56 protein-coding genes (1 of these 56 running past the window's edge) are annotated in these 57671 nt (G+C 34.4%); 18 read left to right on the plus strand and 38 right to left on the minus strand.

Going from position 1 to position 57671, the window contains the following annotated elements; all coding sequences use genetic code 11:
* Positions 1-48 precede the first annotated feature (48 nt).
* From CD041_RS10380 to CD041_RS10395, 4 genes are read right to left on the minus strand one after another with little or no spacing between them, the layout of a single operon-like run.
* Positions 49-663, minus strand: coding sequence for a metallophosphoesterase (locus CD041_RS10380; RefSeq protein WP_070648077.1), 615 nt, complete (start codon positions 661-663; stop codon positions 49-51).
* 41 nt (positions 664-704) lie between these two features.
* Positions 705-2363 (minus strand): ABC transporter permease, encoded by a 1659-nt coding sequence (locus tag CD041_RS10385; protein WP_070648076.1) that lies wholly within the window; start codon positions 2361-2363, stop codon positions 705-707.
* Position 2364: 1 nt separating this feature from the next.
* Complete coding sequence (locus CD041_RS10390) at positions 2365-3387, minus strand: extracellular solute-binding protein (protein WP_060795110.1); 1023 nt, start codon at positions 3385-3387, stop codon at positions 2365-2367.
* Between the two features lie 5 nt (positions 3388-3392).
* Complete coding sequence (locus tag CD041_RS10395; RefSeq protein ID WP_002479113.1) at positions 3393-4430, minus strand: ABC transporter ATP-binding protein; 1038 nt, start codon at positions 4428-4430, stop codon at positions 3393-3395.
* Positions 4431-4566: 136 nt separating this feature from the next.
* Here CD041_RS10395 and CD041_RS10400 point away from each other — a divergent pair, with 136 nt between their 5' ends.
* A complete protein-coding gene (locus CD041_RS10400; protein WP_002479114.1) occupies positions 4567-5436 on the plus strand; it encodes a LysR family transcriptional regulator in 870 nt (289 codons plus the stop codon).
* Between the two features lie 263 nt (positions 5437-5699).
* Here CD041_RS10400 and CD041_RS10405 read toward each other — a convergent pair whose 3' ends face one another.
* Complete coding sequence (locus CD041_RS10405) at positions 5700-6491, minus strand: hypothetical protein (RefSeq protein WP_062078318.1); 792 nt, start codon at positions 6489-6491, stop codon at positions 5700-5702.
* A gap of 233 nt (positions 6492-6724) precedes the next feature.
* On the opposite strand from CD041_RS10405, the gene CD041_RS10410 reads away from it, so the two are divergent.
* Complete coding sequence (locus CD041_RS10410) at positions 6725-6919, plus strand: hypothetical protein (protein ID WP_002460876.1); 195 nt, start codon at positions 6725-6727, stop codon at positions 6917-6919.
* 145 nt (positions 6920-7064) lie between these two features.
* On the opposite strand, the gene CD041_RS10415 is transcribed toward CD041_RS10410, so the two are convergent.
* Both CD041_RS10415 and CD041_RS12175 read right to left on the minus strand, forming a co-directional pair.
* Positions 7065-7676 (minus strand): hypothetical protein, encoded by a 612-nt coding sequence (locus CD041_RS10415; protein WP_062078320.1) that lies wholly within the window; start codon positions 7674-7676, stop codon positions 7065-7067.
* A gap of 101 nt (positions 7677-7777) precedes the next feature.
* Positions 7778-7939, minus strand: coding sequence for a hypothetical protein (locus CD041_RS12175; protein WP_002460879.1), 162 nt, complete (start codon positions 7937-7939; stop codon positions 7778-7780).
* Positions 7940-8598: 659 nt separating this feature from the next.
* Between CD041_RS12175 and CD041_RS10420 the strand changes: the two genes are divergently transcribed.
* From CD041_RS10420 to CD041_RS10435, 4 genes are all read left to right on the plus strand, one after another.
* Positions 8599-9027 (plus strand): DM13 domain-containing protein, encoded by a 429-nt coding sequence (locus tag CD041_RS10420; protein WP_070648075.1) that lies wholly within the window; start codon positions 8599-8601, stop codon positions 9025-9027.
* Between the two features lie 128 nt (positions 9028-9155).
* The gene (locus tag CD041_RS10425; protein ID WP_037540730.1) at positions 9156-9614 is read left to right on the plus strand and encodes a DoxX family membrane protein; all 459 of its coding nucleotides are present in this window, start codon (positions 9156-9158) and stop codon (positions 9612-9614) included.
* On the plus strand, positions 9592-10272 hold the full coding sequence (locus CD041_RS10430) for a response regulator transcription factor (protein ID WP_002479120.1): 681 nt from the start codon (positions 9592-9594) through the stop codon (positions 10270-10272). Before CD041_RS10425 ends, CD041_RS10430 begins: the two co-directional genes overlap by 23 nt.
* On the plus strand, positions 10273-11319 hold the full coding sequence (locus CD041_RS10435) for a sensor histidine kinase (protein WP_002460885.1): 1047 nt from the start codon (positions 10273-10275) through the stop codon (positions 11317-11319).
* Positions 11320-11590: 271 nt separating this feature from the next.
* Here CD041_RS10435 and CD041_RS10440 read toward each other — a convergent pair whose 3' ends face one another.
* The 8 genes from CD041_RS10440 to CD041_RS10475 form a co-directional block, all read right to left on the minus strand.
* Positions 11591-12169, minus strand: coding sequence for a histidine phosphatase family protein (locus CD041_RS10440; RefSeq protein ID WP_002460886.1), 579 nt, complete (start codon positions 12167-12169; stop codon positions 11591-11593).
* A gap of 123 nt (positions 12170-12292) precedes the next feature.
* Positions 12293-13057: a DeoR/GlpR family DNA-binding transcription regulator gene (locus CD041_RS10445; protein WP_002460887.1), complete on the minus strand. Its 765-nt coding sequence runs from the start codon at positions 13055-13057 to the stop codon at positions 12293-12295.
* The gene (locus tag CD041_RS10450) at positions 13050-14390 is read right to left on the minus strand and encodes an MATE family efflux transporter (RefSeq protein WP_002460888.1); all 1341 of its coding nucleotides are present in this window, start codon (positions 14388-14390) and stop codon (positions 13050-13052) included. Before CD041_RS10450 ends, CD041_RS10445 begins: the two co-directional genes overlap by 8 nt.
* The gene (locus tag CD041_RS10455) at positions 14374-15234 is read right to left on the minus strand and encodes a metallophosphoesterase family protein (protein ID WP_070648073.1); all 861 of its coding nucleotides are present in this window, start codon (positions 15232-15234) and stop codon (positions 14374-14376) included. Before CD041_RS10455 ends, CD041_RS10450 begins: the two co-directional genes overlap by 17 nt.
* 13 nt (positions 15235-15247) lie before the next feature.
* Positions 15248-16144 (minus strand): carbohydrate ABC transporter permease, encoded by an 897-nt coding sequence (locus CD041_RS10460; RefSeq protein WP_002460890.1) that lies wholly within the window; start codon positions 16142-16144, stop codon positions 15248-15250.
* Between the two features lie 13 nt (positions 16145-16157).
* Positions 16158-17849, minus strand: a complete 1692-nt coding sequence (locus tag CD041_RS10465; RefSeq protein WP_002491962.1) for an extracellular solute-binding protein — start codon at positions 17847-17849, stop codon at positions 16158-16160.
* 10 nt (positions 17850-17859) lie between these two features.
* Positions 17860-18828 (minus strand): ABC transporter permease, encoded by a 969-nt coding sequence (locus CD041_RS10470; RefSeq protein ID WP_002479125.1) that lies wholly within the window; start codon positions 18826-18828, stop codon positions 17860-17862.
* A gap of 27 nt (positions 18829-18855) precedes the next feature.
* Entirely contained in the window at positions 18856-19974 is a 1119-nt protein-coding gene (locus CD041_RS10475; RefSeq protein WP_070648072.1) for an ABC transporter ATP-binding protein, read from the minus strand.
* 468 nt (positions 19975-20442) lie between these two features.
* Between CD041_RS10475 and CD041_RS10480 the strand changes: the two genes are divergently transcribed.
* Complete coding sequence (locus CD041_RS10480) at positions 20443-21375, plus strand: ketopantoate reductase family protein (RefSeq protein WP_062078326.1); 933 nt, start codon at positions 20443-20445, stop codon at positions 21373-21375.
* A 57-nt stretch (positions 21376-21432) separates the two neighbouring features.
* Here CD041_RS10480 and CD041_RS10485 read toward each other — a convergent pair whose 3' ends face one another.
* On the minus strand, positions 21433-21633 hold the full coding sequence (locus CD041_RS10485; protein ID WP_080606656.1) for a hypothetical protein: 201 nt from the start codon (positions 21631-21633) through the stop codon (positions 21433-21435).
* A gap of 238 nt (positions 21634-21871) precedes the next feature.
* Here CD041_RS10485 and CD041_RS10490 point away from each other — a divergent pair, with 238 nt between their 5' ends.
* The 6 genes from CD041_RS10490 (at position 21872) to CD041_RS10515 (ending at position 26831) form a co-directional block, all read left to right on the plus strand.
* Entirely contained in the window at positions 21872-22324 is a 453-nt protein-coding gene (locus tag CD041_RS10490; protein WP_002479128.1) for a MarR family winged helix-turn-helix transcriptional regulator, read from the plus strand.
* 17 nt (positions 22325-22341) lie between these two features.
* The gene (locus CD041_RS10495) at positions 22342-22848 is read left to right on the plus strand and encodes a GNAT family N-acetyltransferase (protein WP_070648071.1); all 507 of its coding nucleotides are present in this window, start codon (positions 22342-22344) and stop codon (positions 22846-22848) included.
* 13 nt (positions 22849-22861) lie between these two features.
* Entirely contained in the window at positions 22862-23470 is a 609-nt protein-coding gene (locus CD041_RS10500) for an FMN-binding negative transcriptional regulator (protein WP_070648070.1), read from the plus strand.
* Between the two features lie 362 nt (positions 23471-23832).
* The gene (locus CD041_RS10505; RefSeq protein ID WP_070648069.1) at positions 23833-24825 is read left to right on the plus strand and encodes an ABC transporter substrate-binding protein; all 993 of its coding nucleotides are present in this window, start codon (positions 23833-23835) and stop codon (positions 24823-24825) included.
* A gap of 15 nt (positions 24826-24840) precedes the next feature.
* Complete coding sequence (locus CD041_RS10510) at positions 24841-25836, plus strand: FecCD family ABC transporter permease (protein WP_002460907.1); 996 nt, start codon at positions 24841-24843, stop codon at positions 25834-25836.
* Complete coding sequence (locus CD041_RS10515) at positions 25833-26831, plus strand: FecCD family ABC transporter permease (protein ID WP_103284521.1); 999 nt, start codon at positions 25833-25835, stop codon at positions 26829-26831. Before CD041_RS10510 ends, CD041_RS10515 begins: the two co-directional genes overlap by 4 nt.
* Before the next feature lie 386 nt (positions 26832-27217).
* Here CD041_RS10515 and CD041_RS10520 read toward each other — a convergent pair whose 3' ends face one another.
* The 8 genes from CD041_RS10520 to isdC form a co-directional block, all read right to left on the minus strand.
* Positions 27218-28711: a glucosaminidase domain-containing protein gene (locus tag CD041_RS10520; RefSeq protein ID WP_070648068.1), complete on the minus strand. Its 1494-nt coding sequence runs from the start codon at positions 28709-28711 to the stop codon at positions 27218-27220.
* A 73-nt stretch (positions 28712-28784) separates the two neighbouring features.
* Complete coding sequence (gene isdG, locus CD041_RS10525; protein ID WP_002460913.1) at positions 28785-29108, minus strand: staphylobilin-forming heme oxygenase IsdG; 324 nt, start codon at positions 29106-29108, stop codon at positions 28785-28787.
* Positions 29109-29125: 17 nt separating this feature from the next.
* Positions 29126-29848, minus strand: coding sequence for a class B sortase (gene srtB / locus CD041_RS10530; RefSeq protein WP_080606655.1), 723 nt, complete (start codon positions 29846-29848; stop codon positions 29126-29128).
* Positions 29845-30624 (minus strand): ABC transporter ATP-binding protein, encoded by a 780-nt coding sequence (locus CD041_RS10535; protein WP_002460916.1) that lies wholly within the window; start codon positions 30622-30624, stop codon positions 29845-29847. The genes srtB and CD041_RS10535 overlap by 4 nt, the downstream gene beginning before the upstream one ends.
* Complete coding sequence (locus tag CD041_RS10540) at positions 30605-31579, minus strand: FecCD family ABC transporter permease (protein ID WP_002460918.1); 975 nt, start codon at positions 31577-31579, stop codon at positions 30605-30607. The genes CD041_RS10535 and CD041_RS10540 overlap by 20 nt, the downstream gene beginning before the upstream one ends.
* Positions 31580-31600: 21 nt before the next feature.
* A complete protein-coding gene (gene isdE / locus CD041_RS10545) occupies positions 31601-32491 on the minus strand; it encodes a heme ABC transporter substrate-binding protein IsdE (protein ID WP_080606654.1) in 891 nt (296 codons plus the stop codon).
* A gap of 8 nt (positions 32492-32499) precedes the next feature.
* On the minus strand, positions 32500-33903 hold the full coding sequence (locus CD041_RS10550) for an NEAT domain-containing protein (protein ID WP_070648066.1): 1404 nt from the start codon (positions 33901-33903) through the stop codon (positions 32500-32502).
* Between the two features lie 2 nt (positions 33904-33905).
* Positions 33906-34592 (minus strand): heme uptake protein IsdC, encoded by a 687-nt coding sequence (gene isdC, locus CD041_RS10555; RefSeq protein ID WP_002460922.1) that lies wholly within the window; start codon positions 34590-34592, stop codon positions 33906-33908.
* 629 nt (positions 34593-35221) lie between these two features.
* Here isdC and CD041_RS10560 point away from each other — a divergent pair.
* Entirely contained in the window at positions 35222-37162 is a 1941-nt protein-coding gene (locus tag CD041_RS10560) for an NEAT domain-containing protein (RefSeq protein WP_070648065.1), read from the plus strand.
* Between the two features lie 84 nt (positions 37163-37246).
* Here the strand turns inward: CD041_RS10560 and CD041_RS10565 are convergent, their stop codons facing one another.
* The 3 genes from CD041_RS10565 to CD041_RS10575 are packed head-to-tail and all read right to left on the minus strand — an operon-like array spanning position 37247 to position 40012.
* Positions 37247-38707, minus strand: coding sequence for an ABC transporter ATP-binding protein (locus CD041_RS10565; RefSeq protein WP_070648064.1), 1461 nt, complete (start codon positions 38705-38707; stop codon positions 37247-37249).
* An 11-nt stretch (positions 38708-38718) separates the two neighbouring features.
* Positions 38719-39426, minus strand: a complete 708-nt coding sequence (locus CD041_RS10570; protein ID WP_037544191.1) for an energy-coupling factor transporter transmembrane component T — start codon at positions 39424-39426, stop codon at positions 38719-38721.
* Between the two features lies 1 nt (position 39427).
* Complete coding sequence (locus CD041_RS10575) at positions 39428-40012, minus strand: MptD family putative ECF transporter S component (RefSeq protein WP_070815467.1); 585 nt, start codon at positions 40010-40012, stop codon at positions 39428-39430.
* Positions 40013-40321: 309 nt separating this feature from the next.
* On the opposite strand from CD041_RS10575, the gene CD041_RS10580 reads away from it, so the two are divergent.
* Positions 40322-42394, plus strand: a complete 2073-nt coding sequence (locus CD041_RS10580) for an NEAT domain-containing protein (RefSeq protein ID WP_070648062.1) — start codon at positions 40322-40324, stop codon at positions 42392-42394.
* A gap of 306 nt (positions 42395-42700) precedes the next feature.
* Here the strand turns inward: CD041_RS10580 and CD041_RS10585 are convergent, their stop codons facing one another.
* The 4 genes from CD041_RS10585 to CD041_RS12410 are packed head-to-tail and all read right to left on the minus strand — an operon-like array spanning position 42701 to position 47097.
* Positions 42701-43261 (minus strand): K(+)-transporting ATPase subunit C, encoded by a 561-nt coding sequence (locus CD041_RS10585; RefSeq protein ID WP_225306489.1) that lies wholly within the window; start codon positions 43259-43261, stop codon positions 42701-42703.
* 19 nt (positions 43262-43280) lie between these two features.
* The gene (locus tag CD041_RS10590) at positions 43281-45302 is read right to left on the minus strand and encodes a K(+)-transporting ATPase subunit B (RefSeq protein WP_070648061.1); all 2022 of its coding nucleotides are present in this window, start codon (positions 45300-45302) and stop codon (positions 43281-43283) included.
* Between the two features lie 17 nt (positions 45303-45319).
* Complete coding sequence (gene kdpA, locus CD041_RS10595) at positions 45320-46996, minus strand: potassium-transporting ATPase subunit KdpA (protein WP_070648060.1); 1677 nt, start codon at positions 46994-46996, stop codon at positions 45320-45322.
* Positions 46997-47016: 20 nt separating this feature from the next.
* Entirely contained in the window at positions 47017-47097 is an 81-nt protein-coding gene (locus CD041_RS12410) for a potassium-transporting ATPase subunit F (protein ID WP_002491980.1), read from the minus strand.
* 166 nt (positions 47098-47263) lie between these two features.
* On the opposite strand from CD041_RS12410, the gene CD041_RS10605 reads away from it, so the two are divergent.
* Both CD041_RS10605 and CD041_RS10610 read left to right on the plus strand, forming a co-directional pair.
* The gene (locus tag CD041_RS10605; protein ID WP_062078343.1) at positions 47264-49918 is read left to right on the plus strand and encodes a sensor histidine kinase; all 2655 of its coding nucleotides are present in this window, start codon (positions 47264-47266) and stop codon (positions 49916-49918) included.
* Positions 49919-49922: 4 nt separating this feature from the next.
* Positions 49923-50621, plus strand: coding sequence for a response regulator transcription factor (locus tag CD041_RS10610; RefSeq protein ID WP_002491992.1), 699 nt, complete (start codon positions 49923-49925; stop codon positions 50619-50621).
* Positions 50622-50788: 167 nt separating this feature from the next.
* Here the strand turns inward: CD041_RS10610 and CD041_RS10615 are convergent, their stop codons facing one another.
* The 7 genes from CD041_RS10615 to CD041_RS10645 all read right to left on the minus strand — a co-directional run bounded on the left by CD041_RS10615 (position 50789) and on the right by CD041_RS10645 (position 56953).
* Positions 50789-51184: a PTS sugar transporter subunit IIA gene (locus tag CD041_RS10615; protein ID WP_002479145.1), complete on the minus strand. Its 396-nt coding sequence runs from the start codon at positions 51182-51184 to the stop codon at positions 50789-50791.
* A 17-nt stretch (positions 51185-51201) separates the two neighbouring features.
* Complete coding sequence (locus tag CD041_RS10620; protein WP_012990660.1) at positions 51202-52092, minus strand: PTS system mannose/fructose/sorbose family transporter subunit IID; 891 nt, start codon at positions 52090-52092, stop codon at positions 51202-51204.
* A complete protein-coding gene (locus tag CD041_RS10625; protein WP_002460936.1) occupies positions 52079-52978 on the minus strand; it encodes a PTS mannose/fructose/sorbose/N-acetylgalactosamine transporter subunit IIC in 900 nt (299 codons plus the stop codon). The genes CD041_RS10620 and CD041_RS10625 overlap by 14 nt, the downstream gene beginning before the upstream one ends.
* 19 nt (positions 52979-52997) lie before the next feature.
* On the minus strand, positions 52998-53477 hold the full coding sequence (locus tag CD041_RS10630; protein WP_002460937.1) for a PTS sugar transporter subunit IIB: 480 nt from the start codon (positions 53475-53477) through the stop codon (positions 52998-53000).
* 199 nt (positions 53478-53676) lie between these two features.
* A complete protein-coding gene (locus CD041_RS10635; protein ID WP_070648059.1) occupies positions 53677-54609 on the minus strand; it encodes a tagatose 1,6-diphosphate aldolase in 933 nt (310 codons plus the stop codon).
* Between the two features lie 483 nt (positions 54610-55092).
* Positions 55093-56211, minus strand: a complete 1119-nt coding sequence (locus tag CD041_RS10640) for an SIS domain-containing protein (protein WP_002491973.1) — start codon at positions 56209-56211, stop codon at positions 55093-55095.
* 28 nt (positions 56212-56239) lie between these two features.
* The gene (locus CD041_RS10645; RefSeq protein ID WP_002460941.1) at positions 56240-56953 is read right to left on the minus strand and encodes a GntR family transcriptional regulator; all 714 of its coding nucleotides are present in this window, start codon (positions 56951-56953) and stop codon (positions 56240-56242) included.
* Positions 56954-57662: 709 nt separating this feature from the next.
* Between CD041_RS10645 and CD041_RS10650 the strand changes: the two genes are divergently transcribed.
* Positions 57663-57671, plus strand: the 5' end (the start) of a protein-coding gene (locus tag CD041_RS10650) for an L-lactate dehydrogenase (protein WP_002460942.1). Its footprint extends 954 nt past the window's final position; only the first 9 of its 963 coding nucleotides appear in the window; the start codon lies at positions 57663-57665; its stop codon lies off the right edge, out of view.

Raw genomic sequence — 57671 nt, forward strand, 5'->3', positions numbered from 1 at the left:
TGCTTGGTTTGTCGAAGCAATTTTAACGCTTATTTTTTACAGTATCTATCACAGCATTAGATGTCGTTTACGAATCGTACCATCTTTGTGTGATACATTAACACTATAGCTGCACGCATTTGTCAAATCTACTAGTGTCAAATACATATTATGTCCTGCCCCTGTATCAATATCTATCATGCCGGTTTCAATATGGATTTCTTCTTTTGAATAACCCAATTTATAATTTGGCACATGGCCATGGATAATTGTTTTGCCTTTGATTTGATGCTGATTTAATGCTACTGAATGATGCGCAGTTACATGTTCACACTGCTGTTTATCTATGGGGACCCGCACATCGATACCAGCATGCACAAAAATGTATGAATCTAACACTTTGATATACGGCAGTCCACTCAAAAATTTATGCCAAGCCTGTGCCTCGCTATCCTGTCTTTCTAACCAACGTAATTCATGATTTCCAACAAGCGCTATAGCTCCTTTGTTGACTAATTTTTGAACTAACCGTAATGTCCCAACCGAATCTGGACCATTATTTACATAGTCTCCAAGTAATACGAGTTGGTCTGTTTCTGCATTATATACTGCCTCACTTAGTAGTTTGATTAAAGCATCTCTATGACCATGAATATCTGAGGCAACTAATATTCGTTGCGGCATACGCTTGTATCAACTCCTCTTGTACTGAGTCCATTACACATCTAAGACTGCTGGACACTGCTTTTTCGTTGGTAGACCTCTAACGCGATTAATATCACTGATGTAATACCAATGGACATCAATGCCATCGCCATACCTTGCGCAGAGTCACCTTGTTCAAACTGGCGATAGATAAATGTTGATGAAGTATCCGTATTCGGTGGTCGTAGCATCAATGAAGCGACTAATTCACGCATAGAAATACAGAATATTAAAATCCAGCCAGATATCATACCCGGTTTCAATAATGGTAATGTAATCGTTCTAAATAATGTCCAGCCATGACTACCTGAAATTGCAGCTGCTTCATATAAATTAGGGCTTAACGTTCTTTCCACATTTTTAATATTCTGTACGGCATATGGAATATAAAGTACAGTGTAAGCAACCACCAGAATAGCAATCGTATTATAAATAGGTAATATGTTGTATCGGTTATTCCAAAACAATATCAATCCAATCACAACAATAATACCCGGCACAGTATTTGGAAGCAGACTTGTAAAATCAATTAATCGACTTAGCATACTTTTGTGTTTTGTAATTAAGACACACCATAAACCAATGACAGTAGCCAATGTCGCTGCTATCGTTGCAAGCATGATACTGTTAAACAGTGCAATACCACCATTACCCATCAATACATTGATAAAATTATTAATTGTAAAATTGCTAAAATGAAAGCCAGCAGCTAACTTTTTCATAAAGGCACTGACAAAAATGCTCGCGTACGGTAAGACAATCGTCACAAACAATTCAACCACAACAAACGCATAGCATAGTATATTCCATGATGATGCTTTATGAATCTTTACTTGATGACCTTTACCAGAATCAGCTTGAATATTAGTACGCGTTTGAACCCATTGTTGGAATGCCCATACGGTCATGCTAACGGCCAATAACAAACTCGATAACAATGCCGCACGTTGAAAATCAATCGGCCAAATCGACGCACTGTGATGAATTTCTGAAGTAAGTACGTGAAAGCCAATTCGATTCCCCATTGTAACTGGTGTTCCAAACTCTCCAATTGTTTTAACAAATACTAATAGTGCCGCCATGCTGTAACCTGAGATAAATTGTGGCACGATGATTTTTCTAAAACGATACATAAACGAACCGCCATATATTTCAGCCGCTTCTTCTTGTGATTGATGTATTGTCAGTAAAGCATTTTTTAGCATGACATATAAAAATGGCGTTAAATGGCAACTCATAATAAGTACCATGCCAAAAAAGCTAAAGAAATACGGTGTTATATGTGCAAAGATAGGACTAATTTGCTCAAGCAAACCATTGCGCTGCATTGTCAGCATCCAACCCATAGCACCAATATATGGTGGCACCATGAATGGAATCATAATCATCATATCTAACCATTGATGTTTTACTAACGTCGTTTTAGTCATAATAAAACTTAATGGTAAGGCAATAACTGTACTTAGAATCAATACTGAAATACCTAAAACAATTGAATTCCATAATATTTTTAAGTGATAGCTTTCAAATAACTGTGATATATTACCTACAAAAGTATTTTCTTCAGACGGTACAAATCCTTTAAAAAGTATTAAACATAAGGGCATGATGATAAGCAAAAAGAGCACGACACTAGCTAATATTTGATTAGTTTTTAACATGAGTTTGTTTTGTGGCATATTATCTCATCAATTCCGTAAATTGTTTTAATACTTTTTCACTTTTGTCTGATAAATTTTCCCAATCATATTTATATTCTTTAATATCTTGACGTTTAGCTTTACCTTTTTTCTTTTCTGCAGCTTTATCTGCTGGAATTAAATAATGGTCATCCACTTGCTTTTGTCCTTTTTTACCAGTGACATAATCCATGTATTGTTTGGCCAGTTCTTTATGTTTTGATGATTTTAAAATAAATGCAGGTCTTGGTGAAATTGCTGTACCTGATTCTGGATATTTAATATCTACTGGTTCACCGTTCGCTTTAGCTTTATAGACCATGTAATCGACACCACCATAAACAACATCATTGTCGCCTTTAATAACTGATTCTAATGCTGGTTTATTAGCACCTGCTTGTTTCATACCATTGTCTTTTAATTTTTTATATTCATCCCAAGCTTTATCCCCTTCGTTATTCACTTTTATAGATAATAAATCTAAGGCAGTTCCTGATTCTGATGGATCTGGAATCGCAATTTTATTTTTATATTTAGCGTTAGTTAAATCCTTAACATCTTTAGGTGGTTGTTTTACTGCTTTGGTATTATATGACAAGCCTAATGCGCTACCGCTGAAACCGTAATAATAACCTTTGCTATCAATCCAATCTTTATACAATTTATTATGATTCTTAACTTTGTAAGGTTCGATTAAGCCTTTTTTCTTATAATCAAGTGCAGCAGGTAATGATGCGAGTTGTACGACATCCGCTTTCGGATTATCTTTTTCTGCTTCTAAGCGACCTAAAATTTCGCCCGTCGTCCCTTGAAAGACTTCTACTTTTTTGCCACTTTCTTTTTCAAATTCTTTTACCATATCTTTGACTAAATCATCAGGTCCAGCTGCATAAAGAACCAATTTATCTTTACTGCCAGAACTTGAGTCGGACTTGTTATTGCCGTCTTCTGATTTATTTTGACATGCCGTAAGTACTAAGACTGCCACTATCGTTAAAACGAAATATTTGATTAACTGTTTCATGTTTTTTATTCCCCCAAATGAATAAAGTAGTTTTTTGGTATATCAAATGTTAAATACACTGTATCTTCAATATCATGTAATTGCGTATCATAAAACATCACAGTTTCATTAGCGAGTTGTGCAGTATATTGATATCTTTCTCCTGTAAAATGCATTGTCTTAATGATTGCTTGATTTTCTTGTTCTTCAGCATGTACATGGATATTTTCAGGTCGAATCAATAAACCATAGGTACCTTCTTTTATCTCATCATTCACTGGCAACTCTAATCCTTGCTTATTAGTAAAAATATGCGTTTGAACTTGCCCTTCAATATAGGTTCCTTTGCCAATAAATGTTGCAACCTTTTTACTTTGTGGATTGTAATACAATGATTCGGGCGCGCCTTGCTGAATAATCTTGCCATCACTCATCACAGCAATTTCGTCGGACATCGTCATAGCTTCATATTGATCATGTGTCACAAAAATAGCCGTCATACCATAAGTCTTAATTAGCCGCTTGATGAGTAACTGCATGTCTTCTCGTAACCCTGCATCTAATGCCGATAAGGGCTCATCCATCAAAATTAATTTCGATTGTGAAATAATTGCTCGCGCCAATGACACCCGCTGTTGTTGACCACCAGATAATTGATGAATTGCTTTATCATGTTGATCCGCTAACTTCACTTCTGCCAAAGCAGCCATAACCCGTTCTTTCAATTGATTGGTATCTTTCTTTACCTTTAGTGGATAAGCTACATTTTGAAACACTGTCATATGTGGCCACAGCGCAAAATCTTGAAAAACCATACCTAAATCTCTATCTCCCGGTGCCATAAAAGCGTGTTGCTGTGACGAAAAATACACATCGTCATCATTAGTAATCACACCATTATCCGGTGTTTCCAAGCCAGCTATTAATCGCAATAACGTCGTTTTCCCACAGCCAGATGTTCCTAATAGTGACAAGAATGTTCCTTGTTTTACAGTCAAATCAATTCCTTGAATAACTTGTTTTGAATTAAAGGACTTTGTAATATCACGTAATTCTAAAACCACTTTCTCACCTCTTTCACTTATAACTATAGGAAAAGATTGTTAACGAAGTTTAAATATTATATTAACGTCTCCTCAAAAAAGTATATGTAAGCTATATAGATATATAGATAAAATTTATATTTTGGAGTGTTAACCGATGAATACAAAACAAATGCTTATTTTTAAACATTTTGTGGAATATCAAAATGAAAATATGGTCGCAGAAAAACTGAATATTACACAACCTACTGTCACATTTCACCTTAAAAATTTAAATCAACGCTATGGCACACCGCTATATCATAAAAAGGGGAAGCATTTTAAACTCACTGAAGCTGGAGAATTACTATTTCGTAACAGTAATAAACTATTGTATTTAATGCAGGAAACAGAAGATATTTTGGAAGACTACCGGCAGTCTAAGCGTGGCACTTTAAAAATCGGCGCAAGTCATGCACCGGTTTATCACATTTTGCCGCATATACTTAAAAACTATCTTCAAGCTTACCCGCATATTCAAATTGATTTGATAGTTGATACTGCACCCAATATTATAGAAAAGCTACGTCATCGAGAAATAGAAATCGGCGTTATTTCAGAAAAAGGCTTTTATGACGACGATATCAAAGTCAAGCGCTTTACTGATAATCCTTTAATGGTCGCAATGGATTGCCACCATCCACTCGCAGCTCAAGAACATTTAACATTGACCGATATTACACAGTATCCGTTTATATTACATAGCGGGGGTTCTACTAGACAAAGTATTGAAGAATGGCAAACAGAAAATTTTGTGGATTTACCAGTACGTATGCAAGCCAATAGCGTAAGTAGTATTTTAGAAATGTTGAAAGACGCAGATTATTTAAGTCTAATTAGTGAGCGCGCATTAAGTAACAATCCATACATCACCGCTAAAACACTTCCCCATGCACCCGCTCCTAGACACATTTCATTAATTTATCGTGAGGATCAATATATGACACCTATTATTCAGAACTTTATATCATTAATGTACGAAAGTTAACATGCATTTTAGATAAAAATCAAAACGGGTTAACATGTTTAGAAAAATAAGACACCATCGTCTCATTTAATAAACACTACTAAATTAAATGAACGAGGTGTCTTATATATAAAATCGATTACGTAACGCAACATACGCTATCAATAGATATTGCCGTTTTCATACATTCAAATCATACCTCTTACTATCATAAGGATATTGAGGAAATCCTGCTCGAAGAAAAGATTTTTTGCTGTAATTTTGCACTAGACCTCACTGTCTGTCTAGTAATTATCAAATATCAGATTTGTTTTAAGTTGATCACGTTGCTCGTGTATACCTAAATCATTGAGCTTATTAACGATGTCCTTTTGAGCTTTTTTGGCTTCTGCTTCTGTTTTCACTTTAGTTGATATTTCAACGATATTTTGATTTTTTACATCCCAATTTTCAATTTTAATATCATGATTATTGATAGTACCTTTGTGACGTTCGAAATGAACTGGACCAATTAATGTTGGTTGTGTGATTGCTGCAAGCTTATTTTTGTATGGGCTCGTGGCAAATGATTTAAATAATGTTAAGCTTTGAGCTGCATTAGGCATTTCTAACCCTTTTAAATCTGTATCTGCTTTGGCTTCCTTTGTTACACTTAGTGTTTGACTATTCTCGCCATACTCAACTTCAAACTCGTCACCATTGTAACCGTCTGCTTTCGCTTGTTTAATTGCTTGATCTACTTGATTATTTACGATTGGATAGCGCTTTTTGTATTGTAATGCATATTTTTTATCCTTTTCACTTTTTCGCAGTCTATATGTGACTTTATCTTTGTAATTTGAACGTTCTTTGTTATCCAGAAAAGCGACGTTAAAGTCTTCATCTTTATCTTCAGAACCCAGTGCTTCTAAAACATCATGTTTAATATGACGATTATCTTTGACCACTTTATCACTATCGACATATACTTTCACCTCATATTGATCTGCTGCAGCATATGTATAGTGATGTGTAATACCGCTGCATATCAATAATACTGTTGTAGCTATACCCACTTTTAAACCTTTCAATTTCATATACATTCCTCCTTTAATACTAATGATAGAAGAATAATATGACCTCAGTTTAAGATTTTTGTTAAATCACCACTAATTTTTATAAACATATTCTATAGTTATATTTATTATGCCGCGAATGCATTTTTAATTATTTAAGCGTGTCTTCCATTTTTGTGATAAAAGTCAGTATAGAAGCAAATTGCACTGTTTGATATAACGTGATAAATTTTTAAAGGGAGTTGTTTTTATATATGAAAATTAAGATGTATATTTTTTCTTTATTGATTTGTTTTATTGGATTCTTTGTCACATATTATTTGTTTGAATTAATCGTAGGTAACCCTATTACAGTTGGGGAAGGTTTAGTAGGCGCTCTAGGATTTACATGTGTTATTGGTATTTTTTCACTCTTGTCTCTTTTTTTAAAAAGAAATAACGATAAATAGTTCTGTTAAAAGTGATTACCATGAATACGCAAACGCTATCGGTTTCTACTAGGAGCATTTTCCACGTCTATGTTTCATGTGAAACTTTATTATTTTCTTACTAATTTTAGGCTAGACAACTACTGCCAATATATAGTTCATAGCATCAAACATAATTATGTTTCGAACTGATTTTATTCATAATATAACTAACGGTTGAAAAAAGAAGTAAAAACATTTGCTCTTCAGTTGATGTTAAGTAGGTTACAATTACTGCTATAAGGAATATAATTACATAGCCTAGCCATTGATTGTGCACCATATTCATTATCAATTTAGTACTATAATTACACGTAGCAATAAATGTTATCACATACAGTGCAATCACAATTATAATAGGTATTTCAAACTGGTAGTGCTTAACTATTTTTAATCCTAACCCTAGCAACACAATCATTGGAAATAGTGCAAAATAAATAAACTGACTACTTGGAATATCAATACTTTCTTTAAATTTTTCCATATTAAAATCAGGTTTATCTTTTTCTTGCATAAACAAAGTATTGATATGATTGATTTGTTGCATCGTACGCCTGATATATAAATAAAAAGGTACCATCATTATCATGAATAACACATTGATACTAATATACTGCAACCATGATTGTGTATTTATGAAGTCTTCAAGCCACACATCTAACTTGTGATTTAGACCAAACATGTAATAACAGCCTAGCGTAACGAATATAACTAACAACATGCTGTATTTACCTTTCATGGTTGTTCCTCCTTTAAATTTAAGGTGCGTCATAACACACTTTGAATCTTCATTACCTTCATGATTGCAGTCAATGCATATCGTTTCTATCAGCTGATTCGTCATTTATTATGCTGATTCATCTCTTTTGTCCATCTAAGTACAAAGACAATAACAACAACACCAAATATTGCCGCAAATAACCAATCTTGCTTTACAATAAAGACAATTGTCGAAATAACAAAAACCATGGCAATAAGCATTCTTAGTACATTTTTAGACATCGTTATCCTCCTTTGATGAGAGACTTTAGCTTAATCATATGCTTTATATCTAACGCTGAACATTTGAATTCAATATAAAGCATGTACTTTTCCATTTAAGTATAAGATATATGCAACTCGTATGTTTTGACTTAAATCATAATACATACAATTGTCATTTTATATTTACATAAATTACAAATAAAAATGGAAAGCATATTTTCAATCCCGTCAACTACTGACAATATAGCGTTTAGCGCCTAAAAAAATTATATCCTAGACTTATTTTAATCCCTATAGCTATGCGAATACCTCAGACAATTCAGTGGTGGTATAATGGGCAGCACTATCTTTAAACTTATGTATTGCGTGTCTCATGTATGTTTGCTGTTCATCTTTACTTAAACACTGCCAACCCAACCTTCTTCGCTCAATCCAACGACTAAACTTCCTTTAATAACAGACCTTCACAGTAATATTGTAAAACCAATTACACCCACTTCATAATAAGTCCACAAAATAATTTAAAGCTAAAAATCATACATATGTTAAATTAATATTTTAACAATCCTGATATTTAAGAATTAGTTAAGAATTATTAATAGTTAGTTAATGTGATTGTGTATCTTTTCTTCGTATGATTAAGCATGTAAACATCACAAAGAAAGAAGGAATAGATTATGAAATTAAAAACTTTATTATTATCAACAGCACTTGCAACATCACTATTATTAGGCGCATGTGGAAATTCAAATCATGACAGTGATACAAAAGAAGATGAGAAAAAAACGGAAAGTCAAAAATCTAACCATACAACTGCAGAAAAAGGGATGTTTAAAGGAGAAAACAAAGAAACCGTTGAAGGAAAGGCAATGATTAAAGACAACAAATTAATGCTGACAGACTTCAAATCTTCAAAAGGACCAGACTTACATGTCTATTTAACAAAAAATGGTGATATTAAAACCGGTAAAAAAATCGATGCAGTTAAATATGATGAAAAAGAACAAACATTTGACTTAAAAGGCATCGATGTCAAAGCGTACGATACAGTAACGATTTATTGCGATAAAGCACATGTTGTATTTGGAAATGCCAAAATAAAATAACCACACCTTTTAATAACATATAGATTAATCATACAACTGATGAGATAGACGTCTATCATTAAGGCATGCTATCTCATTTTTTAACAGCAAAGGAGACAAACACGATGACAAACACGATAACAAACGCCATGACAATGACATGGAAGATCATCATACTTTTACTTAGAATGGGCAGTGGTTTCGTTATACTAAAGCAAGGCTATGAAAAATTGACGGGAGGTTTTGCCGTTGATGGGCTTGTTCCCGTTATTAAAGAAAACCAAGATTCCCCAGAGTGGTATAAATACTTTTTTGAACATGTCGTCGCACATCATTTAGACCTATTTCAATGGATGATCCCCATTGGTGAAATCGCCATAGGTCTAGGCTTATTATTTGGCGTTCTATCTTATACAGCTAGCTTTTTCGGCACATTTGTGATGTTAAATTACATTCTCGCAGATATGATATTTACGTATCCATTACAACTATTTTTCTTTATAATATTATTAATGAATAAAGAAACATTACAATCTCTTGAATTAATGCATTTCTTTAAGAAAAAACAATCAAGGAATGATGTAAATGGAAAGAATCGCCATCATTGATGATGAACCTGATATTAGAGACATATGTAGAACATACTTTGAATTTGAAGGATATGAAGTGTTGACTGCTTCAAATGGTCAAGAAGCATTAGATTTGCTCGAACAAGACGTGGACTTATTTATTCTAGACATCATGATGCCAGAGAAAGATGGCTATGCCGTTATAAAAGAAATGAAGGCTAGACAATTAGATATTCCTTATATTTATCTTACCGCTAAGACAACAGAATCAGATACGATTTATGGCTTAATGTTGGGTGCAGACGATTATGTCAAGAAGCCCTTTAGCCCTAGAGAACTTGTAATTCGAGCTAAAAACATCTTATCTCGCACGGTTAAACATTCATCCGCACAAACACTATCTTTTGGGGCATTAACACTTGATAACTTAACTAAAACAGCGACAATTAACAACGAAACTATCACGCTTAGAATTAAAGAATTTGATTTACTTTGGTATCTTGCAACCCATGAAAATGTTGCATTATCTAAAACAGATTTACTCGAACAAGTATGGGGTTATGACTATTATGAGGATATGAACACGCTTAATGTTCATATTCATCGTTTGCGAGATAAATTAGAACAACATCACTATAAAGACTACATCATTTCCACTGTTTGGGGACTTGGTTATAAGTTCCACAGGGGGTATTAAATGACGATACGTAAACAACTTATTATCTCGTTTTTTACATCGATCACGTTTTCAACTCTATTTTTATTTGTACTCAATGAATTAATGTGGTTTGACATGGCGCAGACACTGCTACTTACGCTGTTCTCTCTTATTTCAAGTATGGTTACAATGATGATCGCTATGACTTTTTCAATACCCACCATTCATAAGATTGAAAAGTTAAACCATGAAACACAGAAAGTAGCCAATGGCAGCTTTGAAATAGAGCCATTAGATATTCAATCACCTTTAGAATTAAAAGAGTTAAATGATTCATTTGAAACCATGGTCACCAAAGTACGCGAGCAGATGGAACGCATTAAGAGTGAAGAAACTGAAAAAATTCATATGGTACAAAATTTAGCACATGATTTAAAAACCCCGTTAGCTACAATTAAATCGTATTCTGAAGCTTTAAAAGATGGTGTCATAAACACAGAAGAACGACAACAACATGCTTATAAAGTATTAATTTCCCAATCAGATAGATTAAGCCATATGTTTGATGATTTAACTACAATGATGACGGTAAGCGGCCATTCACAAGACCTTGGTTACTTACAAATTGATCAATTATTATTGCCAATCTTAGAAGCTTATCAGCAACAAATAGAACAGCAACATCGTGAACTTATTGTAGATGTAGAAAAAGGCATTCCTCGCTTCTTACAAGATGGAATGGCTATTGAAAGAATCTTATCAAATTTTTTAGATAATGCTCTAAAATTTTCTAAACTAGAAACACCTATTGTTGTCACTGCTAAGAAAGTCGATACGACGCATGTGTCGATTGCAGTCACTGATCAAGGCTGCGGTATCGCTGAGCACCATTTAAAACGCATATTTGAACGCACATATCGTATCGAGCACTCACGTAACCTCAAGAGTGGTGGCTCGGGTCTTGGATTATACATTGCTCAAATGCTTGCTCATCAAATTGATGGTCATATTACGGTGGATAGCAAGCTCAATGAAGGTACAACCATGACGCTAACTTTTAACACACACAAGAGTAAACTTAGCTGATATCCTTAAAACTTTCACTAGCTTAGTTAGCAGCTGTAACAGTTACATTTATCTTTTTATTTAGACATCCTTTAGTATACCCGCACACAAACGTCAGTGTAACCTAATAACAGTTTGAGGCATAAATATAAAGGATTAAAACAAAGAAGCCCATGGGTCTGGACATCATTATGTTTTAGACTATGAACGTTATATTGGCAGTAGTTGACTGGATTGAATATGCGCTTATACCAAGCTTTTTTCAATCCTAGTCAATCTTGCCTTCCGTTGTTTATGCCGGATGATGTATTGATTTAAAAGTAAATGCACCATCTTCATAGTCAAATTTTAAGATACAGCAGTTCGTAAATTTCATTTCACTTGCTTCCGCTAATGGTAAGCATGTATGCGTAAATAACGATAAAACATCCCCATGACTTACGACTACAACGTTATGCTTGTTCGTTTCATTAAGTATTTCTTGTAATGTATTAACTGTTCGTTGTTGTACTTCATCTGCCGTTTCTCCACCATAGTCTGCAAAGAATGAACCAAAATCTATCACACTATCATGTGGCGGATTTAACAGCTCAGACTCACCTTCATATATACCATAATTCCATTCTTTAATGCCTTTTAATCGTCGATAATTTTCATTAGGGAAAATAATTTCTAACGTATCCGAAGCACGTTCTTGCGTTGAAGAGAATAACTCATAGTCACTTAAATTTAATTGATTAAAGTATGTTTTGGCTAGCGCTGCTTGTTGTTTTCCTAAATCCGTTAATGGTGAATCAGATGCGCCTTGGATTTGACATTTTTTATTAAATATTGTTTGTCCATGTCTAATTAAATATAATGTTTTTTTCATATCAATACCCCTTTAAGTCCTATTTTTTATTTTAGTATCGCCCTATCTGTGTAAAAAATGCTTGATACCTAGTTTTTCAATCCAGATAGAACATAAAATACCCTATCCACAATGCACTAAAGCTTAAACTTGTAACCAGTGGTTGTTGTCAAATTCAACATGATCTGGCTTAGCATAATCCGTAATCATATAATCTATTGCTTTAAAATCATTAATGACAAAAGATGCGTTATTATCACGTTTAGTACTATCTGCAACCAAGAAGGTTTCACTACTCTTCTGAAGCATCATGTTACTCACTAAAGCCTCTTCTAAATCATATTCATAAATTTGAGATGTATCAAAAGCGCCACAAGATAAAAATGCTTTATCAAATTTAAATTGTTGTAATACTTGATTTGTTAATGAACCACGTACAACATCTTGCTCTGTGTTGGATATTCCTGGAAGCATAATAATCTCTGCTTCGATGCGTTGTTCCTCAACTGCTTTATTTAATTCCATAACAGTCATAAATGAATTTGTAACAAACGTACAATTTGATAGATGATTTAAATACTTGGGAATACGGCCTATCGTTGTTCCTCCATCTAGCACGATAATTTCTGCATTATTAATAAACTGAGCTGCTCGCATTGCTAAACGCTCTTTAACTTGCGCTTGCTTTTCCCATTTATTTGTATAAGACTGCTCTTTATTCAAATAGTTATATTTGACCGCACCACCATGTATTCTTGTCACTTTTTTATCTTCTTCAAGTGTTTCTAAATCTTTTCTAATGGTCTCGGGTGTAACTTCAAAATATAATGCTAAATCGCTCACAAATACCTTTCCATGCGTAGCAATTCGCTCACAAATCACTTCAAGTCTCGATTTCTTTTTATACATGCAAATGAACTCCTATCTGTGCTAGTTTCATTTTCCAGTGTCCCTTATCCCATCTTCGAATGATTAATATAAAGCGCACACCTTCTTCAAAAATATTTATTAATATAATACCAATATATCCCCAGCCTAAGACAAATGCTGTAAGATAAGATAGCGGAATTAACAAACACCAAGTCGTTATGACATTCACGCATACTGGATAGCGAACATCTCCAGCGACGTTAAGTATATCGACAATAAAGTTATTAATCGCTCTTATAGGCTCCAGTGCAATAAACAACATTAAATACGATAATGTTAAATGATACACACTGTCATCACCTGAGATATAGCGCCCCAGACTATAGAACACACCAACAACCGCAACCATAATGACTGCTGAACGCAACACATTGATGGCTAAACCCTTGTATACACTACGATGTAATACATTGAATTTCCTGCGCGCAATTAATTTCCCTAAATATATTTGACTAGCTAGGCTATATGCCATCGCAACGCAAAATGATACATTGCTAATAGCGACTGTTAGTGATTTAGCTGCCAGAACTTCGGTTCCTAACACCGCAATAAAGGCCGTCGTAATCGTCTGTGCAAAGTTATAAGAAATTTGTTCACCAGCACCTGGTAAACCCAGTAAAATTACTTTTTTAGTCATGAACATATTTAACTTTAAAAACTTTGCCTGTGGTTTATATTTTTTAATTAAATAATAGCCTCCATATAGCAATCCCAACAATCGACTCATCAGTGTGGCAACAGCTACAGCTAAAATAGGGTTACCTACATAATCTGTAAAGACAAACAAGATGCAACAACTTAATATGATATTGATGATATTAATACCTACTGTGATTTTAGCTGCAATGTTAGCCATATATAAAATTCTTAATATCGTGCTGACCAGCATCTGAGCTGTTGTAATAGCAAAACCAAGTAGTAAGATCACGCCAAATTGATACGTTAGTTCAAAAATGTCTTGTGAAACCTGCATAAGCATCAAAATCCAGCGATAACAAATAAGTGCAGTAATCCCAAGTAACGCTGAAAGCACTAAATTCAATGTCAGGCTATGATATAGTTCCGATTTAATCGCTGTCATATCCCGTTCCTTTTGATGTACTAAGCGAATAGAAACACCCACATGGACAATCGTAATCACAAAAGTCAACAGTGTTAGTATTTGGGTACTTATCCCTGATACTGCAATCGCTTTGGTATCATAAGCACTCAGCATAATCACGTCAGCTTGACCCATCAACATCATAAACAGTTGCTCTATTAAAATAGGAACATATATCTTTTGAAAACGAGATTTAGAAACACTGGTCATATTCTACAATCTTTGTTTCATATGGTTTGTTTGGTGATAATTCAATTAGACGCGCGCCCCTAGTAATATCACCATAGCAATGAAATCCGCTGATGCGACCATAATTTAAATGAATGCCATAATGATTGAAGCTAAAATCATTGTCATGATCATGACCACAAAACATGCCTTCAATATTGCCAGAATGCAACATTTGTGCGAAAAGTCCTGAGTTCATTGTTGGACAACCTATCTCCTCATTAAAAATACCGTGATACAATTTAGTTTGTGAAATGGCTTGATATTCTGGTATAGGAATATGCGTAAACAACAAGTTATGCTTAGGCATGATTTGATCTTGTTGCTCATAATAGCGTTCTACTTCAGCAATCCATGCCACATGGTCTGGGTGAATATAAGCATATTGACCAATAGCAGTTGTGCTATAATCTCCGCCATCAATAACGTAAAGCAAATGTGATAACTGGTCATTGTCATATACTTCTAACACATATGCTTCTTTATCATTAACAATCTTCGAATGCTTCTTACATGCATAGTTGTTTGCAAGCTCGGCTTCAATTTGTCTTAAATCACTGCGACTTAAATGATTTTCTGTATCGTGATTACCAAATGTCGTCGCAATGCTAGTGTCAAATTGATTTAAAAAGTCAATCAGATTTCGGTATACCTTTTCAGAATCCATTACACCTTGAGACCATATTTGATCACCCGTAAACATACATAAGTCTGGCTGATATGTGGTAATGAGTTGTTCAAGCAATTGATACGTCTGTTGATCTTTGTCATTATTTTTCGGACTTAAATGTAAATCTGTAAATTGCATGATTTTGAATTTTGACATTGTCTATACTCCTTTATTCTTTGGTCGAACCGATATTAACACCTTTAACAAAGTGTTTTTGGACAAACGGGAAAAGTAACAGTACAGGAATAATTAGCAACACAATCATTGCCATTTGTAGTGAGTCCCCTGTAATCGTAATGCGCTCAATCATTTGATATGCACCTGACTTTTGTTTCAACGCATTGGCGATAGAATCCTGGCTCGTCAACATATCTTGTAAGACGGTTGCCAATGGCTTTAACTGCGGATTTCTAACAAAGAATGCACCTGTAAACCAATCATTCCACTGACTTACCGCATTAAAGAGTGTAATTGTCGCAATAACAGGTTTACTCATCGGCAAGATGATTTTCCAAAATATTTGCCAATCATTACAGCCATCTATACGTGCCGCTTCAATCACACTAATTGGTATTTGATTGAAGAACGTACGCATGATTAAAATGTTATACACGCTGTATAGCGATGGAATAATATAAACCCAAAATGTATCTGTCAGGCTTAGTTGATTCAATAAGATATATAATGGCACTACACCTGCACTGAATAACATCGTAAAGACTAAGAAAAAAGAAATTGTTCTTCTAAACGGTAGCGACTTAATCGTTAATGCATATGCAGCCATAGCGGTTAATATAACGCTAAGCACTGTACCAATAATCGTTTTAGCCAAACTAATAAACAACGCATTCAAAATGGTTCCTTGTTTAAATATTTCCTTAAAATTATCTAATGAGAACTGACGCGGCCAAAAAGTAATACCACCCTTTTGTGCATCAGCCCCACTATTGAAAGCTAATGCAATAATATTAATCATCGGCAACAGAATTGATAATGCAAGGGTAATAATAATCACCCAGGAAATACTGCGAATAATAATACTGCTCCAATCTCGCTTGATTTTCATTCATTGTCATCCTTTAGAATCGTATTTTTTCGCCATTTTTTATTTTCTTTTCAATCATTTTTTCAAATTCTGGGAGACCAGCTTGGTCTAATTTCTTTTTCGCATCTGCTAAAATACGTTCAGACTCTTTGTCAGTTTTAGCATAATACGCGCGTTTTAAAGATTCATCGTATTCATCCAAGGCTATTTCCAATTCTTCACCTTTATCAAATTTTGGTAAGAAGGATTTAACTGTTAAACCATCAATAACTTTTGCATGCTTTAATTTTTCATCATAATGCCATGATTCGGCCATTTTCTCTGGATTTGTTTTACCTTGTTTTTTTCGAGCATTGTCGCCATACTCTCTTTCACCAAAATCATCTAGATTATCTACATCGGTAAGTCCTAAGTGGTCAGCCCAGTATGAACCTGCACCACGGAAACCTCTTTTTTTCGCTTGATCTGGATGTTCATCTATTTCTTTTAACACTTCTTTTTTCACAACAGGATTGCCTTTTTTGTCTAAATTATAATCGCGTCCCTTAATACCATATTCACCTAATAATTTCCCTTCACGACTGGCTAAGAAATCCGCTAACTTCACTACATCTTCAGGGTGTTTTGTACTTTTAGGAATTGACCAACCGCCATATCCTGATTTATAAGACATTTCCATTTGGTACTTTCCTTTAACCGTGTTTAAAGGCCCTAGCGGAATGTATTTCATACTTTGGTTTTCAGTCACGTAATTGTGCAAATCTGACACAATGCCCCATGAACCATTTACAAGCCCTTCTTTAGCTTGGTTTTCAGACATAGTATAAAAGGCTTTATGCATCAATCCTTCATCCATTAATGACTTCACATATTTTACACGTTTCATGCCATAATCTGTATCTGATTCATGTTTCACCTTATCATGATCTATTTGGAACTTTTCATCTGCCCCACCAGTCCATACTAAGTCGTTATAAAAAGCCGTACGATCACTACCACCCCATGCTGTAGGTCCTATAGGTGTAATTTCTTTACCATTGTCATCTTTGAAGTGATGATTTTTAATTTTTTCAGCTAATGCTTTCATGTCTTTTGATGTTTTAATAGAGCTTGGATCTAAATTTAGTTGTTCTGCAATATCTTTACGAATATAAGGACCGCCAACTACTTTTCTGCCTGGATCACCTGGTTTACGGTTAATACCCATATGCACAAAATACGTCCCGTCTAAATCTTTAGGAAACATAATATTGTCACGCGTATCTTTAGGTAAATAATCTTTCTTTAAGTACTTTTTATACACATTTGTATCTTTGAGTAATGGTTTTAAATCTGTTAGTTGCCCTTGTTTCGCAGCTTTATTTAATACTTTCATTTCTGGACGACCACTATTATCTAAATAATACACAATGAAATCTGGTAAATCTCCAGAAGCTAGACCAGAAGTTAGCGCTTCTGTAGAGTCATTTCCCGATGCCGTTTGTAATTCAAGCGTAATACCAGTCTTCTTTTTTAATTCTTTTTCAATTTCTTTATTCATTTCTGGTGACACGTCATTCTTACTTTGAAAGACGAGCCCTTTTAGTTTGCGATCTGCAATCCATGTTTTAGGTTTTCCTTTAGCGTCTGCGCGTCGTTTCTCTTCATCTTCATCTTTGCCACAAGCAGTCACAAATACAAGTAGTAACACCAATAATAAAATACTCAATTTTTTTATATGTTTCATTGTCTTCTCCTTAATATAATGATGTGTTGAATTTTCTATCTGCAAAACGATTCACTACAATGACCAAAATCAAGCCAATCACACCTTGTAACAAACCAATTGCTATTGAATAACTGAAATCCCCTTGCTGAATACCAGTACGAATCACGAAAGTATCCAAAATTTCTGCGTATTTTGCATTACCAGGTGTTTTTAATAAGTAGATTTGATCAAAACCAGCTTTCAAAATATCCCCTAACGATAAGATGAATAAAATAATAATCGTCGGTGTCAACATCGGTAGTGTGATATGAATAATTTGCTGCCAACGATTAGCGCCATCAATTTTAGCTGATTCATAAATTTCAGGATTGATTCCCATTATGGCAGCAAAATAAATGATAGAGTCCCAACCCACGTTCTTCCATAAATAACTTGAAAACATAATTGTATGGAAATATTCAGGATTCATCATAAAGAATGTAGCGCCATTGCCACCAAATTGCTGAATTAATTGATTAATCAATCCACTATCAGGCGCGAGTACTTTTTGAAAAATACCAACAACAACAACCCAAGATAAGAAATGTGGAATATACATGACCCCTTGGAATAAGCCACGGAAGCGTCCTAACTTCTTCGTATGTGAGATTTCATTAAACATAATTGCCAGAGCAATCGGAAATGGCAAAGCGAGTACTAATTTCATTCCACTGATAATTAAGGTATTGATAATAATTTGGTAGCTTTGAGAATCAGAGAAAAATCGCTTGAAATATTTGAAACCTTCCCATTGTCCACCGAAAATCGTCGTATCAAAACGGAATTCTTTAAAAGCTAAGACCAACCCTGCCATTGGAATATAATTGAAAATTAGAAAAAAGAGGAGGCAAGGAAGCAACATAAGATACAATACTTTATGCTGCCAAATACGTTGTAGCAAAGTCACTTTATGCTGCTTAACTGGGTGTGCATGATTGACGTGTAGCGTTTCTTTCACTGTACTTACTCCAATCTGTTTGTTTTGTTATATACTGACTGTTTCTGAATTCATCGCTTGCTGCTGAGGCGTAACTAAGTCACCTGTTTCACGATCAAATAAATGACAGTCTGCTAATTGCATCCCTAAATGAATGGTTTCCCCTGGCTTTAAGTCCATTTGATTATCAGTAGAAACAACGATATGTGTTTCCCCATTCACGCAATGAATTAATTTTGTAGCGCCAATTAGTTCTACTAACGTCACCTGCCAATCTGGCAATTGTAATTCATAGTCTTTTAACGCAGCGCTTTCAGTAGAAAATTGAATATTTTCAGAACGAATACCTAAATTTAAAGCATTATGCTCAAATACTCCCAATACTTGAGCATCAACAACAGGTTGTTGATTGAACAACCAACTTTGATTTTTAATGTCTAACGGAATCATATTCATTGTTGGATTTCCAATAAATGTGGCAACAAACTGATTAATAGGATGATGATAAATCTCTTCAGGCGACCCAACTTGTTGAATCACACCATCCTTTAATAACACAATTTTAGTAGCCATTGTCATCGCTTCTGTTTGATCATGCGTGACATAAATTGTAGTAGCACCCATTTTCTTATGTAGCTTAATAATTTCCGTTCGCATATGCGTTCTTAACTTTGCATCTAAATTAGATAAAGGTTCATCCATTAAAAAGATTTTCGCATCACGGACAATCGCACGGCCAAGTGCTACACGTTGACGTTGACCACCTGAGAGTGCTTTTGGTTTCCTATCTAACAAATGACTAATTTCTAATATTTTCGCTGCATCTTGAATACGTTGATCGTATTCCTTTTTATGAATGCCGCGCATTTTCAATCCAAATGCCAAATTCTTGTACACAGACATATGTGGATATAACGCATAGTTTTGAAACACCATTGCAATACCACGATCTTTAGGTTGAACTTGATTTAATAACTGATCGTCTACATAAATCTCACCTTCACTAATTTCCTCTAATCCAGCAATCATACGTAATGTTGTAGATTTGCCACATCCAGAGGGCCCTACAAAAACAACAAACTCTTGATCATCAACTTCTAGGTTAAAATCTTTAACTGCATAATGATTCCCGTCATAAACTTTGTTCAAATGTTTGAGCGTTATCATATTTTCACTCCTTAAATGATCTTACAGTTAAATTCTAGAATGCTTTTGTTAATTAAATATATTTGTTTGATAAAAAAAGATTAAAGTCCAAATTTTTGATTATAAATTTTCAAAAATATTCATCTTACAAACCATTGAAATAACAGAAAAAATATCTATTTTTAAAACAAAGATTATTCAAAAATATTTACACTAGAATAATAAAATTCACATAACACTAACAAAACATATTGAAAACCCCGTTGACACTCATCAACTTGTGTCCTCACAATTATTTGGAAATAAGACAAACATAGAAAAGCCCTTTCATCTTGACCATCAAAAATAAATAAACTAATCATGATGGACTGGTTTGAACACTTAGATTCAATGTTTGATACTTTTATCCTTAAGTTTATAAATGTTTTTTTAATAATGAATTGGGATATATCACTTGTGAAATAAAAAATAATTAAGGAGTGTCTAATCATGTATAAAATTGCAATCGCGGGCGCAGGTGCCATGGGTGGACGAATTGGCGTTTCCTTAAAACAAGCTGGCTATGATGTCACGTTAATCGATGATTGGCAAGAACACGTCAATTGCATCAATGAAAATGGTATGGAAGTCCAAACAGAGACGGATACTTATACTGTCAATATTCCAGCAGTTCTAACTAAAGATGTATCAGGACAATTTGATTTAATTATCATCTTAACGAAAGCCATGCAATCTGAAAAAATGTTACAGCATTTACAAGAAGCTAATACAATTCACAAAGATACAGCAATACTAAGCATGATGAATGGGTTAGGTCACGAAGAACGCTTGTCTAAATTAGTGCCATTATCTCAAATTTATCTAGCCGTAACGATGTGGACAGCAGGTTTAAGAGGCCCAGGACAGCTACTTTTAGAAGGTGAAGGTGCCATTGATTTACAACGTGCAGATGGCGAAAAAGATTCTCGAACTGAAGTTATATTAAACATGCTCAATACATCTGGCTTAAATGCACAAATCAGTTCTGACGTCTTCAAATCCATTTGGTCTAAAGCAACTTTGAATAGCGTGTTAAATCCTTTATGTACCATTTTAGATAAAACGATTTATGAATTTGGCTGTTATGAAGATGCGCAAGATATGATTACGCCAATTGTTGACGAGATTATATCGGTAGGACAGGCAAAACATATTGACTTAAATCGACAAACGCTCTTAGACAAAATTGAAGCCTCTTATCCAAAAGAAGCACAGGGCCTACATTACCCTTCAATGCATCAAGATTATAATAACGGCCGCTTAACAGAAATCGACTATCTTAATGGTCAAATCGTTGAATATGGTAAAGTATTTAATATTCCTACACCTACAAATGCATTAATCACCCATCTTATTCACCAATTAGAAATGAAAAATCACTAACGATACCTATTCCTTGGCGATTGATTGCAGTCAAATCATTGCAGTTCATAATACAACTCACAATGCTTGTTCATTTCTCTCTGTTGGGGCCCTACCCCAACTTGCTTTGCTTGTAGAATTTCTTGTTGAAATTCTCTCTGTTGGGGCCCCACCCCAACTTGCTTTATCCGTTGGGCTTGGAACATGTTTTAAGCTGTGAACTAAATATTGGCAGTAGTTGACTGGATTGAAAATACGCTTATACCAAGCTTTTTTCAATTCTAGTCAACCTTGCCGGGGCGGGACTACGAATTCATTATGAATACTGTCCCGCTCCCTCTCTGTTGGGGGCCTACCCCAACTTCCTTTGCTTGTGGAATTTCTTGTCGAAATTCTCTCTGTTGGGGCCCCACCCCAGCTTCTTTTGTTAGAAGAAACTGGTTTTGTCGATTTTTTTGTGCTATATTATTGTTGTTATATACTTGCAAATGCAACAATTTTATTAGGAGGTTGTTATGTGGAAGATATTTTAAGAGATATCGGTGTTATTGCCAGAGCACTGGATTCTATTAGCAATATTGAATTTAAAGAAATTGATCTTACTAAAGGGCAGTTTATTTATTTGACTAGAATATGTGAAAATCCTGGAATTATCCAAGAAAAATTAGCTGAAATGTTAAAAATTGATCGCACTACGGCTTCTAGAGCTATTAAAAATCTCGAAAAAAATCATATGATTGTAAAGAAAAATGATGCTACTAATAAAAAGAACAAATTGCTATTCCCAACCGAAAAGGGTAAATCACTTTATCCATTCATTATTAGAGAAAACAATCATTCAAATGCCGTTGCATTACAAGGTTTTTCCCAGAAAGAAATTACTGATTTATCACTGGCATTAAAAAGAGTAAAACAAAACATATCTGAAGATTGGTCCAAAGTAAAAAAGGGTTACAAAAGAAAGTATTAGTTAAGGGTGTAATTAAAATGATCAGATCATGTACTATTGATGATGCAGTTCAATTACAAAAGATCGCTTATCAAACATTTGATGAAACGTTTAGATTTCAAAATAAAGAAGAGAATATTAATCAATATCTAGCTGAAAATTTCACTCATGATAAAGTCATCGATGAATTAAATAACCCCCATTCCTTTTTTTACTTTATTTATGATGAAGATAAATTGGCAGGATATTTAAAATTAAATATCAAAGATGCCCAAACTGAAACATACAATGACAACGATTTAGAGATTGAGCGTATATATATCTTAAGCACTTTTCAGCATAAAGGGCTAGGAAAAGCATTATTCAATCAAGCGTTAACATTAGCAAATCAACTTTCTTGTAACTCTATTTGGTTAGGTGTGTGGGAAAAAAATGATAACGCCATAACATTTTATAAAAACTTGGGATTTCATGTAATTGATAGCCACATATTTTATATGGGAGACGAAAAACAAACAGATTATATTATGATGATGCATATATAAAGGAGAGAGTATCATGTATATTCCAAAGCACTACCAAATGAAAAATGATAACAATATTAAAAAATTTATGGAAGAACATAACTTTGTCACAATAGTTACCGTTGATGATCATATTCCTATTGCTACACATGTACCCGTAATGATTGAATACAACGAAGACACGATATATTTATCCGGACATTTTGCAAAAGGCAACCCGCAATGGAAGACGATACAAGATAATTCAAATATACTAGTGATCTTTTCAGGTCCTCATAGTTATATTTCTTCAAGTTGGTACGAAGAAGAAGATGTACCAACATGGGATTATCAAAGTGTGCATGCTTATGGCACTGGTGCGCTATTAAACGAAGCTGAATTAACATATGCATTAAAAAGTATGCTTAATAAATATGAAGCGCATCGCGAAAATGGTGCTACTTGGGATAAACTGTCTAATCAAACTTTAAAACAAATTAAAGGTGTCATAGGATTTAAAATCAAAGTAAACCGATTGGAAGCAGCATATAAATTAAGCCAAACTCGAAGTGAAAAGGAAAAAGAAAATATTATTTCTAAACTTAAGCAAAGTAATGACAATGTACAAATTAACTTAGCCGATGAAATTGAAAACTATAAATAGAAGACATTCTATAATAATTTAAACATTTAACATATATTCGTTACCCCTTCAAAATCAGCATTCATAGCTCCATTTTGAAGGGGACATTTTATATCTAATAGCACATAAGCATTTGCTTATTTGACATATTTGACTTTAGACAATCATAAATACTGCTCCAAAATCCCCGTATACTATAATATTAATCAACAATAATTTTTACTACATAAAACTTTAACATTTATATTTTTTTATATCTATATACTAAGTTTAAATTACATATAAATTATAAAATTTTTGTTGACTTAGAAAACCTAATCATAGATACTAATCTTGATAATGATTGTCATTGTCATACATCATGAAGGAGGCTCATTTAGTCAATGAATAAAGTTGTTAACATTATAGTTACTGCACTTGCTTGTATTGTCATTTTAGCAGGATGTAGTGGGAATTCTAATAAATCAACATCAGATCAGTCAGACAAGGACACAATGAAAATTAAACATGCGATGGGAACCACAGAAATTAAAGGTCAACCTAAACGTGTGGTTACATTATATCAAGGTGCCACTGATGTCGCTGTCTCTTTAGGTGTTAAGCCTGTAGGAGCTGTTGAATCATGGACACAAAAACCAAAATACAATTATTTAAAAAAGGCGTTAAAAGACACAACGATTGTTGGACAAGAACCTACGCCTAATTTAGAAGAAATTTCTAAACTAAAACCAGATTTGATTGTCGCTTCCAAAGTTCGAAATGAAAAGGTTTATGATCAATTATCTAAAATTGCGCCAACCATTTCGACTGATAATGTCTTTAAGTTTAAAGATACTACAAAGTTAATGGGTAAGGCTTTAGGAAAAGAACGTAAAGCAGATAAATTACTTAAAAAATATGATGATAAAGTCGCAGCATTTAAAAAGGATGCTGAGGCAAAATATAAAGACGCTTGGCCATTGTCTGCTTCAGTAGTCAACTTCCGTGCAGATCATGCTAGAATATATGCTGGTGGTTACGCTGGTGAAATATTAAGTGATTTAGGATTTAAACGAAATAAAGCTTTACAAAAAGAAGTAGATAAAGGAAAAGACATTATTCAGCTAACATCAAAAGAAAGTATTCCATTAATGAAAGCGGACCATATCTTTGTGGTTCAGTCTGATCCTACCGCAAAAGATGCAGGGTTAGTTAAGAAAACAGAAGATGAATGGACGTCAAGTAAAGAATGGAAACATTTAACTGCAGTTAAAAATAACCAAGTATCAACCGACTTAGACGAAATCACTTGGAATTTAGCTGGTGGTTATCAATCTTCGTTAAAACTCATCGATGATTTATATGACAAACTCAATATTGATAAACAATCAAAGTAACTAAGGAGTTATTCAATGCTACTTAAACCAAAATATCAAATCGCACTTGCTGGTTTCTGCCTTGTTATTGTAGCTATCTCTAGTTTGATGATTGGAAACACGCTTGTATCACCTATGACGTTGATACAAGCGTTATTCAACTTTGATAGCGCGAATGAGCTACACCACATTGTTACTGGAACACGAACCTCTAGAACAATCATTGCATTGCTTACTGGTGCTGCACTAGCCATAGCAGGTTTGTTGATGCAAGCACTCACACGTAACCCTATTGCCTCTCCAGGATTATTTGGTGTAAATGCGGGTGCAGTATTTTTTGTTATCTTGAGCATTACTTTTTTCCAGATTCAATCATTTAAAGTAATTATCGTTATTGCATTTCTAGGTGCCATTATTGTAACCATATTAGTTGTCACATTAGGAATGTTTAGACAGACTCAATTCTCACCACAACGTGTAATTCTAGCCGGTGCTGCAATATCTATGTTATTTACAGCGTTCACACAAGGCATTTTAATCATGAATGAAACAGATTTACAAGGCCTATTATTTTGGTTAAGTGGTTCTGTATCATTACGTAATATTTGGGATATGACATGGATTATTCCACTCATTTTAATACTTATACTTATCGCATTCAGTATGGGTGCGCATATTAATATCTTGATGACAAGTGACGATATCGCTACTGGTTTAGGACAAAATATTAGAGTAGTAAAATGGCTCATTATACTACTGATTAGTATGTTAGCAAGTATTTCCGTTGCTGTGGCTGGTTCAATTGCATTTATTGGCTTAATCGTCCCCAACATAAGTAAAAGACTATTGCCACCAAATTATAAATACCTCATACCATTTAATGCACTTGCTGGCGCGAATTTAATGCTCTTATCGGATATGATTGCACGAGTAATTATCCAACCGCTTGAACTACCCATCGGTGTTGTAACCGCTATAATGGGTGCAAGTGTATTAATTTATCTTATGCAGAAAGGACCACATCGCTTATGACAGAAAGGATTAAAAAGAAAGACTTTTATTACCTTATCATTGCGCTTATTTTCTTAATAGTAATTTCAGTTATTAGCATGATGGCTGGTTCCAGTTATATTTCTTTGCAACGCATTGTCATGTATTTTTTCAATCCAGCTGATAGTATTGATCAGTTTACGATAGAGGTATTGCGCTTGCCGCGAATCATATTAGCCATTTTAGCTGGTATGGCTCTCGGTATAAGTGGTTTAATACTGCAAAATGTGCTAAAGAATCCTATTGCCTCACCCGATATTATCGGCATTACAGGAGGTGCGAGCTTAGGAGCAGTCATATTTATTAACTTTTTTAATCAAATAAGTATACAGGTGCTCCCACTATTCGCAGTGACTGGAGGGATGATTGCAATGCTGGTTCTACTCATCTTTCAAAAGCACGGCCAAATTAAGCCAACAACATTAATTATTATTGGCATTTCTATGCAAACGCTCTGCATAGCATTAGTACAAGGCTTGCTTATAACGACCAAGCAACTATCAGCTGCTAAAGCTTACACATGGTTAGTGGGAAGTCTCTATGGCGCAACATTTAAAGATAGTATTGTTCTAGGTAGTGTCCTTATTGCGATTGTTCCACTGCTTCTGGTAATCATTCCTAAAATGAAAATATCCGCATTAACTGACCCTTTAGCTATTGGTTTAGGTTTACATGTACAGCGCATGAAACTAATGCAAATACTAATAGCTACGATATTAGTATCCATAGCCATTAGTCTAGTGGGAAATATTAGCTTCGTTGGATTAATTGCCCCACACATTGCTAAGACAATCGTTAAAGGCAGTTACGCTAGCAAATTGTTGATGTCAGGAATGTTAGGTGCCATCTCAATAGTCATTGCCGATTTAATTGGACGTACCTTATTCCTTCCAAAAGAAGTTCCAGCCGATATATTTATAGCCGCTTTTGGTGCGCCATTCTTTATATATTTATTACTAACTGTTAAAAAATTATAAAAAAGTAGTCAACCTTCAGACATACCGCACGCTAAATTATAACTAAATGCATCGCCATGCATAGGTGTGTAACTTATCTATAACTGCAAAGTATTTTGGCAAGACTTATGAAGAAACAAGACAGGCTGAAACTGTCCTCTAAGAAAGCGAGCCAACAATACGAAGCATTGTACTAAACCAAAGTACAACTTTTGGGGTTCAGTACAATTTTTAATCCAACTTTTGGGGTGCACATCACATTGAATAAAAAAGAAGCACTCAGATGAGTTGAATTTAATTCATCTGAGTGTTATTTTTCTGAGATGTATGTCCCAGCCTGTTCTTTTTCAATGACTCGTGTCCCAAGATGATACTTTATAGCACAACACTTGCATTCACAATGCTTCTTAAGGTTGAATATATTGTAATGTCTCAGCTTGATTAGCATTGATTTTACGATATGAAATCACACCTAAGCCTTTGACATTGCTTTCTGAGATAATAATTGAACCATCGCTGTTTACTTTTTCGACAAACGCAACATGTCCATAATAGCGATCCGCATTAAGCTGCCCTGGTTTAAACGATACCGCTGTATGTTCTGATGGATGATTTGACACTTGATAGCCTTTATCACGAGCACGCACAGCCCAGTCTCCGCCATTACCCATTGATCCATCTACATAAAGATTAAATTGTTGCAAACGATTATAGACATACCAGGTACACTGCCCTTGTGGGTAAAAGTTTTTAGACTGACTGTCCATTTCTTTAAACGGCTTATAGTCACCTTGATTATCATCGTAAGACTTATTGAAAAATGCTTCATCTAAAATAGGCATTTCTTCTCCATCCAGTTCCGTTAGACGATATTGTTTAATAATACTATTTAACTTTTTATCGTAATCAGGATCCGTTGAATACGTACCTACTAAACTTTTTGTAGCATCTTCATATGTCATGCCAGGTGTCTTCCAACTACCTTGATAAATATTGTTATTCCCGTTGATACCATAACGAATTAACTTAGCATAGTCTTCTAATGCTGCTTTAGTATCAGGATAATTGCGAAATGCTGCAGTTGTTTGATACATTTTACCTTCAGAATCTGCTTCTAATGTATTGAAGTTTGTAGTTTCTCCTTGATAAGCACCTTTCACGCCAAATAAATTGTTATGTGGCGCACTTGCAAGCGCACTATTACCAGAATCAGATTCTAATATGGCTTGTGCAATCATTACAGAAGCATACAAATGTTCCTTTTGTGCAACATGATGTGCATCTTCAGCAATGTTTTGTATAAATTCACGCGTGTCACTACTCTGAGCAACTTCATACTGTGTTTCAGCTTTATCATCAGTATCTGGCGCTTGCTGCAATATCGCTGTATCGCGATAACCATTTGTAGATGAATCTCCCTGCTTCGTCACAACTTGCGCTGCTCTCCTTTGAGATGACTCATTTTCACTCGTCTGAGGATTGTTAACTTGCTGATGTTGTGCCTTAGACGTCGTTAACTGCTTAGATTGTACATCGTTCGATTCTTCATCATGTTGCATACGTTGAATCAATGTTTCATCATCATGCTGAGATGCAACTGTTGACGTCTCATTAGGTGGTAATAAAGTTACTTTAGGTGGCTTATGCTGATTGACGCGTTGATGCGAGGCAACCACTTTAGGCAATGGTACTTCTTCTTCAATATCATTGATTGGTACTTCCGTTGATTCAATGTGCTTGTCTTTTGGGCTAAGATACGCATCCTCATCTTGCTTATGTACCTTTTTATTTTTATGTTGATGCACTTGCGTATCCATCGCATAGGAACTTAGTGGCGTACTTATCAATTGCGACAATGCAGTGACGGTAATTACACAAAATATTAATTTATTTCTGCTCACTTATTTACCTCCATCAATTCTCTATTCCCCAGTGCTGATTGCATGAATAAATTTCAAAGCAATCTGATTCACTTTACTTTAAATATTGATAACCAATGTCATATTTTATTACAGTATTTTCTAAGATTGGACTTGAACTATCTTGTGATTGATGACGTACATGTTGGTGTGCTTTGCGAAAAACATCTGATTGTAACCAATCTTTAAAATCTTCTTCAGTGTCCCATAATGTTAAAATTTTCACTTCATCATAATCTTCTAATTCATGTGTTTTCGTAACAAACATGCCTTTAAAGCCTTCTAATGTCTCTATCCCATGTCTAGTATAGAATCGATCGATAATCCCTTCTGCTGTACCTTTATCTAACTTTAATTTGTTTTCTGCCATAAAATTCATTGCTACATGCTCCTTTTCTATTTTAATTCAACTAATTTTGTGACCACTACAATACGGCCAGATGTTTGACTATACGCATCTTCACATGTCGATAACGTTACAATCTTATCTTTAGCTGATACTTCTGTAGTAGTATTTATTACCGACTTGCGCATCGTTTCTTTTAAAAATTTGTCATAGGCTTGCTGCGTTTTAAAATATGTTTGAATATAATTATCTTTCGTCGTTGTTTGATAAGTACTTAAAACTTCTAAGCGATATTTATGATATTTTGTATCGAATTGAATGCTTTTATGCTTATCATAAAATGATTGTTTTAAATATTTTTCTAATACATCAAACATGGTGTTATCACCAACATGATGTCCATAAATGACAGTGTTTAAATCAGGCTGTGCTATCGCATTACGATAATCCATAAAAATACTACCTTTGCGACTTGCTTCATGCTCAAAATCATGCTGTAAATAAGTCTTATTATCTTTAGCCTGCAATACCGGATAATTTAAAGTTGAATCACTAAGGTGAATCCAGCCAACAATATCCTTGTTCACTTGTTCTAATTGTGTAAACTGTGGTCTGACCTCATTATTTGCTGATTGCGTAGTATAGTTTTGTTGTAAGTTCTTATATCTTTCTTCAGCTTGTTTATCTGCTAAATGTAAATGATAAATTTGATAGACTAAAATGACGATAACTGCTATTAGGATGATTTGACATAATCGAAGCACTAATTTCATTTGTTGTGTCCGCCTCGTTTTTTGACAATGACCGTGCCGCAATCAGGATCTTGAAGTATCTTTGCATCAATGTGGTACATGTCTTGAATTAATGTGTGGTCAATAATATCTTTAGGTCGCCCTTGCGCAAGTAATCCTTTATTGCCTAGACAAATCAGTTCGTCACTATATTCAATCGCTTGATTAATATCATGTAGCACCATAATAATCGTCATTTGATATTCCTCATGCAGCCATTTAATGATATCTAAAACTTGATACTGATAATGAATATCTAAAAAGGTTGTTGGCTCATCTAACAATAAGTATTGAGGTTCTTGTGCTAAAGCCATGCCAATAAATACACGCTGTAATTCACCACCAGATAGGTTCATCACTGATTGATGTTCAAATTGTGTCAAATCTAATTGTTGAATCACCGTATTCACGACACTATCTTTGCGTAAATCTTTCTTAAACAGACGTTGATAACTATAACGGCCTGTTTCAATCACTTGTCTAACAGTAAAATCTTCAGGTACCTTACTTTTTTGATGTACCGTCGCTAATCGCTGAGCTAACGCTTTCTGGCTATATTGATTTAATAATTTGTCTTGAAGAAAAATCTGACCACTTTTTGGCTTGAGATTATGAGATAAAAGTTGCAACAAAGTAGATTTTCCTGATCCATTTGGCCCAATAATGGTAGTTATCGCATTCGACTTAAATTCGAGTGAAATATCTTCAAAGATTGGTCGCTGTAAGTCGTAATAAAAGTTAAGATGTTCTATGCGCATGACTTACCGCTCCTTTACAAATCATATAAATTAATATTGGACCACCTAGCATCATGGTTAGCACATTCGCTGGTATTTCAAGTGGTGGATGAATAGTACGGCCAATGATATCGGCTAACAACACCAACCACGCACCCATCATAGCTGAGTATGGCAATACTTTTTTATAATTACTGCCAATACATCTACGTACAATATGTGGCACAATCAAACCTACAAATGCCATTTGTCCTACTATTGCTGTTGCACCACTTGCTAAAAAGACAGCGACTAATCCAATCATTAATCGATACTTCGTAATATTAAAACCAATATTATTTGCCTGCTTCTCATCAAAAGCCAATAAGTTTGTTTTTTGTGCCAAAATCAAAGCTAAAGTAATACCGATGATTGCAGTAATTGCAACAATGTATACATCATTCCAAGTTTTCATAGTAAGACCTTGTGGAATCTTCATAAACGGATCTTGAGCTAACAGTTCTAGTATGCCATTTAACATTGCATATAATGCCACACCTACAAGAATCATTCTCACTGGCGCTAATTTATATTTCGCAATAAGCACAAACAACACCATAAATGGTATAACGCCACCAATAAAACTTAGAAATGGCGCGTAAAAATATAACCCTGGAAATAGTAAAAGCACAAGACTGCGAACCACTAACGCACCTGATGAAACACCCAAAATATTTGCTTCTGCGAGTGGATTTTGCAGAACAGCCTGTAATAAAGCGCCTGATACTGCTAATATAGCCCCCACAAATAATGCAATAAATATCCTTGGAAACCTTAAATCGATAACCGCATCAACATGCTGTTCGCTACCAGTAGTTACTTTAGTCATTACTTGATCAAAACTAATTGGTATTTTACCAACAACCACAGCAACATATGTTGTCACAATGAGCAATGCTAACATGATAACCATTAAAAATGCTGGATGTTTTTTCATATCCTCTTCCTCTTTTAAAACTTAATGTTGATTATAAAAAACGTCATATAATTGCTTCATGGCATCATCAGCATCAACATTTGCAGTAATGCCAAAAGGTATCTCTTCTAAATCATACACACGGTCTTCTTTAACTGCTTTAAAATGTTTCCAAATGTCATTTTGCTTAAATTCTTTTTGGAACATCTTTTTCACTTCATCTGGCATACCATGAGGCAAGCGTAAAATGATGTCTGAATCGACATTCACTAGATTTTCAGTATTAGAAGATATATATTGTTTTGATGTATCTTTAATCACATTTTCTCCACCTGCAATTTTCACTAAATCCCCAATATATGATTTATCTGTAGCTACTAAATAACTTCCAGGAACCCCCATTAAAATAAGCACTTTAGGGTGTTTCTTTTGTTTAGCAGCTTTGTCTTGAATATCCTTTTTGACTGAATTGATGTGTTGATTTAATGCTTTTGCCTTACTTTCACGATTAAATTGATGTCCCAATTGCGTGATGGATTTTTCCATGCCATCTAAACTATCGTAATCGTAATAATATCCCTTCATATTCAATTGTTTATAAAACGGCTTCATTTCATCTTTAATCGTACTTACACTTAATACATGTGTTGGATTGACTTGTTTCACCGCTTCCACACTTGGTTGCATCGGTTGTCCAACTTCTGGCACGTCTTTATAACGCTTAGGCAATGTTTTATATGTCGTTGGCTTTCCGACAATAGGAATGTCCAGTTTATCTAGTGTCATCGTTAAAGCCACCGTGGTTGGTACGATGCGATATGCGTTACCTTGTTGATCTACATTATCACCTTTTGTATGTTTACTACTTTGACTACATCCAGTAAGCAACACAAGCAATATAGCTAATGATGACATTATTTTGCTGATGTTCATTTTGTTACTCACCGCTTTCTATTAATGAAATATGTAGCAATTAAACCTGCTACTGAAATAAAAATTAAAATTCCGAATATAATATAGTCTTTCGTATGTTTTGGCAAATTAACGTTAGGTTGTTTATTGCCATCTGTGTGATAAGATTTATCAGCATTTCTATCAAATGCTGGTGTTCGTTTATTTTTATCTTTGTGCTGCTGCGTGGCGTGCGCTTTATTTTTTGATGCAGCTGTTGTTACTTGTTTCTTTTCACCTTGTTGTGCTGACGATTTATGTGAAGATGGTGTTGGTGTTGGTGTTGAACTTGATGATTGCGTTGTCGTTTCACTATTATTAGACGGCGTTGTTGTTCTACTTGAAGTATCTTGATTGTTGGATGCATGTGTATCATTATTTTGCTGTGTTTGTTGTTGCTGCTTAACATGCGCTTGTTGTTTTTCTGAAGCTGGAGGTACTGACTTATCTCCGGGGTCTTGCTGATGTTTATCTTTGTTACGTTTTTCCGCTGATGTATCTGATTGACTATCGTCTGTTTCATTTGGATGTTTTACACCTAGCACAATATACGTTGTGTAGTGATGATCATAGTTTAATTCTGGAATGACAATGTGGATGCGTGCTTCTATCTCTTTAGTATCTTCTTCTACAGGTATGCGCACAGTGGCTTCTTGAGTATCACTATTTTCATAGATGACCTCATGTTGTAATTTCGTATTTTGATGATAAAATTGATAAGTTTGCCACCAGTCTATATGCGTTAACGTCATTTCAAAATAACGTTTCCCTTGAATCGTGACGTAATGTCCTGGGTGTTTCACATAATCATCCATATGTGACAGCTTATTTTCTTCTTTTTTACGTACATAAAAATTAACTGCTCGCTTATTAACCTGATGACCGTCTTCTTGCGCTGTTGATGGTGTAATATTGAATAGCAGTTGTTGCTGTTTTTCTTGCCCATTCTCTATAGTTGTAACGTTAACTTTATAATGCGTTTGTTGCTTATTTAAAGGTAACAATACATAATCTTTAGTTGGCTGTGATGGTGTGGTATGTATGTTAAGTAATCTCATTTGCCCTTGATCTTCAACTTGAAGTTGCTTCCACAATCCATGTTTAACAATGTTAATTTTTGCTACAAGTCGCCCATGATCTTTAATGATTTGAACACTTGGATCAACCATCTTATTGTATGATTGCGCAAGTGTCTTGCTATCTGCATAATAAATACTTAATTGAGCGTTGCTTGAATGAGTCCATTGGTTTGTGTCTATATGAGAAGGAGCTGATGAATAACTCGAATCATCAGCTCTAACATTAAGCATTGCCGCATTACTATATGAGCCAGTAACAACAGACCATGAAAAAATTAATGACGTAGCCAATAATAATTTCAAACGCTTAGACATTATTAGTGGTTACCTTTTCTGTTACGTTTTAAAATTGCAACAGATAGCATTAAGAATACCACGGCTACAACTGGTATTAAATAAACATATGCCGGTGTACCAGCACTCGTTTGAGGATTTTCAACTGAAGATCCATCAGTAGATGCGCTGTTACTATCTGAGCTTGTACCATTTCCTGCATCACTTGCTGCTGAGCCTGTACCGCCATTTTCCGATTTATTTATTCCCGGTGTTGCTGCACTAGAACTACCACTATCTTTGCCGTTAAATTTATATGTAATGTTATAGTGGTGGTCATATTTAAAAGGTTTACCATTTACTTTTTCATTTATATAAACTGAAATTTTACCGTCTACTTTACCTGATGTTTTACTTACTTCAAATTCTGACGTACGTTCATCTTTTGCTTTATTGGTATTGATGATTTTTTCATTTTTACCTTCAATACTCATTCCGGTAATCCAGTGACTATGATTAACTGTTATTTGAACATATTTCTTACCATTTCTTTCAACTACGGTTGCTGGTTTATTAAAATAGTCATTCGCAATCGAAGTATCATTGGTATTATATTTTAATACCTCATAATTAAGTGACTGACCCTCTGCGAACGCGCTGCTTGATGACAATATCCCAAATGAGAAAATACATAAGAATATAAAACTAACTATTTTAAATACTGTTTTCACGCTTATTTTGCCTCCTTTTCACGATAAAAATATAATCATTTTGCTCACTCTAGTTCTACTTATTAGATTAATTGAAAATGATTATCAATGTCAATTTATTTTTTAAATTTTTTCTTAATTTTTTAAGGCATTTAAGAAAATAAAAAACTGATCGCACCACATTAGCAATTAAAATGACAACGCTTAGCTCATACCCCATACATAGAACGTTTTATCGCAATTCCTTATATATTAATGTCTTTATCTAGATTGTATTAACAAAGTTATGGTAGTTATGACATAAGAAATTAAAGCGTGCTTAAACAGTTATATCATTGCTAACCTATAATGAAAGTATCTTCCATAATGGATTTAGTTGTATTTTCATTTAGTGTCTATTTCCTTCATTTAATAGCAGATAATTTAATCAATGTTATTTAATTTTATTATCAAAACAATTATTAAAAAAGCAATATTAAAATATTTATACCTTGTTGTAAAATGACATGGAACTGATATAATCAATAATGATAATCATTTTCAATAAGTGACACATTACATTATTCATACCACATGACTTACACACTACTCTCTAGTTCTGATAATCATCTTTTAAAATTTAAATTATATTGATACAAGGAGACAAACACATGAAAAAACATCAACGTATACAAACTAATAAATTTGGCTTTATCGCTAACCACTATTCCATTCGTAAATTCTCAGTAGGTACGGCTTCAATTATCGTTGGTTCACTACTATTTTTAGGTAATCCTGCACATGCTGCTGAAGCTAATACCACGCAAAATGAACCTGCTACGCATCAAGAGAACAAAGTAGAAACAAACATTGATCCAATTATTATCGATCAACCTCAAAATCAAGCTGCCACAAATAACCAAACGCCAAAAACAGAGCAAAATCATACACAAGCAAATAAACAACAGACTAAAAGTAATCAAGCTGCAGCAGTAACATCAGACAGCAAGTCACAAAATGACGCACAAGCATCACCTAAACAATCAAGTACATTGAAACAAGACGCAGTCAAGCAACAAGCAACCCAAGCAAATACTAAAGCACCTGCTCAACCTGCGACACAACAAACAAGAGAAGCTCAACCAGTCGTACGTTCTGTTAAAAGCGCTACTTCAGAAACAACTGAAGACTTCGAGTTTCAAGTGAACAAAGATAAAACAAAACAAAAATCTACAATGAATCAATATATGAACCATCCAGGCAAACTCGTTCATGCGAATAATAAATACTACTTTGAAGCTGAATTAAACCATGCCAAATGGTGGAAATCATTTGAATTTTATGATGAAAATAATAACAAGCTTAATACCGTAGTAACTAAAGATGATACAAGTAAAAATATCAAGACAATCCGTGTCGAAGTGGCATCAGGTACACAACAACTGATTTCGAAAGTACATATTATTGTCCCAGTGATTAATTATGATCATGAATATACAACTCAAATCGCATTTGCTAAACCTGTTCCACAGCCTGCCAAAGCACAAGCAAGCAAAGCACAAGCGCTTGATGTACAATCAACTCAAAAAAATGCTGTTAAACCAGAAACATTGGCACAAGCTAAAAATGTAGCTCGTCCATCTGTTATGACTTTAAGTGCTAAAAAACCTGCTTCACAACAAGCAAAATCAGCAGCAGTAACACAAACCGCGAAATATAAAGTACAAAAAGATAAATCAACAGAAACATCTGTTATGGATGGCTACATGGAACACCCAGGTAAATTCATTAAAGAAAATGGTAAAACTTACTTTGAAGTTACATTGAAAAATGCTGACTGGTGGAAATCATTCCAATTCTTTACACCACAAAATAAAGAATTAACAACAACCGTTGTCAAACACGATAAAAAAGCAGATACTAAAACTATTCGCGTCGAAGTAAAACCAGGCATGAAACAGTTAATTTCTAGAGTGCATATCGTTGTCCCAGCCATTAACTACGACAACAAGTACCAAACGACACTATTATTTGAAACACCTGTACCTGAATTAACTACAGCCAAACCAGAAACACCAAAAACCAAACCAGCAAATAAGACAAATAAAGCTAAAACATCAACTACAAAGCCAACAAAAGCAAATAAAGAAAATAAAGCTAATAAAACTAAAAAAGTTGATAAAGCTAAAAATAATGCACCAAAAGTAGTTCAACCTGCAACAACAGTAAATCAACATTCTAAAGCAGCTGCTACACACAAGACAATTAAAACGAGTCACGTATCTACTACAGTCAATCATGATGCAACAGCAACACAACATCATACACCAGTTGTAGCAAGCACTTATAAACCAGCTAAGGATGAAGTTAAGGCACAAGCTACAATGGCACAACCAACAACACAACAACATGTACATTTATCTCAAAACAAACATGAAGATAAACAACACGTTGCCATGACAAAACCACAACCAGCTCAACAAAGTCATATGCATTCATTGCCAAACACTGGACAAGAAAATGCGACAACTTCAGCATCAATTTTTGGTAGCTTATTAGCCCTAGGTGGTTCTATCTTACTATTTGGTAGAAAACGTAAAGAACAACGTTAATATCGCCCAAATAATTAGATGAACGTGATAGACAAAGACGAAATCTCAACAGAAAACTGAGATTTCGTCTTATTTAATATTTATTTAATTTATAAATAGTGGCGCAAGCCGCATTTCATTTTCAGAATTCAAAACAAATTGAGCCACTAGTTGTCCATGTGCAATTTCGATGACTTCATCCGTACAAGCCATCAGTAATTCATAATCATGCGTGATTAATACGATCGTGTATCCCTTATCAGCTAATCTGTTTAATAACGCTGCCATCTGTCTCATGTTAGCCCCATCTAACCCACTTGAAGGTTCATCAAAGATTAATATTTTTCTATTAGATACGACTGCACTAGCCACAGCTAGACGCTGCTGTTGCCCACCAGATAATGCTAACGGATGTGTATCTGATTGATGCGCAATATTAAATGTCTCTAAATTATGCTGGATTTCTTCTGCAGTCAACGTCTCATCACTTAAGCGCAATTCTTCTTCTAAATCTTCAGCAAATAACTGACGGTGCACATCTTGAAACACCATAAAGACATTTTTCAGACGTGCTTTACGCTTTAATGTTAACTGCGCTTCTACAACTGTACCTTTAAAATGTCGTTCTAAACCGCATAAACAACGTGCAAAGGTTGATTTACCAGCACCATTATGTCCAACTATAGCCGTGACTGCCCCACGTGCTAATGATAAGTCGCCTAACTGTAATGTTGTCTTATCCTGTTTCTTATATTTAAAATTAAATTCATTCAATTGCAATCTGTTCTCGCTGTCAATATGTCGCTGATGTGATTTCCCGGGTAATAAATCTAGTCGAGTTGCGCGTAACCCTAAGCCTGCTAATTGTGTTTGAGTTAACTGCTTCAGCTCAGCTGATGTGTAACTATGTGCCACCGCACCTTGTTCCATGACGACTAAGCGATCCACAATATCATATAGATAATATAAGCGATGTTCTGCAATAATCACTGTCTTCCCAGCTTGTTTCCATCGAAGGATTAATTGCTTTAACTTTTTGATTGTCTCATGATCTAAATTGGAAGATGGCTCATCTAATATAATGATGTCATGTTGACAAACTTCAATTGTGGCACAAGCCAACAGTTGCTTTTCACCACCCGATAATTTAAAAATATCTCTATCTAACAAATGGCTTAAGTTTAAATCTGTGGTTCCTTTACGAATTTGCTCTGTAATATACTGTGGATGATAGCCATAATTTTCTGCTTCAAATGCCATCTCACTCGTACTATTCAGACAAAAAAACTGTGCGCGAGGATTTTGAAATACCGAACCAGTTTGTTGAGATAAATCATAGATCGACTGTGTTTGCGTTGACGTTCCATTTATGATGATTTCCCCTGTTAACTTGCCATTAAAAAAGTATGGAATCAAGCCATTAAATAATCTTAGTAAGGTTGTCTTCCCACAACCTGATGCACCAGTAAAACAAATGACCTCTCCAGATGAAATGAGTAAATCAATATCCTTTAATGATGGCGTTCCGTTTTCATATGAAAATGACAAATGTTTCAATTCAATCATGGTCCTTCACCTCACATTACATAATAAAGAATAACTAAACTCAATGTACCCAACAGCATCATCCAATCTAACAGTGTCATTTGTATATGATGTATAGACGTGCGGGCATTCGTTAAATTAAGTCCTCGAGTGATTGCTGACATGGTTAATTCATTTCCAATTTTTAACACACTATTAATCAATGGGACATAACGATACTCTATATATTTTATCGGATGTTTCCCTGCCGATTTAACATCAATTTGACGCATGGTCATCGCATCTTTGACCGCACTTGATTCTTCTTTAATAGTTGGAATAAAACGAAACATAACTGCTAAAGGCAGTGTTACTTTTCGCGAAACTTTCAATCGCTCTAAGCCTTGAATCAGCGTTTCAACTTGAGTTGTTTGAACAATAAAATAACCCATAGCTAGCGCCGAGGCAAATTTCGTAATAATGATGACAACAATAAATAATAACAACTGTGTTCGAATAGACATAAATGCTTCTATATACCAACTCATCCCAATCATAATGCCCAATATAAGTCCTTTATAATAATAACCTACACCAATTAGCAAACACACCGGTATTAACATTAAAAATAGTCTAGGATATTTATGTAACCCTAAACTATTTCCAGTCATTGCTACAAATGAAATTAACAACATCAACGTTATTTTGACACGAGGATCGAAATTAAATATACGCGGCTTGTTACTTATATAACCTAACATTTTAAATCATACCTGCACGTTTAAAATGTTTACGTAAGACTGTTGTAGCAATAATGTAACCTAGCCATGCACCAATAATTGTTAAAATAATTAAAACTGGAATCATTTGATATGAAAATAACATTGCTACAGTTTGTTCATAATGACTGCCATGTCGTTCAGCTAAATGTGCTAAAAATGTTTGTCTCATAAAGTAAAACGGTAATAAATTACCGATGGACCACATTGAAAAAATAATATAACCTAGGGCATTTAATTTCGTATTCTGATAATGATCACGCGCCATAATATAATCTGCAATAACCGTCACTGGAATACTGTAGATTAGTGCAATCCAAGGATGCCCGCCAATAATTAATAAAATATTAATAATAAGACATAAAATAGTTAGCGCTCCAAATTTTTGTGTTTTAGCAATTAACAACATAATTGGTATTGCGCCTAAAAAGCCAATCATGGCAGGTAACAATAACATAAAAATAGGAATGATACCCAATATACCTGGTATCGCAATGACCATGAAATAAATAGCTGTAAATATCCCAATATGTATTAACTCTTTAACATCTAATGTTTGTTTCTTCATTTGTCACACTCCTTTAATGTAAAACAATCATAAAATATCTTCTTACAATGATATATGGTACGAAGTATAAGTGTACTATAATTGATAACGATTATCAATTAACCATATCTTTCTTAGACAATTACAACTTCATTCCGTATTAAGCACTTGTACTGCAGAATATTATATTCTAAATTTTTACAAAAATTATTTTAACTTAAATTCTATTTAAAAAATACTACCCAATTACATAAAAATTATGTATAATCATTTTAACTCAACTGATAATGATTATCAATTGAGAAAAATAAATTGGGAGTTGTTAAAACCATGAAAAACAACCACGAAAATAACAATGCAAGACCAAATCAGCATTTTTCAATACGTAAATTCTCAATAGGTGCGGCTTCAATTACATTAGGCACATGCTTATTTTTAAATGCCGAACATCAGGCACAAGCTGCAGAGAACGCAGTAGAACCAGCTCATTCAGCTGTTGCATCAGAAAATAATACACCTGCACAAAGCAAGCCAGTTGCGCCGACAGTGGAAACGAATGCGCAGCCTAACGCTGATCACACTGACAAGACAGTAGCTACAACTACAACGAATGATAAGTCGCGTGCTCAAGCAAACGATAAACAAACGGTTACACCTGCAACTAACGTCTCTAATACGACACAACCTAAAGCTGCACCTGCACCAACAGCATTAACTACAAACGCTGTTAATCCTAAGTCTTCTACTGCAGTGTCAAATCCAGCTAAACAGGCTGTAGATCAATCTATTAAAGATGCTGTTAAAGATAAGACATATACAAACAAGCCACATGATACTTCAAACAGTCGACCTGTATCATTCGAAATGAAAAACAAAGACGGTGACCTTCAGTTCTATCATTATGCAAGTACAATTTCTCCAGCCAATGTTTATTTCAACAAAGATAAAAATAAAACAACTGTAGAATTAGGATTAAAAACCGCTTCAACTTGGAAAAAATTTGAAGTTTATGAAAATAATAAAAAGCTGCCTATTGAACTCGTTACTTATAACCCAGAAACAGACGATGCGTATATTCGCTTCGATGTATCCAATGGCACAAAAGAACTCGTTATAAAATCATCTACACAAATTTATAATGATCCTGAAACAAACTATGACTATACGAAAATGGTTTTTGAACAACCAATCTATAATGATGAAAGTAAATTCAAAACACGTGAAGATTTCGAAACAGAAGCACTATTAGCAGATTACAACAAAGCTAAAACTTTAGAACGTAAAATTTACGAACTCAACCGTGTTAAAGATCAACTACCAGAAAAATTAAGAGCACAATACAGTCAAAAATTAGAGCAACTAAAGAAAGATTTAGACCAAGAAGTTGCCTCTGCTAAAGTGGAATTCGAACACGCACCCGTTAAAAAAGTTCAAATAACGAACAGCAAATCGCTGGACATTTCAGTATTACAAAGTGATGATGACGACCTTTCAACGATGGATGGCTTTGTTGAAAAACCATTTGAACTTGTAGAAGTAGACGGTAAAAAGTACATTAAATTAACAACAACAATAGATTCAATTTGGAAAGATTTCCAAGTCGAAGGGCAACGTGTGATGACCATTGATAAAGATACGGTCAATGATAAACGTACTGTACTCTTCCCATATGTAGAAGGTAAAGAGATTTATAATTCGATTGTTAAAGTAGATTTCCCAACAATAGGCTATTCTGGTCAATATCATGTGCGCATTAAAAATAATGCGATTTCTAAAAAAGCAGACGCGGAAGCACCAACAACACCAAACAATAAAAAAGATGCTAAACCTGACATAAACCAAGCAGATACAGCAACTTCTAATAACAAGAAAGCAGATAAACCTATCGTAAAACCAGCTGACACTACAACAGACCACAAAAAAGTAACCAAACCTGTAGTTACAACAACACACGCACCGGCAAACCATAAACAAATGAATAAACCAACTGTGAGTGTAGCTTCAAACACTGGTCATACTAAACAAACTGTAGTCCAACAAACAGCAGCGCACAATCATACACACAGTAATACATCACATCAAAATGTAAGCACTGAAACACAAATAAGCACGCTAAATGTTGCTAAACATTCAGTACACAATCAAGTGCAACACAACAATCAACGAAGTCACCACACACAACAACAGGATGTAACCAAACCTTTATCACATGCACAGAACAATCATACAGTGCAATCACAGACATCACATATGCATAAAACAGCAGCACATCCGTCACCAGTAGCACAACATACATTACCAGCTACCGGCCAAACAACAAATCATGCAACATTATGGGCATCATTAGTTGCTATTTTAGGTGGTATAATGTTCTTAATACGCCCGAAAAAGAAACATCAATAAATAAAGCACTGAAAGATACCACCGCAAAATGTATAAGGAATTGCGCAGTTAGAAATTTTTAGTTTTTATTATATTATTCATACCTCTTCCAATATACATGCTGCGCCTTGAAATATAATAAGTGCATTACATTCATCACTGTTTAGGCTATAAAGTTTAATTATAAATAGGCATAATAAAATGTAGGAAAATGGCAGCTTCAACCTGCTGTTTTTCCTACATTTTTTTAGTTATAAACGATATCACAACATGATGTTAACGTCCGTTCACCTTGACGTAAGCTAAATATTAATATACTTTCACGAGTTATTTCAGTTTATCTAAAGCAATATTCATCTTTAAAACATTGACATAATCATCAGCCATAGGCAAAGATTTTTTATTTTCTACAATCACATGATTGACTTTAGACACATCAATATCACGCGCTTTTGCTATTCTTTGGGCCTGTTGTTCAGCATTCTTAACGGTAATATCCGGATCCAATCCTGAAGCAGAAGCTGTGACAGCATCGACAGAACGTGCTTTACCCTCTTGTTGAATCATCTCTTTCACACGTTGCTTCAATTTAGGATTACTATTGCCGAAATTCGATCCTCCTGAGGCAGGCCCACCATTGCTATTTACTTCTTGATTATTCATATTATAATTCACAGCACTTATACGACCATGAAAGTATTTCCGACTCTCCCATTGTTGACCAATCAATTCAGAACCGACAACTTTACCATTTTTCGTGATTAAACTTCCATTTGCTTGATGTGGAAATATAATCTGTCCAACAGCTGTTACAGTCAACGGAAATAACAGTCCACATAATATCAACATGACAATGACGAGCCTAGTACTTTTTCTTATCGCTTGTATCATTTTATTATATTCTCCTTCAAACAATAAATTGAATGATTAAATCAATCAGCTTAATACCAATAAATGGTACAATCATGCCACCTATTCCATAAATCAATATATTCTTTATTAATATCATTTGAGTTGAAACACCTTTATATTTCACGCCTTTCATTGCAATTGGAATAAGCAACACAATAATCAAGGCATTAAATATTAAAGCTGAAAGTACGGCTGATTCTGGTGAATGTAAATGCATCATATTCAAATGATTCATTGCAGGCATAGCAGACATAAACATTGCAGGTAAAATGGCAAAATATTTAGCCACATCATTCGCAATACTGAACGTTGTTAAAGCCCCTCGCGTCATGAGTAATTGTCTGCCTATCAATACAACTTCCATTAATTTAGTTGGATTTGAATCTAGATCAATCAAATTGGCAGCTTCTTTCGCACTCATCGTACCTGAATTCATCGCTAGCCCCACATTAGCTACAGCTAAAGCAGGTGCATCATTTGTACCATCACCTGTCATCGCGACGATATGACCTTTTGCTTGTTCTTCTTTAATAACATTAATTTTATCTTCAGGTTTACACTCGGCAACAAAGCGATCTACACCCGCTTCTTTCGCAATGGTTGCAGCAGTAAGTTGATTGTCTCCTGTACACATCACCGTTTCGATGCCCATCGCACGCAATTCTTGAAAACGTGCCACTAACCCTTCTTTAATAACATCTTTTAAATAAATAACACCTAATATGACGTTATTTTCAATGACAACTAATGGTGTGCCACCTTTTTTAGACACTTCATTTACATACGTGTCTAAATCATCAGGAATATGGCCACCTGCTTCTTTAACACGTTTAATCATGCTATTAGGTGCACCTTTATAGACTTCGCGATTAGAAAATTTCACACCACTCATGCGTGTTTCAGCAGTAAATGGGAAATATTCTCCTCTGTCTGTTGGTAAATCAATGTGTTGCTGACGTGCTAACTTTACAATACTGCTACCTTCTGGTGTATCATCTTCGACAGAACATTCGTATGAAGCTTTTACCAATCTTTCAAACTTTGTCGATGCAACCGGAATAAATTCACTAGCCATACGATTCCCATAAGTAATTGTCCCAGTTTTGTCTAATATCAAAACATTAACATCCCCACATGTTTCTACTGAACGCCCGCTTTTAGCTAAAATATTAAATTGTGTAACGCGATCCATACCCGCGATTCCAATGGCAGATAATAAGCCACCAATCGTTGTTGGAATCAGACAAACAGTTAAAGCAATCAGCATTGCAATAGATAAATTGAAATGTAAAAATGTCGCTAAAGGATACATTGTTAAAATGACAACTAAAAAAACAATTGTTAAGGTCATCAATAATGTAAATAATGCGATTTCGTTAGGTGTTTTCTTTCTTGTCGCATTTTCAACCAAATAAATCATTTTATCTAAAAATGATTGACCTGGATTTGATGTGATTTCAACCTCCAACCAGTCGGAAGCTACAGAAGTACCTCCAATAACATTATTGAAGTCTCCTCCACTTTCTTTAATAACTGGTGCAGACTCACCTGTAATTGCAGATTCATCTACGGTAGCTAATCCATTAATAACTTGACCGTCATTCGGAATTTGCTCGCCCGTTTCTACACGTACAATATCTCCTTTTTTCAATTGGCTAGCATCAATGATTTCATAACTACCGTCAGACTTAATACGTCTTGCAGTCATTTCAGTTTGTGTTTGGCGCAATGCTTTTGCCTGTGCTTTACCACGTCCTTCTGCTAAAGCCTCTGAAAAATTTGCGAAAATTAACGTTAATAATAATATAAAGAAAATACTAAATAAATACGTTCGTGATACATTTTCATAACTAAATAAATTTGGTGCCATTGTTAAAATTAAAGAGAGCATCATCCCTACTTCTACCACAAACATAATAGGATTTTTAACCATGCATACTGGGTTTAATTTAATAATGCTTTCTTTTAAAGCCTGTTTGACCAAACTGGATTCAAATATTTTTTTAGTTTCAATCATTTTAGACCTTCCTCCTATTAAGAATGTAGCAATAAGTGCTCTCCTATTGGTCCAAGCATTAAATCTGGTAAGAACGTTAAACCACTAAGTAAAATAATAAAGATGATTAATACACTACTGAAAAATAAATTATTGATTGGTACATCTTCTGTTAGATTTTGATATGTTTTTTTATTTACTAAACTTGATACAATGCTTAACTGTAAAATAATTGGAATATACCGTGCTAACAACATGACAATGCCTGTTGAAATATTCCAAAACGTTGTATTATCCTTTAATCCCTCAAATCCTGAACCGTTGTTAGCAGATGAAGATGAAAATTCATACAGCACTTGTGATACACCATGGAACTGTGGATTGGTAATGGCATCTGTTGCACCCGGCACTATAAATGCCAATGCAGAGAAAAATAAAATAAGCAATGGATGTATTAAAAATGAAAGCGCAATAAGCTTCATCTCTTTTCCTTCTATCTTCATACCTAAATAGCTTGGTGTCTTTCCAATCATTAAACTACACATAAATACTGTGAGCATGACATAAATCAACATATTCATAAGTCCCACACCTTCGCCACCAAAGACCGCATTCAACATCATTAATAATAATGGAACAAGACCGCCTAAAGGTGTTAAGCTATCATGCATGTTGTTTACACTGCCCGTTGTAAAAGCCGTCGTAATCGTTGTAAATAGCGATGAAAGACCTACACCAAATCGTGTTTCTTTACCTTCCATATTGCCACCAGTAATTCCTAAATGCTGTAAGACGGGGTTCCCTGAGAATTCAAAGTGTAGACACATCACTAAACATGCGATAAATAGAACAAACATCGCAACAAAAATCATTACAGCATGAGGATGTACTTGCTTTTTATTTTTTAACATTCTGCCATATAAGAATACTAAAGCCCCTGGTATAAGCATCATACTTAAAGCTTCAACAAAATTAGTCCAGTAGTTAGGATTCTCAAATGGCGTCGAGGCATTTGCGCCTAAAAATCCGCCACCGTTTGTACCAAGATGTTTAATTGCTTCCATTGATGCGATTGGACCATAAGCAATCGTTTGTTTAACGCCTGACAAAGTTTCTATGACAAGGTTTCCTTTAAATGTTTGAGGTGTCCCTTGACTGATTAAAAATAAGCTGATAATAAATGAGAACGGTATTAGAACACGCACAATAAAACGTATGATGTCTTGATAAAAATTGCCAATGACATCTGTCATACCTGTCAATCTTCTCAACATTGCAATACATACGGCATAGCCAGAAGCAGCTGATGTGAACATTAAAAATGTTATGACCGTCATTTGCGTTAAATAACTTAGTCCCGTTTCTCCTGAATAATGTTGTAAATTCGTATTCGTTATAAATGAAGCCATTGTATTAAAGGCCAAAGATATGGATTGGTTTAAATTGTGATTCGGGTTTATCCAAAGCCATTGTTGCGTCAATAATAATATCAATGCCACTATCCCTGTTATTCCGTTGAACCAAAAAAAGTGTTTTAAATATGTTTTGCCTGACATATGCTCTAATTTAGTATTGATTAGTCGATAAATTACCTTTTCAATAGGATTGAATAGTATATCTATCTTAGATGGAACAATTAGAGCTACTAAATATAAGTAACGACTCACGATATATGTCAACGCAATAAAGATCATTAAAAATAAAATTATACTCATTGCGATTCCTTCCTTCGTTATTAGAATTTTTCACTCCAAAATAATGCGTAAAATAAATATAAAATTAATCCGATTACAACAAATGCTAATAGTGCAATCATTTTGTTCTCTCCTCACTTTCAAGAAAAGCTTAGCAAGAACTGTATAATCATAGTATTAATATTTCAAAAAAGATATTAAGAAAATATAAAGATGAGCCATAAAATAAAAATATAAATGGATAATTATTTTAGTATTAATTAATATATACTTAAGAGGTGTTAGCATATGGAAAGTTCATATAAAAAAAGAGGAACTCTGACCATTTATTTAGGTTATAGCCCTGGCGTTGGGAAAACGTATGAAATGCTTTCAAATGGTATCGACCAATATAAAGAAGGGGTGGATGTTAAGATCGGTTATATTGAGCCACATCAACGTCCTGAGACAAATGCGCTTGCCAAACAACTTCCTGAAATTACAACTTCTAGCCATAAATTCGGTAGCCATATGTTTCAGTTTATCAATGTTGAAAGAATTATTGAGGCTCAACCCGATATCGTATTGATTGATGAACTCGCACACACTAATATTTCTAAAAATCGTCATTTGAAAAGATATATGGATATTGAAGAAATACTGTCTCACGGTATCGATGTGTGGACAACACTAAATATCCAACATATAGAAAGTTTAAGTGGACAAATTGAATTAATGACAGGTATTCAAGTGACAGAACGCGTACCCGATCAATTTATTATGTCGGCAGATGCATTTGAAGTTGTAGATATTTCGCCGAATATGCTGATACAACGTTTAAAAGCTGGAAAAGTATATAAAAAAGAACGTTTAGAAACAGCGTTTTCCAACTTTTTTTCTTATGAAAATTTGACTAGATTGCGTGAACTTGCGCTCAGAACTGTAGCAGACATTATGAGTCAAAAAGAACAACAATGTAATACAAAACATACAGATATCACGCCTCATATTGCCGTTGCTGTCAGTGGTAGTATTTATAACGAGCGCGTTATTCGAGAAGCAAGACGTTCTGCCTATAAAGAACATGCCAAATTTACAGCTATTTATATCGACACCTTTGAGACACCTTCAGAAAGCAAAATACAAGACCATTACGTGCATAAAAATCTTATGCTCGCCAAATCGTTAGGTGCAGAGATTAAAGTTCTTTATGCACAAGACGTTGCAAAAGCATTAACAGATTGGTGCGATAGCGCATTTGTTACTAAGTTAGTTCTTGGGCAATCAGAAAACCCAAAATGGAAACATTATTTTAAAAAATCACTTATTGAAGAAATTAACCATGCGCCGCATTATTTCAAATTAGAGATTGTGCCTATCTATTATATAAACTCAAATAAGCAAGAACGTACACAATCAATGAATAAACCATCTTATCAAATAGCATTATCTGTAGATATAATGAAAATGCTTATTATTCAAACATTTTGTGTTCTCCTTGGTATGTGGATTTACACAATTGATAAAAATGAATCAAGCGCAATTATTTTACTATTATTCTTTATTGGTATTATCTTATTATCCATATGGACGCAATCTTATCTCATTGGATTCTTTACATCGATATTAAACGTTTTTATTTTTAATTATTTCTTTACCGTGCCAAGATTCACTCTAGAAATGTATCGATTTGAATACCCTATTACATTTGTAATCAGTATTTTTGCAAGCATTTTTACGAGTGCCATTTTAAAAAATTTAAAGTATCAGCACTCATTAACAGAGCGCCAATTATATCGTACTGATATTATGTTACAGTTTAATCAATCTATTAAAGAATCTTATTCTATAATGAAACTGTTAAATATAGCTGGTGAACAAATCCATCAATTGTTACATCAAAATGTTACGGTGTTTTTAGTCGAATCAAAAAAAGTAGTCAAATCATCTTCATTTGGACATCCATCATTTAAAAACACAAAAAATATGGAAGATGTAGAAGATGCAGAAACATTGACTTGGGTCATCGAAAACGAACATCGTGCCGGAAGACTTACCGATACCTTCCCCGGAAGCAAATATCTATGTATACCTATAGGTAGTAATCCCGTAAAAGGAATCGTGTCCATTCAATTTGATGATAAAGATTATATCGATATGTATGACAATTCAATATTAGACTCTATGTTAAATGATTTAATGCTGGCAATAGAAAATGTATATTTACTTAAACAAACAAGACAATCGATGTTAACAGCTGAGCGCGAAGCAACACGCTCTAATTTCTTACATTCTATTTCACATGATATACGGACACCACTCACATCTATTATTGGAAACTTAGATGTGTTGAAATTTCACAGTAAGAGCTTAGATAACGCTGAAAAATTAAAACTATTAACTGCTTCATATAAGGAAGCACAATACCTGTATACACTTGTTACTAATATTTTATCTCTCACTAAGTTGGAAAGTTCTGATATAAAAGTAAAACGGACGGCTTATCTTATAGAAGAACTGTTAGAAGAATTCGAGCAAGGGTTGATTCGCAGACACCAAAATCAAAAGGTAACGATTGAAACCGAAGATACCATGGCATTCGTTCACATTGATAGCAAACTAATACTGCAAGTTTTATTTAATCTCGTTGATAACGCGTTGAAACACTCTGGGACCACTTCAGAAATTAAACTTTGCATTCATCTACAGCCATCTCGTGTACGCTTTGAAATGATTGATTTTGGGAAAGGGATTCCTGAAGAAGAACGACATTTAATTTATAAACCTTATTATTCAGGGGATTATTTTAAAGACAATAAAAAAGACAGCTTAGGACTGGGACTATATTTAGTGCAACTCATTTTAAAACAACATGATAGCAAATTAGAATACCAACCTAATCATCCACATGGCAGTATTTTTTATTTTTACTTAGATATAGATCAAATAGATATGAAAGGGTGAGATGATGAAATCTACACTTTTAGTTGTTGAAGATGATGCTGCTATTTTACATTTAATCGATGTTACTTTAACCATGAATTACTATAAAGTAATCACAGCAAGAAATGGAAAGGACGCAGCCTTTCGTATTCGAACAGAGCATCCAGATGTTATATTACTTGATTTAGGTTTACCTGATATTGATGGCTTTACTCTAATCAAGCAAATCAGAACAGATATCGATACACCAATTATTGTTATCAGTGCGCGTACAGAAGAACAAACAATTGTCAATGCGCTAGACTGCGGTGCGAATGACTATATGATTAAACCGTTCAATGTCGACGAATTACAAGCACGTATTAGAGTCGCACTGCGTGTCTCAAAAAAAACAACAACCGAAGAAAACAACTTCAAAAATGGTCCGCTTACGGTTGATTTCAATGCTAAAATGGTTTACATTAACGACCAACCAATTCATTTAACACCAAATGAATTTCAATTGTTAAAAATTCTAAGTCATCATGTTGGTAAAGTGTTAACATACCAAGTCCTTTTAAAATCAATCTTTGGTTACGTTAATAAGTGTGAAATGGCATCACTACGTGTACATATGGCTTCATTACGTAAGAAGTTAAATTACAGCGAAGACGATGCGCATATGGATAAGAAGTTAATCATTACCCATCCTAGAATTGGCTACCAAATGCAACATTTAGTTTAACTATAAATACATGTGGCGGTTGTTCATTTCGGTGAAACATAGATGTTTTGTCTATTGTAGTCATTAAATTTTCTTTTTGAAACATAAAACAACACGCTTCAAAGTAAACATATTTAATGTTCACTTTGAAGCGCGCATATTCATTATTTATACCTGATTCGCTATCTCTATTCTTCATCGTCATCATGCGCTAACAAAGCATTGACATCGATGATACCATCCTTTGCTTTTTGAGCAATATCTGCTGGCTGACCAATCATTTGTGCATTAATATAAGCTATAATCATCGGCAAATTCATTCCTGTATACAGTTGATATTTAGCACCTTGCATGATGAGCTTTGAAACTGTATTAGCTGGTGTACCACCTTGTAAATCTGCAAATACCACTACATCGTCGTCATCTTCTATCAGTGCTTTAAAGTTTTTTTCAAATGTTTCTTGTCCTTGCTCCGGTGTTAAGGCTACAGTGTGAATATAATCTTGCGCTCCAAAAATCATCTCAACACTATTTTTAATACCTTCACAAAATGAACCATGACTTATTAAAATTAACTTTTTCATAATTGTATTTCACCTTTTTAAATATTTTTTATAACACCTAATGCGGATAAAATAATCGATACAATAATCACTAAGAAAATGGCACGGGTTGAATTCATTTTTTTACGTCCAAGTAACCAGTAAATTAAAAAGACAATGACTAGCGGTAACAGACGCGGCAAAATCATGTTTGCACTGTCTTGAATATTAACCGTTAAATCACCAATTTTAGGCTTCCATGCAAACTGAACACGTATCATCGTTGCAACAAGTGCACCTACCATAAAGACCCCTAATAATGTTGCGGCATTCGTCAGTGATTCTAAACGATGTTGCATTGTTGTAACCAGTGCTACGCCCTCTTTGTATGCAAATTTCAATTGTTTCCATCTAAACACAATAACTGCTAATATTGCGATAAACCATAACAATGCGCCAAATGGGTTACCATCTTGGGCCATGTTAGCAGCTATCGCACCAAAAATAGTTGGCACTAATGATGCAAATATAGCATCTCCAACTGCTGCAAATGGTCCCATTAAACCAACTTTGAACCCTTCAACGGATTCTTTTGCAGCAAACTGTTCCTTTTCTTCCATCGCAATATCAATACCGGTAATAATTGTGTTAAAAAAATTACTCGTATTGAAGAACTGTGCATGTGTTTTCATCATTTCTTTTAATTCTGGTGTATCATCACCATAAATTTTGCGTAGTTGAGGTAGAATTGTAAATAAATAACCTGATCCTTGCATACGTTCATAGTTCCAACCCCATTGGTAGAAGAACAAACTACGCATATTAATTTGTCGAAAGTCTTTATTTGTTAGTTTATAAGGCGTTTCAGGCGACTTGCCTGTTAATGGCTTTGCATCCTTATGTACATGAGTTTTTGAAGTATCCTGTTTTTTATGGTTAAAGTTCGTCATCATCAATCTCTCCTTCATCATCAGCATGATTCAAATCTTGTTTTCCTGATGCTGACGACATAGCTGTTAGCGTAGATGTTCGTTTGTACTCTAAGCTGGCAAGCGCAAAGCCAATGGCTGCAATGGCAAGCATTGGTAAAGATGAGAATGACATTGTAAACTTGTCGTCTAAATGCGCAACAGAAGTTCCTATACCTGATAAACCATCAAACACTGTAACCATAAGCGCTGTAATAATAAAACCTAGGATGAAATACGGATAGTGTTTTTTCAAAGGTAAATAGCGCAATAAAATTGCAAAACCAACTGCAGGTAAGACTGCCCCCGCAACTGTTAAACCATCACCTAACCACTTTAGGTCACCATTCAAGTAATTGACAATGTTTTTTACCACACCACCGCCAAAAAACAATCCTAAAAATACTGGAATCGCTCGAGACAATGCCCATGGAATTGCGCCATATAAGTAGTTTCTTTGAATACCTTTATAGTCCATTTGCTCAATTTTAGCATCGATACGATGTGCAAAGAATGTATTCGTAAATCTTGCCAAAACATCTGTTTGAATCATTAGACTTGCTACTGGCACAGCCAATGTCGCTAATGCTTGTTGTGGGTTCATTCCTAAAGCTACCGAATAAGCTACCGCCAAAACAGTACCTGAATTGGCATCAATACGAGAGGCCCCACCAAATGTACCTACACCAAGAACTGTTAATTGCATACCACCACCGATAATTAAGCCCGTCTTAATATCTCCCATAATCAATCCAGAGACAATACCAGCAAATACGGGATGACCAAAAATATTAAATTGTAAATCGTCTAAAATTTGATAGCCTGCATACAATGTTAGTAGTAAAATTTGCCACCACATAATTTCCAAAACAAACACCTTCCTTCATTTATGCTTTAATTAATGACATGAAGTCTACAGCTTTATCATTTGGAACCATTTGAGAAGTGATTGTAACGCCTGCTGATTGTAGTTTTTCAAAGTTTTCGACGTCTTCATCCATCACATTAATTGAATTAGTAATTGAACGTGTTTCATTTGTTTGTGACATATTTCCAACGTTTAAATTATCAATTTGTACGCCTTGATTCACTAGTTCAACAAAACGATCCGGACGTTTCGCAATAATCATGACGCGTTGAGAATCGTATTTACCATTTTTTATATTTGTTGCAGCCTTTTCAATAGGTAGTACACTTAGTTTAATACCAGCTGGCGTTGCAAGCTTTAATGCTTGTTTATCAATATCACTTTGTGCTATTTCGTCATCAATAATCATAAAGCGTCCAACGTTTAATTTTGTTGCCCATAAATTTGCAACCTGTCCATGAATAAGTCTGCCATCAATTCTGTTAGCAATGATTGCCATTTCACATATCTCCTTTCTTAATTAAAAACATTTTAATATTACTTTCACAGCATTTTTTTAATAACCAAAACAACGATTGTTCAGTAAGTGCATAACGAATATCATGTATGTCGTTTTTTTAGATTCGTGTGTATTACTAGGTCAAACGATGGCTTGGTATCGGCTAAAAGCTTGGTATATGATTTCTTAATACATTGTGTTAAATCGGTGTTGCTGTTTGTTGATTAACCTGATTCAATGCCTTAAGATTTTTAATTCCTTCTGTCTGAAGCCATTCACGTGCTGCTGCTTCTCCATCTTTAGCAAGCACTTCTGTCGCACCTTGCCACGTCGCACGACCACATAAAACACCATTAAATGTTGAACCATTTTCTGCGGCAAATTGTAATGATTTATTAAATAATTGCGAATCCATACCGGCACTCAAGTAAATATAGGGTATATGCGTTGAATTCGCTTGTGCTTTAAAGGCTTCTGCTGCTTCTTGTTGAGTCATGCATGCTTCATGACCATAGCCTTGAACAAAGTTCATATTTACCGGCAACTCAACTTTTAAAGTATCAACGCCAAATCGTGCTTCGCTAAATAACTTCATTGCACTATTGACTTTATGCGGTTTGACTAACGCGAAAGCGTCACCTTTTTCATCACCAATCTTATCATCATAAGTCAAGATTTCTAATAAAAATGGCACATGCTCAGCTTTGCATTCTGCCCCTACACGCTCAATCACTGCTTGCTTTTTTTGATTAATTTCATCTGGTTCATCAACGTCGTAGTAAAGCAAGAATTTAATTGCATCTGCACCCGCTTCAACTAGACGTTTCACACTTTGACCCTCAATCAGTCGAGGCAAACGACCTGGTTGATCTTTAATGTATCCGGTTTGTTCATAAGCTAAAATCAAACCTGCTACATTGGCTTTTGCTGCTTCCAAGCCAAACTCAGGATCTACTAAAAAGCTGGAACTCTCTGGAGTCAGTACTTCTGCAACTAATTTTTTAAAGGATGCTAAGTTTTGCGCTGTACCTTGCTTACCTAATAATTTTTTCAAGGCACCGCGTTGATCGACAGCCACTGCCGAATATATGCCGTTCTTATCTACGAGTCGACTTAAATTTTTTACAGTCATCTATACGCCCTCCTTATTTTTTAGAGTTACTATGATTTCACTTGTTTCATACCAATATATTGTGTAGGTAGGTATGTATAAGAAATTAGACCTCCCGCAGTCTAAATACTCTTAAATGTAATCTTTGGTTTCACGATGCATGATATATGTGTCATAGATAACGTATTCATTTAACTACAACGCGTTAAATTGATATTTCAATCCCACCGTCAACTATTTAAATATCATTAAAAGCTGCATCTTTTTGTCGTGTGTTTTAATTTTTTGCATCAATCGTTGCTTTAAATCTGCACACATAATAATTTCAAAACCCTTGATAATCTCGCCTTAGTTAAAGCGCTTTCAAAAAATGACACGTTTTATTTTTATATACTTTGGATGTAGCTACATTGCCTCTCTTACTAAGCTGTTAGATTGCGATCCGCTCATTTATTGAACTTTGTGCAACACATAGTCCCCTTGAATACACGTCAAATTTCGACGTTAATGAGATGCTTGAACTGGATAAATTGTGACACCTTTAACCACGCGATTAATAAAACCATCAGGACTTGGATTGTCAGGGTTCAGACCAAAAGCAACTGATTTTTTAGCAGCAAGTAATTGACCAAACATCAAATATTCTAAGGCCAATTCTAAATCTGTAAGTTCCGTTGAATTCGGCAACGTTATCGCATGGGTTTCATCTGTTAATTGACTTTCTAGTGTCAGAATATGATATTTCCCTTTAACTTGATTGACTTCTGCAATAATATCCTGTTCATACTGACGTTTATATGGTTGATTACTACGAAGCATAATAAAGATGGCATTATCGCTTAGCCCTGCTTTAGGACCATGTCGAAATCCTAGCGTTGTTTCTCGTGCAATTTCAACACGTCCTGCCGTTAACTCATTCATTTTGAGACTTATTTCTTTTGTCAATTCACCAATAAGACCTGTTCCAACGTAAAAGACCTTAGAAAAATCAAGCATACTCACTTGATCAACCTGTGCTTCGATCCATTCAAAATTTTCTTTAGCTTTATCAAAAAATGAAGTATTGTATTTACCACCGAATAGAATGTAAATTGCAATTAGCATAGAAGAAAAACTGGATGTCATTGCTAAAGATTGATCATTCGTTTCGTCTGGCAAAACAATTTTGAAAATACGTTCACTTTCTTCTACAGTACCTAAAAAGCCATCTTTGTTGTTGGTAATGAATAAATGATATGCATTATCTGTAAGTTGATTTGCAATTTCTACCGTCGCTTTTGTTTCCGGACTATTGCCAGAGCGTGCAAATGATACAATTAAATACGCTGTTGCATCATCTATGTATACTTCTGGACTCGTGACAAAATGCGTAGTAGGTACTGATTCAAAGTCAAATTGAGTGAATTTTTCTGTGGCACATGCCATTCTAGCTATATCTCCAACATAGGCACTAGAACCTGCACCAGTAAATATCACTTTCAACTTTTTATCCTTATTGTTGCTTATCATGTGATGCATGAACGTTTCAAAGGCATCCTGTTTTTGCGCCACAATATCAGCTGTGCGGCGCCACATATCAGGCTGCTGTTTAATCTCTTGATAAGTATATGTTTCATTTAACACTATGAAAACCTCCCGTATCTAAACAAAATCACATCAGTTTTACCTTATATTTATACTTATGACCACTTGCGATACTTTGGGTATACTCTATGAGCACATCCCCGTAGTAACTAAAGCGCTCAATATACATACAACTATCATCTACTTCTCCGTTTAACAAAGCTGCATATTTTTTATTCAACTTACTTGCAACTAGATTTTCGTAAGCGTTGGTAATTTGAATGTTATAATGTTGATTCAAAGTCTCATATAATGATACATTGTTGAAATCAAAACGCTCCAACCCCTCACAAAATCTTAATGGTAAGTAACTCACCTCATAGATTAAAGGTTTGCCATTAGACAATCGTAACCTTGTTAATTCATATACATATTGATATGGTTCAAGGTTCATTTTTTCTTGTAAAAAGGGTGTAGATACTTTAAGTTCAATGTTTAACATTTTCGTACTGGCATCATCACCGTTTTTTTCTATTTCATCCTTAAAACTATACAATTTGTTTAATAATTGTGTATATTGACTTCCAAGTACAAATGAGCCTTTACCGTGTTCTCTTTTAATTAGATGATCTTTCTCTAATCGGTCTAAAGCCTCTCTGACGGTAATACGACTAACGTTATATTCTTCACAAAGTTTGCGCTCGGAAGGAAGTTTATCTCCCTCCTGATAAAGTCCGGACTTTATACCTTTATGAAGTGTTTCATAAATTTGAAAATATAACGGCGTGTTCGCTTTCTTCAATTTTATTCCTCCTACTGGTTATAACCACTTGAATTATAACCTTTGCTTAAAAATTTGTAAAGGTTTTCATATAAATTGATATTATTTTAATTCTATAGCAGTTAAATTCACGCTTAATACAATAGTATTCATATTATTTTAAACGGAATTACCAATATTCAGTTATACTTAATTTTTTTACATATCGATTTATCTGGATATAACCACTTTTTAAATGTCCAGCAATGAATAACTTTTGATGCTTTAGCACAAATGTTATCCTTGAAATGCATTGTTCTTTTTTTACTTACTATGGCCATTTTATGTAAATTTATAATTGATACGCTTTACTCAAAATTGCTATTGGGAACATACAATACTTTTTTTAGATCATAGTTAAAAGTATTTGAAACATCATTATATTTTAGTCTATAAACTAATATTGACATTCAGCCTTGCCGTAGTTCTGAACCGCGCTCTATAAATATCATAAGTATGTTCTGAAGTGCTATACTAAAAATTGTCACAAATTTTTAGAGGTATAGATATAACCCCTTGTTGCAGTATTTTGAAAGGGTCAAGTGTAATTTAACGCTACTTTCTAGCAATGCTATCACTTGTAAATTTTTAGCAAAACATTATACTGAAAGAAAATTATTATTATTTATTTTGAATAGATATTTTTAATATTGTACATTCAAATTAAATCAAATAGTTAGGAGAATTAGTTATGAAAGCA

It is taken from the genome of Staphylococcus lugdunensis, assembly GCF_002901705.1.
Classification (GTDB): Bacteria; Bacillota; Bacilli; order Staphylococcales; family Staphylococcaceae; genus Staphylococcus; species Staphylococcus lugdunensis.

Excerpts from the sequence above, each read along its gene's own strand:
- CD041_RS10390 (WP_060795110.1), bottom strand. The coding sequence starts at position 3,387 with ATGAAACAGTTAATCAAATATTTCGTTTTAACGATAGTGGCAGTCTTA.
- CD041_RS10415 (WP_062078320.1), bottom strand. The coding sequence starts at position 7,676 with ATGAAAGGTAAATACAGCATGTTGTTAGTTATATTCGTTACGCTAGGC.
- CD041_RS10535 (WP_002460916.1), bottom strand. The coding sequence starts at position 30,624 with ATGCGCATAGAACATCTTAACTTTTATTACGACTTACAGCGACCAATC.
- CD041_RS10615 (WP_002479145.1), bottom strand. The coding sequence starts at position 51,184 with ATGAAAAAGTTAATTTTAATAAGTCATGGTTCATTTTGTGAAGGTATT.
- CD041_RS10425 (WP_037540730.1), top strand. The coding sequence starts at position 9,156 with ATGACAATGACATGGAAGATCATCATACTTTTACTTAGAATGGGCAGT.
- CD041_RS10510 (WP_002460907.1), top strand. The coding sequence starts at position 24,841 with ATGCTACTTAAACCAAAATATCAAATCGCACTTGCTGGTTTCTGCCTT.
- CD041_RS10565 (WP_070648064.1), bottom strand. The coding sequence starts at position 38,707 with ATGATTGAATTGAAACATTTGTCATTTTCATATGAAAACGGAACGCCA.
- CD041_RS10590 (WP_070648061.1), bottom strand. The coding sequence starts at position 45,302 with ATGATTGAAACTAAAAAAATATTTGAATCCAGTTTGGTCAAACAGGCT.
- isdE (WP_080606654.1), bottom strand. The coding sequence starts at position 32,491 with ATGAACATCAGCAAAATAATGTCATCATTAGCTATATTGCTTGTGTTG.
- CD041_RS10445 (WP_002460887.1), bottom strand. The coding sequence starts at position 13,057 with ATGTATAAAAAGAAATCGAGACTTGAAGTGATTTGTGAGCGAATTGCT.
- CD041_RS10570 (WP_037544191.1), bottom strand. The coding sequence starts at position 39,426 with ATGTTAGGTTATATAAGTAACAAGCCGCGTATATTTAATTTCGATCCT.
- CD041_RS12410 (WP_002491980.1), bottom strand. The coding sequence starts at position 47,097 with ATGATTGCACTATTAGCATTTGTTGTAATCGGATTAATTTTATATTTA.
- CD041_RS10455 (WP_070648073.1), bottom strand. The coding sequence starts at position 15,234 with ATGTCAAAATTCAAAATCATGCAATTTACAGATTTACATTTAAGTCCG.
- CD041_RS10610 (WP_002491992.1), top strand. The coding sequence starts at position 49,923 with ATGAAATCTACACTTTTAGTTGTTGAAGATGATGCTGCTATTTTACAT.
- CD041_RS10500 (WP_070648070.1), top strand. The coding sequence starts at position 22,862 with ATGTATATTCCAAAGCACTACCAAATGAAAAATGATAACAATATTAAA.
- isdG (WP_002460913.1), bottom strand. The coding sequence starts at position 29,108 with ATGAATTTTATGGCAGAAAACAAATTAAAGTTAGATAAAGGTACAGCA.
- CD041_RS10435 (WP_002460885.1), top strand. The coding sequence starts at position 10,273 with ATGACGATACGTAAACAACTTATTATCTCGTTTTTTACATCGATCACG.
- srtB (WP_080606655.1), bottom strand. The coding sequence starts at position 29,848 with ATGAAATTAGTGCTTCGATTATGTCAAATCATCCTAATAGCAGTTATC.
- CD041_RS10410 (WP_002460876.1), top strand. The coding sequence starts at position 6,725 with ATGAAAATTAAGATGTATATTTTTTCTTTATTGATTTGTTTTATTGGA.
- CD041_RS10630 (WP_002460937.1), bottom strand. The coding sequence starts at position 53,477 with ATGGCAATCATTGCTAACAGAATTGATGGCAGACTTATTCATGGACAG.
- CD041_RS10430 (WP_002479120.1), top strand. The coding sequence starts at position 9,592 with ATGGAAAGAATCGCCATCATTGATGATGAACCTGATATTAGAGACATA.
- CD041_RS10465 (WP_002491962.1), bottom strand. The coding sequence starts at position 17,849 with ATGAAACATATAAAAAAATTGAGTATTTTATTATTGGTGTTACTACTT.
- CD041_RS10475 (WP_070648072.1), bottom strand. The coding sequence starts at position 19,974 with ATGATAACGCTCAAACATTTGAACAAAGTTTATGACGGGAATCATTAT.
- kdpA (WP_070648060.1), bottom strand. The coding sequence starts at position 46,996 with ATGAGTATAATTTTATTTTTAATGATCTTTATTGCGTTGACATATATC.
- CD041_RS10380 (WP_070648077.1), bottom strand. The coding sequence starts at position 663 with ATGCCGCAACGAATATTAGTTGCCTCAGATATTCATGGTCATAGAGAT.
- CD041_RS10495 (WP_070648071.1), top strand. The coding sequence starts at position 22,342 with ATGATCAGATCATGTACTATTGATGATGCAGTTCAATTACAAAAGATC.
- CD041_RS10420 (WP_070648075.1), top strand. The coding sequence starts at position 8,599 with ATGAAATTAAAAACTTTATTATTATCAACAGCACTTGCAACATCACTA.
- CD041_RS10620 (WP_012990660.1), bottom strand. The coding sequence starts at position 52,092 with ATGACGAACTTTAACCATAAAAAACAGGATACTTCAAAAACTCATGTA.
- CD041_RS10450 (WP_002460888.1), bottom strand. The coding sequence starts at position 14,390 with ATGACCAGTGTTTCTAAATCTCGTTTTCAAAAGATATATGTTCCTATT.
- CD041_RS10575 (WP_070815467.1), bottom strand. The coding sequence starts at position 40,012 with ATGAAGAAACAAACATTAGATGTTAAAGAGTTAATACATATTGGGATA.
- CD041_RS10480 (WP_062078326.1), top strand. The coding sequence starts at position 20,443 with ATGTATAAAATTGCAATCGCGGGCGCAGGTGCCATGGGTGGACGAATT.
- CD041_RS10515 (WP_103284521.1), top strand. The coding sequence starts at position 25,833 with ATGACAGAAAGGATTAAAAAGAAAGACTTTTATTACCTTATCATTGCG.
- CD041_RS10550 (WP_070648066.1), bottom strand. The coding sequence starts at position 33,903 with ATGTCTAAGCGTTTGAAATTATTATTGGCTACGTCATTAATTTTTTCA.
- CD041_RS10560 (WP_070648065.1), top strand. The coding sequence starts at position 35,222 with ATGAAAAAACATCAACGTATACAAACTAATAAATTTGGCTTTATCGCT.
- CD041_RS10580 (WP_070648062.1), top strand. The coding sequence starts at position 40,322 with ATGAAAAACAACCACGAAAATAACAATGCAAGACCAAATCAGCATTTT.
- CD041_RS10385 (WP_070648076.1), bottom strand. The coding sequence starts at position 2,363 with ATGCCACAAAACAAACTCATGTTAAAAACTAATCAAATATTAGCTAGT.
- CD041_RS10400 (WP_002479114.1), top strand. The coding sequence starts at position 4,567 with ATGAATACAAAACAAATGCTTATTTTTAAACATTTTGTGGAATATCAA.
- CD041_RS10605 (WP_062078343.1), top strand. The coding sequence starts at position 47,264 with ATGGAAAGTTCATATAAAAAAAGAGGAACTCTGACCATTTATTTAGGT.
- CD041_RS10440 (WP_002460886.1), bottom strand. The coding sequence starts at position 12,169 with ATGAAAAAAACATTATATTTAATTAGACATGGACAAACAATATTTAAT.
- CD041_RS10635 (WP_070648059.1), bottom strand. The coding sequence starts at position 54,609 with ATGACTGTAAAAAATTTAAGTCGACTCGTAGATAAGAACGGCATATAT.
- CD041_RS10460 (WP_002460890.1), bottom strand. The coding sequence starts at position 16,144 with ATGAAAATCAAGCGAGATTGGAGCAGTATTATTATTCGCAGTATTTCC.
- CD041_RS10505 (WP_070648069.1), top strand. The coding sequence starts at position 23,833 with ATGAATAAAGTTGTTAACATTATAGTTACTGCACTTGCTTGTATTGTC.
- CD041_RS10405 (WP_062078318.1), bottom strand. The coding sequence starts at position 6,491 with ATGAAATTGAAAGGTTTAAAAGTGGGTATAGCTACAACAGTATTATTG.
- CD041_RS10540 (WP_002460918.1), bottom strand. The coding sequence starts at position 31,579 with ATGAAAAAACATCCAGCATTTTTAATGGTTATCATGTTAGCATTGCTC.
- CD041_RS12175 (WP_002460879.1), bottom strand. The coding sequence starts at position 7,939 with ATGTCTAAAAATGTACTAAGAATGCTTATTGCCATGGTTTTTGTTATT.